This is a genomic window from Mesorhizobium silamurunense (assembly GCF_014843825.1).
GTDB lineage: Bacteria > Pseudomonadota > Alphaproteobacteria > Rhizobiales > Rhizobiaceae > Mesorhizobium > Mesorhizobium silamurunense.
Window position 1 is genome coordinate 1 of the sequence record NZ_JHQR01000232.1, and the last position, 52,892, is coordinate 52,892.

The 52,892-nt window shown below is 63.6% G+C and carries 65 protein-coding genes, 1 pseudogene and 1 riboswitch; of the genes and pseudogenes, 40 read left to right on the forward strand and 26 right to left on the reverse strand.

Annotated elements, in window-relative coordinates; all coding sequences use genetic code 11:
• Positions 1–181: 181 nt before the first annotated feature.
• Positions 182–1,360 carry an amidohydrolase gene (locus DH10_RS25075; RefSeq protein WP_192256428.1) on the reverse strand — a complete coding sequence of 393 codons (1,179 nt, stop codon included), beginning with the start codon at positions 1,358–1,360 and terminating at the stop codon, positions 182–184.
• Positions 1,361–1,535: 175 nt separating this feature from the next.
• On the opposite strand from DH10_RS25075, the pseudogene DH10_RS38305 reads away from it, so the two are divergent.
• Positions 1,536–1,841: pseudogene (locus DH10_RS38305) on the forward strand (AraC family ligand binding domain-containing protein); the annotation flags it as partial.
• 274 nt (positions 1,842–2,115) lie between these two features.
• Entirely contained in the window at positions 2,116–2,295 is a 180-nt protein-coding gene (locus tag DH10_RS25085; RefSeq protein WP_192385480.1) for a helix-turn-helix transcriptional regulator, read from the forward strand.
• A 29-nt stretch (positions 2,296–2,324) separates the two neighbouring features.
• On the opposite strand, the gene DH10_RS25090 is transcribed toward DH10_RS25085, so the two are convergent.
• Both DH10_RS25090 and DH10_RS25095 read right to left on the reverse strand, forming a co-directional pair.
• Entirely contained in the window at positions 2,325–2,750 is a 426-nt protein-coding gene (locus DH10_RS25090; RefSeq protein WP_210325334.1) for a DUF995 domain-containing protein, read from the reverse strand.
• A 210-nt stretch (positions 2,751–2,960) separates the two neighbouring features.
• Positions 2,961–3,878 (reverse strand): glycoside hydrolase family 26 protein, encoded by a 918-nt coding sequence (locus DH10_RS25095; RefSeq protein WP_192256422.1) that lies wholly within the window; start codon positions 3,876–3,878, stop codon positions 2,961–2,963.
• Between the two features lie 563 nt (positions 3,879–4,441).
• On the opposite strand from DH10_RS25095, the gene DH10_RS25100 reads away from it, so the two are divergent.
• Positions 4,442–6,322 carry a glycosyltransferase family 2 protein gene (locus tag DH10_RS25100; protein WP_192385481.1) on the forward strand — a complete coding sequence of 627 codons (1,881 nt, stop codon included), beginning with the start codon at positions 4,442–4,444 and terminating at the stop codon, positions 6,320–6,322.
• Positions 6,323–6,686: 364 nt separating this feature from the next.
• Positions 6,687–7,097 (forward strand): hypothetical protein, encoded by a 411-nt coding sequence (locus DH10_RS25105; RefSeq protein ID WP_192256418.1) that lies wholly within the window; start codon positions 6,687–6,689, stop codon positions 7,095–7,097.
• Positions 7,098–7,274: 177 nt separating this feature from the next.
• Here the strand turns inward: DH10_RS25105 and DH10_RS25110 are convergent, their stop codons facing one another.
• The 3 genes from DH10_RS25110 to DH10_RS25120 all read right to left on the reverse strand — a co-directional run bounded on the left by DH10_RS25110 (position 7,275) and on the right by DH10_RS25120 (position 10,934).
• Positions 7,275–8,351, reverse strand: a complete 1,077-nt coding sequence (locus DH10_RS25110) for a glycosyltransferase family 2 protein (RefSeq protein WP_192256416.1) — start codon at positions 8,349–8,351, stop codon at positions 7,275–7,277.
• 5 nt (positions 8,352–8,356) lie between these two features.
• Positions 8,357–9,274, reverse strand: a complete 918-nt coding sequence (locus DH10_RS25115) for a lysylphosphatidylglycerol synthase domain-containing protein (protein ID WP_192256414.1) — start codon at positions 9,272–9,274, stop codon at positions 8,357–8,359.
• A 106-nt stretch (positions 9,275–9,380) separates the two neighbouring features.
• Entirely contained in the window at positions 9,381–10,934 is a 1,554-nt protein-coding gene (locus DH10_RS25120) for an ArnT family glycosyltransferase (RefSeq protein ID WP_246506574.1), read from the reverse strand.
• 455 nt (positions 10,935–11,389) lie between these two features.
• Here DH10_RS25120 and DH10_RS25125 point away from each other — a divergent pair, with 455 nt between their 5' ends.
• Complete coding sequence (locus tag DH10_RS25125; protein ID WP_246506572.1) at positions 11,390–11,881, forward strand: DUF995 domain-containing protein; 492 nt, start codon at positions 11,390–11,392, stop codon at positions 11,879–11,881.
• Positions 11,882–11,972: 91 nt separating this feature from the next.
• Here the strand turns inward: DH10_RS25125 and galE are convergent, their stop codons facing one another.
• The 3 genes from galE to DH10_RS25140 all read right to left on the reverse strand — a co-directional run bounded on the left by galE (position 11,973) and on the right by DH10_RS25140 (position 15,814).
• Entirely contained in the window at positions 11,973–13,109 is a 1,137-nt protein-coding gene (gene galE, locus DH10_RS25130) for a UDP-glucose 4-epimerase GalE (protein WP_192256402.1), read from the reverse strand.
• The gene (locus DH10_RS25135; protein WP_192385482.1) at positions 13,106–14,170 is read right to left on the reverse strand and encodes a UDP-glucuronic acid decarboxylase family protein; all 1,065 of its coding nucleotides are present in this window, start codon (positions 14,168–14,170) and stop codon (positions 13,106–13,108) included. The genes galE and DH10_RS25135 overlap by 4 nt, the downstream gene beginning before the upstream one ends.
• 1,176 nt (positions 14,171–15,346) lie before the next feature.
• On the reverse strand, positions 15,347–15,814 hold the full coding sequence (locus tag DH10_RS25140) for a carboxymuconolactone decarboxylase family protein (protein WP_192256396.1): 468 nt from the start codon (positions 15,812–15,814) through the stop codon (positions 15,347–15,349).
• Positions 15,815–15,950: 136 nt separating this feature from the next.
• Here DH10_RS25140 and DH10_RS25145 point away from each other — a divergent pair, with 136 nt between their 5' ends.
• From DH10_RS25145 to DH10_RS25160, 4 genes are all read left to right on the forward strand, one after another.
• Positions 15,951–16,598, forward strand: a complete 648-nt coding sequence (locus tag DH10_RS25145; RefSeq protein ID WP_246506568.1) for a TetR/AcrR family transcriptional regulator — start codon at positions 15,951–15,953, stop codon at positions 16,596–16,598.
• A 12-nt stretch (positions 16,599–16,610) separates the two neighbouring features.
• Positions 16,611–17,237: a hypothetical protein gene (locus DH10_RS25150; RefSeq protein WP_192256392.1), complete on the forward strand. Its 627-nt coding sequence runs from the start codon at positions 16,611–16,613 to the stop codon at positions 17,235–17,237.
• A gap of 7 nt (positions 17,238–17,244) precedes the next feature.
• Entirely contained in the window at positions 17,245–18,093 is an 849-nt protein-coding gene (locus DH10_RS25155; RefSeq protein ID WP_192256390.1) for a 23S rRNA (adenine(2030)-N(6))-methyltransferase RlmJ, read from the forward strand.
• 92 nt (positions 18,094–18,185) lie between these two features.
• Entirely contained in the window at positions 18,186–18,608 is a 423-nt protein-coding gene (locus DH10_RS25160; RefSeq protein WP_192256388.1) for a hypothetical protein, read from the forward strand.
• Between the two features lie 118 nt (positions 18,609–18,726).
• Here DH10_RS25160 and DH10_RS38310 read toward each other — a convergent pair whose 3' ends face one another.
• Together DH10_RS38310 and DH10_RS25170 are read right to left on the reverse strand one after the other, a co-directional pair.
• Positions 18,727–18,939: a P63C domain-containing protein gene (locus DH10_RS38310; protein ID WP_376774924.1), complete on the reverse strand. Its 213-nt coding sequence runs from the start codon at positions 18,937–18,939 to the stop codon at positions 18,727–18,729.
• On the reverse strand, positions 18,887–19,696 hold the full coding sequence (locus DH10_RS25170; protein ID WP_192256386.1) for a helix-turn-helix domain-containing protein: 810 nt from the start codon (positions 19,694–19,696) through the stop codon (positions 18,887–18,889). The genes DH10_RS38310 and DH10_RS25170 overlap by 53 nt, the downstream gene beginning before the upstream one ends.
• A gap of 185 nt (positions 19,697–19,881) precedes the next feature.
• On the opposite strand from DH10_RS25170, the gene DH10_RS25175 reads away from it, so the two are divergent.
• From DH10_RS25175 to DH10_RS25190, 4 genes are all read left to right on the forward strand, one after another.
• A complete protein-coding gene (locus DH10_RS25175) occupies positions 19,882–20,304 on the forward strand; it encodes a VOC family protein (RefSeq protein WP_192256384.1) in 423 nt (140 codons plus the stop codon).
• A 20-nt stretch (positions 20,305–20,324) separates the two neighbouring features.
• Positions 20,325–20,687: a DoxX family protein gene (locus DH10_RS25180; protein WP_192256382.1), complete on the forward strand. Its 363-nt coding sequence runs from the start codon at positions 20,325–20,327 to the stop codon at positions 20,685–20,687.
• Positions 20,688–20,797: 110 nt separating this feature from the next.
• Positions 20,798–21,250 (forward strand): hypothetical protein, encoded by a 453-nt coding sequence (locus DH10_RS25185; protein WP_192256380.1) that lies wholly within the window; start codon positions 20,798–20,800, stop codon positions 21,248–21,250.
• A gap of 283 nt (positions 21,251–21,533) precedes the next feature.
• Positions 21,534–23,078: an FAD-dependent monooxygenase gene (locus DH10_RS25190; protein ID WP_192256378.1), complete on the forward strand. Its 1,545-nt coding sequence runs from the start codon at positions 21,534–21,536 to the stop codon at positions 23,076–23,078.
• An 8-nt stretch (positions 23,079–23,086) separates the two neighbouring features.
• On the opposite strand, the gene DH10_RS25195 is transcribed toward DH10_RS25190, so the two are convergent.
• Positions 23,087–23,680: a TetR/AcrR family transcriptional regulator gene (locus tag DH10_RS25195; protein WP_192256536.1), complete on the reverse strand. Its 594-nt coding sequence runs from the start codon at positions 23,678–23,680 to the stop codon at positions 23,087–23,089.
• Between the two features lie 628 nt (positions 23,681–24,308).
• Here DH10_RS25195 and DH10_RS25200 point away from each other — a divergent pair.
• The 4 genes from DH10_RS25200 (at position 24,309) to DH10_RS25215 (ending at position 26,519) form a co-directional block, all read left to right on the forward strand.
• Complete coding sequence (locus DH10_RS25200; protein ID WP_192256376.1) at positions 24,309–24,674, forward strand: hypothetical protein; 366 nt, start codon at positions 24,309–24,311, stop codon at positions 24,672–24,674.
• Between the two features lie 270 nt (positions 24,675–24,944).
• Entirely contained in the window at positions 24,945–25,538 is a 594-nt protein-coding gene (locus tag DH10_RS25205; RefSeq protein WP_192256374.1) for a glutathione S-transferase, read from the forward strand.
• 117 nt (positions 25,539–25,655) lie between these two features.
• Positions 25,656–26,027 (forward strand): TfoX/Sxy family protein, encoded by a 372-nt coding sequence (locus DH10_RS25210; RefSeq protein WP_192256372.1) that lies wholly within the window; start codon positions 25,656–25,658, stop codon positions 26,025–26,027.
• 69 nt (positions 26,028–26,096) lie between these two features.
• The gene (locus DH10_RS25215) at positions 26,097–26,519 is read left to right on the forward strand and encodes a GFA family protein (protein WP_192256370.1); all 423 of its coding nucleotides are present in this window, start codon (positions 26,097–26,099) and stop codon (positions 26,517–26,519) included.
• 93 nt (positions 26,520–26,612) lie between these two features.
• On the opposite strand, the gene DH10_RS25220 is transcribed toward DH10_RS25215, so the two are convergent.
• On the reverse strand, positions 26,613–27,269 hold the full coding sequence (locus tag DH10_RS25220) for an outer membrane protein (RefSeq protein WP_192385483.1): 657 nt from the start codon (positions 27,267–27,269) through the stop codon (positions 26,613–26,615).
• Between the two features lie 414 nt (positions 27,270–27,683).
• Between DH10_RS25220 and DH10_RS25225 the strand changes: the two genes are divergently transcribed.
• From DH10_RS25225 to DH10_RS25275, 11 genes are all read left to right on the forward strand, one after another.
• Complete coding sequence (locus DH10_RS25225; RefSeq protein WP_192256365.1) at positions 27,684–28,448, forward strand: SDR family oxidoreductase; 765 nt, start codon at positions 27,684–27,686, stop codon at positions 28,446–28,448.
• Positions 28,445–30,541, forward strand: a complete 2,097-nt coding sequence (uvrC, locus tag DH10_RS25230) for an excinuclease ABC subunit UvrC (RefSeq protein ID WP_192385484.1) — start codon at positions 28,445–28,447, stop codon at positions 30,539–30,541. The genes DH10_RS25225 and uvrC overlap by 4 nt, the downstream gene beginning before the upstream one ends.
• Before the next feature lie 102 nt (positions 30,542–30,643).
• A complete protein-coding gene (gene pgsA, locus DH10_RS25235) occupies positions 30,644–31,240 on the forward strand; it encodes a CDP-diacylglycerol--glycerol-3-phosphate 3-phosphatidyltransferase (RefSeq protein WP_126095484.1) in 597 nt (198 codons plus the stop codon).
• A 1-nt stretch (position 31,241) separates the two neighbouring features.
• The gene (gene moaD, locus DH10_RS25240; protein WP_192256361.1) at positions 31,242–31,499 is read left to right on the forward strand and encodes a molybdopterin converting factor subunit 1; all 258 of its coding nucleotides are present in this window, start codon (positions 31,242–31,244) and stop codon (positions 31,497–31,499) included.
• 2 nt (positions 31,500–31,501) lie between these two features.
• Positions 31,502–31,981 (forward strand): molybdenum cofactor biosynthesis protein MoaE, encoded by a 480-nt coding sequence (locus DH10_RS25245; protein ID WP_192385485.1) that lies wholly within the window; start codon positions 31,502–31,504, stop codon positions 31,979–31,981.
• 78 nt (positions 31,982–32,059) lie between these two features.
• Positions 32,060–32,827, forward strand: a complete 768-nt coding sequence (locus DH10_RS25250; RefSeq protein ID WP_192256357.1) for a YbaY family lipoprotein — start codon at positions 32,060–32,062, stop codon at positions 32,825–32,827.
• Between the two features lie 200 nt (positions 32,828–33,027).
• The gene (locus DH10_RS25255) at positions 33,028–33,297 is read left to right on the forward strand and encodes a hypothetical protein (protein ID WP_192256355.1); all 270 of its coding nucleotides are present in this window, start codon (positions 33,028–33,030) and stop codon (positions 33,295–33,297) included.
• A 202-nt stretch (positions 33,298–33,499) separates the two neighbouring features.
• A complete protein-coding gene (locus tag DH10_RS25260) occupies positions 33,500–33,997 on the forward strand; it encodes a cupredoxin domain-containing protein (protein WP_246506565.1) in 498 nt (165 codons plus the stop codon).
• Positions 33,998–34,069: 72 nt separating this feature from the next.
• Positions 34,070–34,144: riboswitch (Fluoride riboswitch) on the forward strand.
• A gap of 99 nt (positions 34,145–34,243) precedes the next feature.
• Entirely contained in the window at positions 34,244–34,636 is a 393-nt protein-coding gene (crcB, locus tag DH10_RS25265; protein ID WP_192256353.1) for a fluoride efflux transporter CrcB, read from the forward strand.
• Positions 34,637–34,642: 6 nt separating this feature from the next.
• Entirely contained in the window at positions 34,643–35,071 is a 429-nt protein-coding gene (gene crcB, locus DH10_RS25270; protein ID WP_192256351.1) for a fluoride efflux transporter CrcB, read from the forward strand.
• A gap of 14 nt (positions 35,072–35,085) precedes the next feature.
• Entirely contained in the window at positions 35,086–35,424 is a 339-nt protein-coding gene (locus tag DH10_RS25275; protein ID WP_192256349.1) for a DUF190 domain-containing protein, read from the forward strand.
• Positions 35,425–35,442: 18 nt separating this feature from the next.
• Here the strand turns inward: DH10_RS25275 and DH10_RS25280 are convergent, their stop codons facing one another.
• On the reverse strand, positions 35,443–35,649 hold the full coding sequence (locus DH10_RS25280) for a hypothetical protein (protein WP_192256347.1): 207 nt from the start codon (positions 35,647–35,649) through the stop codon (positions 35,443–35,445).
• A 155-nt stretch (positions 35,650–35,804) separates the two neighbouring features.
• Complete coding sequence (ndk, locus tag DH10_RS25285) at positions 35,805–36,227, reverse strand: nucleoside-diphosphate kinase (RefSeq protein ID WP_192256346.1); 423 nt, start codon at positions 36,225–36,227, stop codon at positions 35,805–35,807.
• Between the two features lie 117 nt (positions 36,228–36,344).
• Between ndk and DH10_RS25290 the strand changes: the two genes are divergently transcribed.
• Positions 36,345–36,626 (forward strand): hypothetical protein, encoded by a 282-nt coding sequence (locus DH10_RS25290; protein WP_192256344.1) that lies wholly within the window; start codon positions 36,345–36,347, stop codon positions 36,624–36,626.
• On the opposite strand, the gene DH10_RS25295 is transcribed toward DH10_RS25290, so the two are convergent.
• The gene (locus tag DH10_RS25295; RefSeq protein ID WP_192256342.1) at positions 36,623–36,919 is read right to left on the reverse strand and encodes a DUF1905 domain-containing protein; all 297 of its coding nucleotides are present in this window, start codon (positions 36,917–36,919) and stop codon (positions 36,623–36,625) included. The two genes, DH10_RS25290 and DH10_RS25295, sit on opposite strands and share 4 nt — an antisense overlap.
• Before the next feature lie 30 nt (positions 36,920–36,949).
• Complete coding sequence (locus tag DH10_RS25300) at positions 36,950–37,642, reverse strand: glutathione S-transferase family protein (RefSeq protein ID WP_192256340.1); 693 nt, start codon at positions 37,640–37,642, stop codon at positions 36,950–36,952.
• Positions 37,643–37,696: 54 nt separating this feature from the next.
• Between DH10_RS25300 and DH10_RS25305 the strand changes: the two genes are divergently transcribed.
• On the forward strand, positions 37,697–38,206 hold the full coding sequence (locus DH10_RS25305; RefSeq protein ID WP_192256339.1) for a DinB family protein: 510 nt from the start codon (positions 37,697–37,699) through the stop codon (positions 38,204–38,206).
• A 189-nt stretch (positions 38,207–38,395) separates the two neighbouring features.
• Positions 38,396–39,181 (forward strand): GGDEF domain-containing protein, encoded by a 786-nt coding sequence (locus DH10_RS25310; protein WP_192256337.1) that lies wholly within the window; start codon positions 38,396–38,398, stop codon positions 39,179–39,181.
• 31 nt (positions 39,182–39,212) lie between these two features.
• Here the strand turns inward: DH10_RS25310 and DH10_RS25315 are convergent, their stop codons facing one another.
• Positions 39,213–39,632, reverse strand: a complete 420-nt coding sequence (locus DH10_RS25315; RefSeq protein ID WP_192256335.1) for a hypothetical protein — start codon at positions 39,630–39,632, stop codon at positions 39,213–39,215.
• Between the two features lie 262 nt (positions 39,633–39,894).
• Complete coding sequence (locus DH10_RS25320) at positions 39,895–40,197, reverse strand: DUF982 domain-containing protein (protein WP_192256333.1); 303 nt, start codon at positions 40,195–40,197, stop codon at positions 39,895–39,897.
• 291 nt (positions 40,198–40,488) lie between these two features.
• On the opposite strand from DH10_RS25320, the gene DH10_RS25325 reads away from it, so the two are divergent.
• Both DH10_RS25325 and DH10_RS25330 read left to right on the forward strand, forming a co-directional pair.
• The gene (locus tag DH10_RS25325; RefSeq protein WP_192385486.1) at positions 40,489–40,704 is read left to right on the forward strand and encodes a hypothetical protein; all 216 of its coding nucleotides are present in this window, start codon (positions 40,489–40,491) and stop codon (positions 40,702–40,704) included.
• Between the two features lie 46 nt (positions 40,705–40,750).
• On the forward strand, positions 40,751–40,930 hold the full coding sequence (locus DH10_RS25330) for a hypothetical protein (protein WP_192256544.1): 180 nt from the start codon (positions 40,751–40,753) through the stop codon (positions 40,928–40,930).
• A gap of 116 nt (positions 40,931–41,046) precedes the next feature.
• On the opposite strand, the gene DH10_RS25335 is transcribed toward DH10_RS25330, so the two are convergent.
• The 4 genes from DH10_RS25335 to DH10_RS25350 form a co-directional block, all read right to left on the reverse strand.
• A complete protein-coding gene (locus DH10_RS25335) occupies positions 41,047–41,232 on the reverse strand; it encodes a hypothetical protein (RefSeq protein ID WP_192256329.1) in 186 nt (61 codons plus the stop codon).
• Between the two features lie 60 nt (positions 41,233–41,292).
• Positions 41,293–41,604 carry a hypothetical protein gene (locus DH10_RS25340; protein WP_192256327.1) on the reverse strand — a complete coding sequence of 104 codons (312 nt, stop codon included), beginning with the start codon at positions 41,602–41,604 and terminating at the stop codon, positions 41,293–41,295.
• A 217-nt stretch (positions 41,605–41,821) separates the two neighbouring features.
• Positions 41,822–43,903, reverse strand: a complete 2,082-nt coding sequence (locus tag DH10_RS25345; protein WP_192256325.1) for an ATP-dependent helicase — start codon at positions 43,901–43,903, stop codon at positions 41,822–41,824.
• 218 nt (positions 43,904–44,121) lie between these two features.
• The gene (locus DH10_RS25350; RefSeq protein WP_192256322.1) at positions 44,122–44,289 is read right to left on the reverse strand and encodes a hypothetical protein; all 168 of its coding nucleotides are present in this window, start codon (positions 44,287–44,289) and stop codon (positions 44,122–44,124) included.
• Positions 44,290–44,414: 125 nt separating this feature from the next.
• On the opposite strand from DH10_RS25350, the gene DH10_RS25355 reads away from it, so the two are divergent.
• Positions 44,415–44,591, forward strand: a complete 177-nt coding sequence (locus DH10_RS25355; RefSeq protein WP_192256320.1) for a hypothetical protein — start codon at positions 44,415–44,417, stop codon at positions 44,589–44,591.
• A gap of 297 nt (positions 44,592–44,888) precedes the next feature.
• On the opposite strand, the gene DH10_RS25360 is transcribed toward DH10_RS25355, so the two are convergent.
• Entirely contained in the window at positions 44,889–45,857 is a 969-nt protein-coding gene (locus DH10_RS25360; RefSeq protein ID WP_192256318.1) for a LysR substrate-binding domain-containing protein, read from the reverse strand.
• A gap of 111 nt (positions 45,858–45,968) precedes the next feature.
• Here DH10_RS25360 and DH10_RS25365 point away from each other — a divergent pair, with 111 nt between their 5' ends.
• From DH10_RS25365 to DH10_RS25385, 5 genes are all read left to right on the forward strand, one after another.
• The gene (locus DH10_RS25365) at positions 45,969–46,802 is read left to right on the forward strand and encodes a hypothetical protein (RefSeq protein ID WP_192385487.1); all 834 of its coding nucleotides are present in this window, start codon (positions 45,969–45,971) and stop codon (positions 46,800–46,802) included.
• Positions 46,803–46,843: 41 nt separating this feature from the next.
• A complete protein-coding gene (locus DH10_RS25370) occupies positions 46,844–47,872 on the forward strand; it encodes a DMT family transporter (RefSeq protein ID WP_192256532.1) in 1,029 nt (342 codons plus the stop codon).
• A gap of 3 nt (positions 47,873–47,875) precedes the next feature.
• Positions 47,876–48,085, forward strand: a complete 210-nt coding sequence (locus DH10_RS25375) for a hypothetical protein (RefSeq protein ID WP_192256313.1) — start codon at positions 47,876–47,878, stop codon at positions 48,083–48,085.
• Positions 48,086–48,445: 360 nt separating this feature from the next.
• Complete coding sequence (locus tag DH10_RS25380) at positions 48,446–48,886, forward strand: Ros/MucR family transcriptional regulator (RefSeq protein WP_192256311.1); 441 nt, start codon at positions 48,446–48,448, stop codon at positions 48,884–48,886.
• 11 nt (positions 48,887–48,897) lie between these two features.
• Entirely contained in the window at positions 48,898–49,284 is a 387-nt protein-coding gene (locus DH10_RS25385; protein ID WP_192256309.1) for a hypothetical protein, read from the forward strand.
• 410 nt (positions 49,285–49,694) lie between these two features.
• Here DH10_RS25385 and DH10_RS25390 read toward each other — a convergent pair whose 3' ends face one another.
• Together DH10_RS25390 and DH10_RS25395 are read right to left on the reverse strand one after the other, a co-directional pair.
• Positions 49,695–50,384, reverse strand: coding sequence for a lysozyme inhibitor LprI family protein (locus DH10_RS25390; RefSeq protein WP_192256307.1), 690 nt, complete (start codon positions 50,382–50,384; stop codon positions 49,695–49,697).
• 225 nt (positions 50,385–50,609) lie between these two features.
• The gene (locus DH10_RS25395; RefSeq protein ID WP_192256305.1) at positions 50,610–50,867 is read right to left on the reverse strand and encodes a hypothetical protein; all 258 of its coding nucleotides are present in this window, start codon (positions 50,865–50,867) and stop codon (positions 50,610–50,612) included.
• A 137-nt stretch (positions 50,868–51,004) separates the two neighbouring features.
• Between DH10_RS25395 and DH10_RS25400 the strand changes: the two genes are divergently transcribed.
• Positions 51,005–52,882 (forward strand): ABC-F family ATP-binding cassette domain-containing protein, encoded by a 1,878-nt coding sequence (locus DH10_RS25400; RefSeq protein WP_192256303.1) that lies wholly within the window; start codon positions 51,005–51,007, stop codon positions 52,880–52,882.
• The last annotated feature ends 10 nt before the right edge of the window (positions 52,883–52,892 follow it).

A 52,892-nucleotide genomic window follows, 5' to 3' on the forward strand; every position in this document is an offset into this window, starting at 1 on the left:
CGCCGGCGTGTCGGCCAGGATCACCCGGCGGCCAGCGCCGTCGAGCAGGCGCGCCAGATGCAACGCCACCGGCGCCCGCGCTCCGGTGATCAGCACGGTCTTGTCAGCCCCCGGCATCAGGTCTCGCGATCGTTTCCGTCGCGAAGACCGTTGCGCGAAATCGGCGGACTTGGCAATTGCGCTACCTCCCGCCAACCGGCAGCGCGCGCTGGACGACATTGAGGAAGAAGCGGATGCCGATTGGGACGATGGCGTCGTTGAAGACGAAGCGGTCGCCATGCAGTCCCGCGCCCGGGCCGACATCGCCGGCGCCGATCCATACATAGGCGCCGTCGCCGACGCCTTGCAGCAGGAAGGCGAAATCCTCGCAGCCCATGCTGGGCTGGAACTCCGTCGCGACGCGTTTCGCACCGACCGTGTCCGCGCCCGCCAAGGCCGCGAGCGCCGCGCCGTTTGGCGGGTTCACCACCGGTGGATAGCCGAGCTTGTAGGTGAGTTCGGCGCTGGCGCCGTGCATCGCGGCGGTGGCTTGCGCTACGCGCTCGATTTCGTCCGCGCAGTGGTCGGAAAGCGCGCGGTCGTAGAAGCGGCAGGTGCCTTCGACCTTGACCTCGCCCGGCACGAAATTGTTGAAGCGGCCGCCATGGATCTGCGTCACCGACAACACCGCCGGCGACAGCGGATCGATGCTGCGGGAGACCAGCCGCTGGATCGCGGTGACGAAGCTTGCCGCCGCAAGCAGCGGATCGTCGCCCAGATGCGGCATCGCCGCGTGGCAGCCGCTGCCGCGAAAGACGATCTCGAAATCGTCGACGGCCGCCATCTGCGGCCCGGTGCGCACGCCGATATGGCCTTCCGGAAAACCTGGCCAGTTATGGACGGCGAAGACCTGCTCGACCGGGAAGCGCTTCAGCAGCCCGTCCTCGATCATCTTCTTGCCGCCGCCAAGCACCTCCTCGGCCGGCTGGAAGACGAACACCACCGTGCCGTCGAAGCTCTCGCTTTCGGCCAGCAGCTTAGCCGCCCCGAGCAGCATCGCGGTGTGGCCGTCGTGGCCGCAGGCATGCATGACACCGTCCTTGCGTGAGGCATAGGCCAGGCCCGTTGCTTCCTTGATCGGCAGCGCGTCCAGTTCGGCACGCAGCGCGATCGCCTTGCCGCCCGCGCCTCTGGTCAGCGTCGCGACAAGCGCGGTGGCACTGACATCGGTGTGGACGGTCAGGCCGAATTCTTTGAGCTTCGCCGCGACGAACGCTGCTGTCTCATGCTCTGCGAAGCCGAGTTCCGGATTGGCGTGGATCGCTTGCCGCCAGCCGATCACCTCGGGCACGATGGCCGCTATCCTGTCGTTCTTCCGCATTGTCCGTCTCCGTGTTCGAATGTGCCGATCTAGCCTGCGTCGTCGGCTGGCGTCTTGAACGGGATTGACGGGCAGGGCGGTTTCGCGAAAGGCTGCCTTCATGAGCGACGCCAGCGAGCAAACGGAACGCGAAGCGGCAAGGCTGACGCAGCATGAAGGCCTGGGCGGTCTCGAAATGCTCGCCGCCCGCTATCGCGACCATGCCTATGCGCTGCACACCCATCCAACCTGGGTGTTCGGCGTCGTGGTGGCCGGCGTCGAGAAGCTGCGCATCGGCCGCCGCCAGCATCTGGCGCCGGCGGGCTCGATCATCATCGTCAATCCGGAAGAGCCGCATGACGGTGAGAAAGGCGTTGCCGCCGGCTGGGCCTACCGCACCTGCTATCCCGATGCCGTGCTGATGGCCGAGATCGCCGAGGATCTGGAACTGCCGGGATTGCCGATGTTCGGCGAAGGCATTGTGCTCGCGGCCGATCTGGCGCGGGCCTTCGTGCGGGCGCATCGCCTGGCAGGACAGGCGCTGGAACAGGAAGCGGCGATGCTGGCGGTGCTGCGCGAACTGGTGAGCCGCTTCGGCGACGGCAAGCGCCGCGACCGCGCGTCGGGCGGCGGGAAAACGGCGCGGCGCTTCCGCCTCTATGGCGAACTGATCGCCGAGGACCTTGCGGCCTGCTTCGACCTCGCTCGATTGGCTGCTGCGGCGGGGGGCACCCCCCTCCCCGCAGGTCATCCGCGACTTCCACCGCGCCGCCGGCATGACGCCCGGACAATATCTGCGCGACCGCCGCATCCGCGCCGCCTCGACGCTGATCAAGACCGACATGCCGCTGGCCGAGATCGCCGCCGCGACCGGCTTCGCCGACCAGAGCCATCTCACCAGGGTGTTCAAGACGATCAAGGGCTTGTCGCCGGGCGCATGGCGCGCCGCGACGTAAGCCCAGCGTTTCGGTGTTGCTGCGGTGGACTACAGCTTCGCCTTGATGCGTTTCATCTTGCCGCTTGCATAATCGCCGTAGCGCAGCTTCGACTTGCCGTGCCGATCCTTGAATGTATACCACTCGCCGTCAGGCAACTTGCGTTGATAAACGACCTTGCCCGCCTGGCGGTGCTCGAAGCAGGCCATGGACTTCTTCGATCCCCATGTGCCGTACCACGTCGCGCGATAGCAGAGCTTGCCGCCGCCCGGAATGAACCATATGCCGTCGCCATAGCCCGGCTTGCCCTTGTCGGAGGTCCAGGCGTCGAGCTGCCGCTGCTTCACCGCAAAAAAGGCGGCGCCGTTCTTGCCCCATAGCCACGAGTGGTTTTGATATAGCTGGTAGACGCCCCCGTCGGAGACGACGGCGGCCTTTGACGCCTGGGCGTCGACCTTGTCCGCGGCCTTGGCCATCGCAGGGGCCTGCGAGCCGACAGCAAAAACGGAGCAGGCAAGCACCGCTCCGACAAATTTATACAACACCCGTTTCACGCCTTTACTCCGCCAACTGATTTACGCCACGCCTAGACCCGCCTCCAAAGCCGGGCTTTGGAGTTTGTCACTCTTGAACTTGAAGCTGGAGCCCGTCCCGGAGGTGCCGGAACGGGCACGGTCTCTGCGGCCTTACGGCAGGACGTGCTGGGTCACCCGCCAGTCGGGCAGCCCATAGCCGTTCAGCCACGGCCACGTCTCCTTCTGGTTGAAGTAGACCACCGAGGTCAGGGCCGGGAACTCCGCATAGGACTTGCGGGTTTCTTCCGCCCACTTCGTCACATAGTCCTGCTTTCCGACATAGCCGAGCTCGGCCACGATCACCGGCTTGTTGAATTTCGCGACACGGTCGTAGCCGGGCTTCAGGGCCTCGGCAAAGGTCCGGTCGCGACCGGCTTCATCGTTGTCCTTCTTCTGCAGGCCGAACACCGACAGGCCGATGACGTCCACATAGTCATCGCCGGGATAGTATTTCTCCAGGCCTTCCATCCCCTTGGGCGACCACATGTATTTGGCCGCGGGCGCGGCCTTGCGGCAGACATCGACCTCGCGCTTGTAGGCGGCGATCCAGTCCTTCGGCGCCCAGTTGGCCCAGGTGAAGCGGCCGTTGGTGTCTTCCATTTCCTGCGCCCAGCGGATCGTCACCGGGCTCTTCATCTGTCCGACCAGGTTGCAGATGGCCTGCATGTTGGCGTCATATTTGCCGCCCAGGATGCCGTTGCGCAGTTCCGGCGGCGTGATGCGCCAGTCCTTCGACCAGGTCCATGGTTCGATGGTGATCAGCAGCGAGCGCCCGCGCTGCAGAGCATAGGCGTCGGCCAGCGGCAGCGTCGAGAGATCGACGTCTTCCCAAGGCAGGAAGAGCTCTTCGATGGTGGCCGATTTGTCGTTGCTGAAGTCGCCATAGGGATCATAGGAGCCGAATGCCGACGCGGCCGAACTCGTCTGCACCGGGTCCGTTCCCACGGGCGATCCTGCCGAAGCCGGCAAGGCCAGGCTGCCGCCGACGATGAGCACTGAAAAAAGTGCGGTTGCTGCGGAGTATTTCATACCCGACCTCCCATAGCTTCAACATAGGACGTTGAAGCTCGCCACAGTGTGCCGACAGGAATCGGCACGCTAAACCCAGACAATCGGTCAGCCGACGTGATCTGCGGTTTTTCTGAGCGACTGGGACCGGCACACTTTTGGCGTGAGGCTGCCCATCAGATCATCCCTCGGGGCGCCTATACCTTGGAGCCCGGGAGACTGTCGCCGCGATACTCACAAATTCGCGTCAACATTACGATATTAACCCTTCCTGATATAAGAGCCTATGCTGGGCCAGAGTCAAGTGCAATTAACCGTTACTTAACCATATCGGCACGACATGGTTAACGCCATGGTTGTGATAGAGCCGTCGTTGGTCAGACACCGCGCTCGTCGGAGACCTTGGACCGGCGCACCAAGCCCGCAAGGGGCCGCCGGGGGTGAGACTGAGGTTAACCAGTTCTCAAGAAGCTTGGTTAACGCAAGCTTAATTCTGTTGACTCTCCATTAGGAGATGCTGATTCTGCCGTGGGATCTGAACGCTTTCGGCCGCAAGGGCGGGAGCGGAAGCGGCGGCGGGTAGTATGAGCGTTTCGGTGGGTGCCGGCATTGTCGGCGGCAGCAAGGGGCGTGCGGGTCAGTCGGGCGGGGCCAACGCCGGCTTTGGCCGGAAAGGCGCTTATCTGCTGCCTGTTCTATCGTCCAGGCAGCAATCGATCCTTCGGCTCGGCCTCGCATTCTGGATTGTCACGCTTTTCTTCTTCTGGTCCTGGTGGCTGCGGCCGCAACACATCGAGCACATCGGACCCTATGCCTTTGCCACCCTCGTGCTAGCCTGGCTGACGCTGATGCCGATGTATTTCCTGCTCAACGTTCATGCCTCGCGGAAATCCTCGAAGCTGCACACCATCCCCAAGCGCTCGCGCGTCGCCATGGTGGTCACCAAGGCGCCGTCCGAGCCGTTCGCCGTCGTTCAGCGCACGCTGGAGGCGATGCTGGCGCAGGATTATCCGCACGACACCTGGCTGGCCGACGAGGATCCGGCCGAGGAGACAATTCGCTGGTGCGATGCGCATGGCGTGCTGGTTTCGACGCGGCGCGGTCGCGAGGACTACCATCGCAAGACCTGGCCGCGCAGGACCCGCTGCAAGGAAGGCAATCTCGCTTTCTTCTACGATCACTACGGTTACGAACGCTACGATTTCGTCGCGCAAATGGATGCCGATCACGTGCCGTCGCCGAGCTATCTGCGGGAAATCCTCTATCCTTTCGCCGATCCTTCCGTCGGCTATGTTTCAGCACCCAGCATCTGCGACAACAACGCCGACGAAAGCTGGGCGGCGCGCGGCCGCCTGTTCCCGGAAGGCATGTTCCACGGCCCCCTGCAATCCGGCCATACCGGACGCGGCGCGCCGCTCTGCATCGGTTCGCACTACGCCGTCAGGACGAAAGCGCTGCGCGAGTCCGGCGGACTTGGCCCGGAACTCGCCGAGGATCATTCCACATCCATGCTGATCAATGCCGCGGGCTGGCGCGGCGTGCACGCCATCGACGCCATAGCCCATGGTGACGGCCCTCAGACTTTCGCGGATCTCGTCACGCAGGAATTCCAGTGGTCGCGAAGCCTGGTGACGATCCTGCTCGAATACACGCCGCAATACTTTCACAAGCTGCCGCCGCGGCTGAAGTTCCAGTTTCTGTTTTGCCAGCTCTGGTACCCGCTATTCGCGCTGTTTGCGCTGATGATGTACGTCATGCCGATCTATGCGCTGTCCACGGGACGCAACTTCGCCAACGTCATGTACGCCGACTTCATCTTCTATTACCTGCCCAATTCGGTGGCACTGGTCGGGCTGGTGATGATGCTCAAGGCTTTCGGCCTGTCTCGGCCCCTGACCGCCAAGACGCTGAGCTGGGAGGGTACGCTGTTCCTCTTTTTCGCCCGTTGGCCTTGGGTGTTGTGGGGGACGCTGTCGGCGATCCGCGACTATGTGACGAAATCCTTTGTCGATTTCCGCGTCACCCCTAAAGGCAGCGGTCCGAAGCACCTTTTGCCCGCGCGGGTATTTGTGCCCTACGTCGTCCTGGCGATCGGGGCGGCCCTGCCGGTGCTGCTCGTCAAGCACCCCTTCGACGCCACCGGTTTCTATTGGTTCGCCGCCTTCAATGCCTTCCTCTACGGCCTGCTCGTCGTGGTCATCATCGCCAAGCACATTTCGGAGAACAGGATATCGCTGCGCACCAATGCCACGAAATTCGCATTGCACGCTTCGCTCGCGCTGCTCGCGCTCGGTGTGCCGGTCGCGGGCTTCTACGATCGCGGACTGGAGGGCATCTATGGGCTGCAGCAGGGTGCCGGCGGCTTCCGCATCGTCAGGATCGCCTATGTGATTTCAGGCGCCGGCATGGGCGACATCGGTTCGCGCAAATTCTACTTCGACCCGGGCTGGGAAACCCCGCGCTAGAGCAATTCCAGGAAAAGTGTGTAACGGTTTTCCGTCCGGAATTGCGCAAAAAACAAAAAGATAGAGCGGTTCGCCGTTTCCGTGAAACAGTGAACCGCTCTAGGCCTTCCACGTGCACGCCTGAACTGAAGTCCTGGCCAGCGACCGGCTGCCGGCGGTCGCCAGAAAGATTCAAATTTTAATAATAATCGATCGAGCGCGGAAAGACGGCGCTCATCGTGTCGTTTGCATGAATTTTAATAAGTCTCCTCTAATATTGCTCGCATGAAGTAAGTGGCGATAGGCCGCTTGCAGGGCGCGGAAAGAAGCAGAGAAAAAGTATATTCCAGCGCTCCAGAGAATTATTTCACGGCAGGGGACGACAATGAAGAAATTCATGGATGGCGCAGCGGTGCTCGCCAAGAAACATGCCCGCGTCTTTGTCGCTATTGCGCTGGTCTCGATGGTGTCCGGTTGCCAGAGCATGGATGCGGGCAAGACCGGCTCGATCGCCGGCAACAAGCCAATGGCGAACGCGCTCGGCAAGAAGGTCCATTACGTCAAGACGAAGCGGCTCTACCGGGCCCATCATCGCAAGCCGTTGACGCAGACGACCAGCGTGACGCGCGTCAGGGAAGAGGCCTATGCAGCCTTCGTGCGGCCGCAGCGCATCCGCACGCCGGCGTCGGTCAAGGTGTCCTACAGCCTTGGCAGCGTTGGGCCGCTGCTCGGCCACTCGCCCTGGATTTGCGGGCCGAGCGGCTTTGGCCAGCGCTCTGCCTGCCGCGCGCGCTGAACCGACACAGGCGTTCCCTTTAGCTTGGCCGCCAGCGCCCGGCTCGCCTATGTCGAACTGATGGAACGAAAATCCGTTCGGCCGGCGAGCCGGCCGCCTTCATGGCTGCCAATGAAGCCGGCGGCTCCGGTCACGAGGGTGGTCATGCGCGGGCCTCGAATGAGGACAGCGGCGGGATCATTTCCGTCGCGGGGCTTTCTTGGCTTCCGCCGGCGGGCTCGGCCAGCGCCAGCCATCGCCTTCGCCATGCGCGGGCTGCGGGCGCGCCACATAGGCGAGTGAGACATTCGCCTCGAGATAGACGCGCGACAGCATCTCGGCGAGCACGCCCGACGTCACCATCTGCAGGCCGGCGATGACCAGGAAGAAGCCGGTGAACAGCATCGGGCGCGTTCCGATGTCCTGTCCGAAGAACACCTTCAGGCCGAACAGATAGGCCAGCACCAGCGAGCCCAGCACGCCGAGCACGATGCCGATGCCGCCGAAGAAATGGCCGGGCCTGGTGCGGTAGCGCATGAAGAAGAACATGAAGACGAGGTCGAGCACCACGCGGAAGGTGCGCGAGATGCCGTATTTCGACTGGCCGTGGATGCGGGCGTGATGCGTCACCACCTCCTGGGCGATGCGGCGCGGCGTCGTCACCGTCGCCAGCCAGGCAGGGATGAAGCGGTGCATTTCGCCATAGAGGCGCACGCTGCGGATGACGCTGCCGCGGAAGACCTTCAGGCTGCAGCCATAGTCCTTCAGCCGCACGCCGGTGACGCGCGCGATCAGCGAGTTGGCGATGCGGGACGGCAGCCGGCGCATCCAGAAACCTTCCTGGCGGTTCTTGCGCCAGCCGGCGACGAGGTCGAGGTCCTCGGTCAGCAGGCGATAGACCATGCGCGGAATGTCGAACGGATCGTTCTGCAGGTCGCCGTCGAGCGTCGCGATGACGTCGCCGCGGGCGGCGTCGAGGCCTGCCTGCATGGCCGCGGTCTGCTTGAAGTTGCGCACCAGCTCCACGCCATGCACATGCGGTCCGTACTCAGCCGCGAGCCTGCGGATTTCGTTCGGCGTGGCGTCGGTGCTGCCGTCGTCCACCAGCACGACTTCCCAGGGCTGGCTGTAATTCTCCATCGCCTGGTGGATGCGCACGATCAGCGGCTCGACATTGTCGGCTTCGTTGTACATCGGAATGACGATGGAAAGCTTGTGCTCGGGCATGACGGCGCCCTCGGGCAGTCCCGAGACAGGAATGGGAAGCACGTTCATGGCGGTCATTTCCTTGCGGGCCCCGTGGCCGGCCTGTCCGGCAGCGTCGATTTCGAGGGAAACAGCCAGGCGATCGCACCGGTGGCGACGGCCGAGCAGAGGATGAAGAGGTGCAGCGCAAGCGCTGCCTGCAAGCCGTCCTTCATGGCGATGCCGGAATAGAGCAGTGCCGCCGCGGCGCCCGCCTCGTAGGTGCCGAAACCGGCGACGCCCTGCACCGGAAGGATGGCGGCGGCCTCGGCTCCGACGGCGCCGGGAAAGGCGGTCTGGAAGGAGGTGCCGAGCAGCATGGCGAGCAGCCACCCCTGCACGGCAAGCTTGAGCGTCCAGTTGGCCACCGTCCACCACCAGCCGTAACGGGAACGCCCCGTGGCTTCGGTGAAGATGTCGCGCAGCTTGCCGAGCTTCGACACGATCCTGCCGCGCCCGGACCAGTCATGCGGCGCGCGCGCCCAGCGCGGCAGGTACCAGGCGGCGGCAATCAGCGCCGCGATGCCCGCTGCCCTGAGCGCCGGATGCAGGCCTGGCCAGACCAGGCAGGCAAGCACGCCGACCACGAAGGCATCCTGCAGCCTGAACCACAAAAGCGAAGCGCTGGCGCGCACGATGGAAATGCCGAACACCTGGCGCAACAGGATCGGGAAGGCGGTTTCGCCGCCGCGGAACGGCACCACGTTGATCATGGCGTTGTGGACCAGGATGACGCGCAGGCAGGCGCCGAAGCGGCCGTTCACCTCGTCGCGGAATTCGTCGCAGACGCGCAGCGCGCGCAGCACATACGTGACGAACAGCGCCAGCGTCACCGCGGCAAAGGCGCCGGGCGTGATGCTGGCGAAGGCGTCGCCCACCATCTTCCAGCGCGAGTCACCAGCAAGCCATGCCAGCAGCGCTAGGGTGACGATTATCGAGAATGCTCGCTTCAACCAAGTCTCCGATGGCGTCGCCCGCTACGTTCCGGCGGCCCGCCGGCCGCCGGCAAAAGGCCGCGCCGCGCCCGCCCGTGGCGTGCGGTCTCAAACCGCGGCTCCATCACGGGCGGGTGATCCTATAGACCAGCAGCTTGTCCGAATCCACAAGCTTGGTTCCGGTCCTGTCGAGGTAGTCGATCACCCCGTCATGGTGCTCGATGAATAGCCGGTCCTCCTTGTCGGCCGCTTCCTTGGCGGTGCCGAAATAATCCGCGCCCTGGGCGCGCAACTCTTCGAGCTGGGCGATCGCGACAGCGTCGTTCTCGACGAATTTCGACCATTCGACATCGCCGCCGCCGGGCGGGAACACCCAGCCGCGCGCGCGGCTGTAATAGACCGCCACGGGATCCCCGACCTCCGGCGCGATGGCGACGACAAGTTCGCCCGGCCGGACCAGGCGCGCCAGCTCCTCGCCAAGCAGCTTGCCGTTCATGGCGACCGGCGCCTTCATCGTCTTGAGCAGCGGGAAGGTTGAAAGCACGAGCGCCAGCGCCGCGATGCAGATCGAGCGCAGCACGACCGCCGGGGTGAGCGCGGCGCCGGTGCCGAGCGTGGCCAGCACCAGCGCGCCGCGGCCGCAGAACATCGCGAACGGCACATGGAAGATGTGATAGTTCCATGGATTGCTGGTGATCTCGCGCGCCGCCGCGAGGTAGACGATTGTCGCCGCGGCAAGCCAGACATAGGGCACGCCCGCAAGCACGCGCTCGCCAGATTGAGCAGGCCTCGGCGGCATCCAGAAACCGATGGCGATCAGCGCCATGAACGGATAGCCGTAGAACCACCAGACGGACGTGTTCCACACCGACTTGAAGTAGAAGTTGTTCCTGAAGAACGTCCAGAAGCCGGAATCCCAGATATAGCCGCTGCCGGCCACATGGTATGGCGGGTAGGAGCGCCCGAGATAGATCGCCCAGCTGAAATAGGCGGCGATGACGGCGAGGCTGATCAGTCCGCTGACAAGCACCCGGGCCGCCCGCTTGTATCGCCGTTCGAGGATCCAGCACACCATCAGGTAGAAGATGACGGCGCCGGCGGCCAGCCCGGGCGGCTTTGCGAGCGCCCCCAGCGTGAAGCTCGCCGTAGCCAGCGGCAGCAGCCATGCCTTGCCTCCGGCCCAATATCTGGCAAACAGCCACACGCCGAACGTGACCAGCGCCAGCATCGAGGGGTCGGGCAGGAACGAGCTGTCGATCATCGCCGGGCCGGGCATCAGCGCATAGGCAAGGGCGGCCGCGTGCGCGTGTGCCTCGTCCCAGCAGAGCGCGGTCAGCCTGTGCAACGAGAACACCGTCACCATGCCGAACGTCGCCGCGACCATCCGGCCGAACCAGTCGTGCCAGCCGAAGAGCTGGTAGAGCAGGGCGGTGAGATAGCTGACGATCTGGAATTCCCGCCCCTGGTAGCTCGGCCCGGGGCCGGTCCAGCTCACCTCGGGAAAGAAGATGTTCCAGCTGTTCCGCTGGAAGTTGTCGGCCATCATCGCGGTGCTCGTCTCGCGCCAGCTGAAAGCGTCGACGAGCGGCTGGGTGATGTTGTGGAAACGGGCGATTGCGGCCACCAGCAGGATGGCCAGCAAAATCAGCGTATGGACCTCGATACGCACGCCGGGCATGCCTCGCCGGCGAGGCAGCGCCACGCCTGCGACATCAGCCGTTTCCGTGTTGCCGGTCATCTTGAGCCGCTCCCTCCCGCCGCAGCTATTGTGGCACGTGATCGCCAGTAACTGTAAAAATATCACAAGATTGTAATACCCATGGTTAAATAACGGCTTGTCACGATCACTTGGGTCTGGACTCTGTTGACATAGCGCCTTGCTGGGCTGTTAATGGCTTCAAGGGCGCTCACCGTGCCGCCATCGGGCAGACGGCGCCCGGGCATCGTGACGGACCGCGGAAAGCCCGAAGAAACATCTTCCACATCATGGTTACTCGACCCGGTTGGCTTGGGGTTCGAGAGGGGGCTATTGACATGCGATCGCGCATCGGAACGACAGTGAAAACCATATCCCGATCGGAGCCGGGCAGGGGACAGCGCCGGTTCGCCAGCCGCGGCTGGCTCGTGTCCCTCATGGTAGTTTGCGGTCAGCTTGCTTTTTCCGGCACCGCCGGCGCGGCGAACAACGCGCCCACCGTCGAAGCCGCCGCCAAGCCCGAAATCGCGCCGACGGCCTTCGAATTGCAGCTTCTTTACGCCGACCGCACCTGGAACTGGAAGAACGGTGCGGCCTATTTCGGTCTCGACCGGCGGCTGCAGGCTTGGACGGCCGGTCAGGACAAGCCCGCCGTCGCCGAAGGCCGCTGGCTGTTGACCGACACCGGCAAGATGTGCATGGAGCTTGCCTGGAGATCCAAGACCTACACCACCAAGCCGCAGCGCACCTGCTACAGCCACCGTATAGAGAGCGGCAACATCGAGCAGCGCAAGGATCCGGACGGCGAGTGGTACGATTTCAAGCACGCCAAGGACGATCCCGCCGACGAGCATAAAAAATTCCAGGCCGGCAACACCAAGGGCGCGCAGTTCGACGAAACCCGCAAGCTGGTCGACAGCAAGGGGTAGGAGCCGACACCTGGAGCGGGTCGGCAATCCGATAGAAAGCCTAACCGCTTCGGCTTGCGCCCGAATAGAAGAGGCTCGCTGAGACAAGCCCTCAACCCAGCTCAGCGAGCCCACGCCCCGACACAGTACTTACGGGGACGACAGCCAGCCTTGCGGGCTGGCGTTTTTCAGCGGCGTTCGTGCCGCGCGGCGCGCGCTTTGCGCGCGAGACGGTGGCGGACGCGTTGAAAGCCTTCGGCTTCAGGGCCGGCTGCAGCCCGAAGAAGGGCGCGGCTGTCCTGACGATGGTGTCGATATCGGAAAGTTCCGCCACGAAGCCCAACTGCTCGCGTGCGAGGCTGGGATCGGCGAACAGTCCGGCCGGATCGCCCGGCCGGCGCGGTTTGTAGGCGACCGGGACCGGCCGGGCCGTGATGCGGCCGACGGCCTCGAGGATCTCCTTGATCGAGATGCCCCGGCCGGTGCCGAGATTGACCGACAGGCTGGCGCGGCCCGCCTCGAGATGCATCAATGCCATGAGATGCGCGCGGGCGAGGTCGCTGACATGGATGTAGTCGCGCACGCAGGTGCCGTCTGCCGTCGCGTAGTCGGTCCCGAACACCTCGATCGCCTCGATCAGGCCGGACGCCGCCATCAGCACCCTCGGAATGAGGTGGGTTTCGGGCGTATGCCATTCGCCAAGCTCGCCTTCGGGATCGGCGCCGCAGGCGTTGAAGTAGCGAAGGATCGCATATTTCATGCCATAGGCCGCGGCGCAGTCCTTGATGATCTCTTCGCCCATCAGCTTGCTGCGGCCATAGGGGCTGATCGGTTTCTGCGAGGAGGCTTCACTGACCGGCAGCGCCTCGGGCACCCCGTAGGTCGCGCAGCTCGAGGAAAAGATCACCTTGTCGATGCCGTTTGCCCGCGCGGCGTCCAGCACCGCGATGGTGCCGCCGACATTGGTCGAGTAATAGTCCGCCGGTTCGCTGACCGACTCGCCGACATAGGCGAGGGCGGCGAAGTGGACGATCGCCCGCGGCTGGTGGCCGTCGATCGCCCGCTGCAGCGCCTCGCGGTCGCGGATGTCGCCGACGACCAGCGGACCCCAGGCGACGGCGTTCTCGTTGCCGCGGCTCAAATTGTCGTAGACCACCGGCAGGTAGCCCGCCGCCGAGAGCAGCTTGCAGGTGTGGCTGCCGATGAAGCCGGCACCACCCGTCACCAGAACGGGGCGGCGGGTCGTCATGCCGTTGCCTCCCTGGCGGAAGATGCCTGGACGGCGCGCGGGGCGACAAACCGGCGGCCGCCCAGAAGGGCGTCGAAATAAGACGTGGGGTGGGCGAGCCCCTCGCTCAGCGCAACCTTCGGCTCCCAGCCGAGATGCTGCCTGGCAAAGGAGATATCGGGCTTACGCTGCCGGGGGTCGTCCACCGGCAGCGGCCGGTGCACGATACGCGAGCGTGAATTCGTATAGTCGATGACCGACTCGGCCAATTCCATGATGGTGAACTCGACGGGGTTGCCGAGATTGACCGGGTGCTGGGGGGGCACTGCGGCGTTCATCAGGCGCACGAAGCCTTCGATCAGGTCGTCGACGAAGCAGAAGGAGCGCGTCTGCGAGCCGCTGCCATAGACGGTGATGTCGTCGCCGCGCAGCGCCTGGACGATGAAGTTCGACACCACGCGGCCGTCGTCGGGCTGCATGCGCGGGCCATAGGTGTTGAAGATGCGCGCGACGCGAACATCGATGCCGTATGTGCGCGAGTAATCGAAGAACAGCGTCTCGGCCGACCGCTTGCCCTCATCGTAGCAGGAGCGCGGGCCGTGCGTGTTGACGTTGCCGAAGTAACCTTCCGGCTGCGGATGCACCAGCGGGTCGCCATAGACTTCCGAAGTCGAGGCCTGGAAGATCTTGGCGTTGTGGCGTCTGGCGAGCTCCAGAAGGTTGATCGAGCCGAGCACGCTGGTCTTGAACGTGTGGATCGGATCAGCCTGATAATGCGGCGGAGAAGCAGGGCAGGCGAGATTGTAGATCTCGTCGACGGCAAGATCCGTGGGCAGCGCATCGATGATGTCGTGCCTGATGCAGGTGAAGGACCCGTCTCGCGCAATTCCGGCTAGGTTGTACCCCTTGCCGGTGTGGAAATTGTCGAGCGCGATGACCTCATGTCCGTCGGAGAGAAGCCTTTCGCAAAGATGCGACCCTAGAAATCCGGCTCCTCCGGCAACCAGGGCGCGGCCTCGATCATAATTGCCCCCCCTGCGACGTCCCCCCGTGTCGAGCTTCAGAACCTTGACCCTACTCATGGCTTCCTCATACGCGCCGCGAACACCATCCCATCGCGGCAAGGCAAATCGCCTCACCACGTCAGGAAAACACGACGACGATTTCCGCTCGCACGGAATCGCCACCACCGATGTGTTTTTTTCTGAGTTCGCGGAGCTCTTGCTATACGGCTTGTTTTCGCCGCTCAGCGTCCCTTCGCCCCTAAGTCGCGATCCACGAATATGGCTGCCACCACCGCGGACTGCTCGCCCAAATTGCACACCCAACGCATATAAAAATATACCTGTGGGCAGCGTAGTCAACTAAATTAGCGTTTTGTTAACCCCACTTGTTTGTGAGTGGTTAACCAGGAACGCGGCGAATGCGGGGTTTCGACGGTCCAAAGTAACGCTGCGGTGTCGGCCGCGCGTACGCTATGGGTAGGCACTCATCAGGGGAGGGCAGCCAGCGCTGGAAGATGAAAAGCGCGGCCGATCTCATGTTATAAAAGAGAAACGCGCTAACAAGAGATCTCGCCGGGGGCGCCAAGCTTCGCCGTTTTGTTTCGATGGGCAGCCGAACACTAGATGTTCTGGAATGAAAGCGGTCCGGAGCCTCTCAGGAAGCAATGCGATTGCTGTCCGAAGCCGCTCGGGCTGCAGATATGCGCGGCGTTTCCAAAATAGGGGTTGGCACTCACGCTGGTGACCGCGACGGGCGAGGTTCTTGTCTGGACAACCCGATTTGGCTTCAAGTTGATCAAGGCAGCGCTGCCGCTCTGAGAGGCGCTGAATGCCGAAGGTTGTCCAAAGTTGAAGTATTGACAACCGGAAATTGCTAGAGCCGTGCCAAGGACAAAAAATGTATAGAGAAATTTTCCGGATCTGAGAAATTTGTTGTTGGAGGAAGGCCTGGTTTGCTTTTCGTGAGCCATGAGCATCAGAAATCCTCTTGGGCGTGTGAGACGCCCTATTTCGAATCACTAGCCGGAATCCCGCTCCGCAAACACTATGGCAAACTTGGTTAATTTTAGCGATAGCTGATCGATCGGTTGGAAATTTTGCTGCCTGGCAAGGCGCGCCGGAGGGGGCAGGGGACCGTTACACTCGTTGGTTGCCGGTCGGGGGCGCGGGCGCTCGCAGTGCCCACGAGACGCTCATGGCCCGCAAAACCCGCGGGCCATGCCGTTGGTTTCGGCGCTTTTTTCCGCCTCGATCCTATTCTCCGCCCATCTCTTTCTTGAACTGGGCGAAGTCGACCTGCATGCCGTTGAAGATGGTGCTCCAGTGGCGGGTCAAGGCGGCCAGGGCGACAGCCTCCTGGATCTCTTCGTCGGTAGCGCCGGCGCGCTTGGCGTTCTCGGTATCCGACCAGATGCAGTAATTGCAGGGGATCTGCGCCGCGACCGCCAGCGAGATCAGCGACTTCACCTTCGGCGGCAGCGCCGTCTTGTCGCTGAGCTCGATGGCCTTGACCTCGGCCCACGCGCCGGGCAGACCGGCTTTCGGGAACTGTTTGATGAAGCCAGGCACGCCGCCCATGGTCGACTGGATGTCCTTGATGGCGGCGTCATAGTCGTCGGCGCTGGCCGGCGTGGTCAAGGTCGCGGTGAGCGCGATGACGGCGAGCAGCGAGGCGAAACGAAGGCACGAATGGGCGGTTGAGACGATGCGAATGACTGACACGGTGCTCTCCTCTGGTTTTTGTCAGCCTTACGATGTAAGGTAATGCGAAAGATGAGCCTTACAGTGTAAGTTGTCAAGCGACGCCATGGACTCACCGAGCAAAAAAAACCGAGCCCGCGGAAAACTGTCCCGCGAGATGATCGAGGATGCCGCCTTCGAGGTAATCGAACGGGAAGGGCTCTCCGGCTTTTCGATGCGCAAGCTCGCCGCCAGGCTCGGCTGCGAGGCGATGAGCATCTACCATCACTTTCCCTCGCAGGCGCATCTTTACGAGGCGTTGGTCGACCGCCAGATGAGCGGGCTTGTGGTTCCCGATGACAGCCTGCCCTGGCGTGAGCGGGCCCGCATCGGCATGCAGGAATTCCGCCGTGTCGCGACCGAGCATCCGGCCTTTGCGCCGTTCATCGTCGTCTACCGCATGAACTCGCCGCCCTGCCTCGCCAAGCTGAACGCCATCATCGGCCTGTTCGAGGACGGCGGCTTCGGGCCTGAGCTCAGCGCCCGTCTGTTCCGCGCCGCCGGCTACTATCTGATGGGCGCGATCCTCGATGAGACCGCTGGCTACGCCAAGGGGCCCTCGGCGGTCACCACGGTCAGCCACGAGGATCTGGCACGCGATTATCCCAGCGTCGTGGCCGCCGGCGCCTATTTTGGCGCCGCCGGCTTCGACAAGACATTCGAGCTTGGCCTGGAGATGTTTCTGGACGAGATGGAGCGGGTCCGCGAAGCTGCCCGAAGCGAAACCGCGCAAGGTGGCGGCGACCGTGCTCGGACGAAGAAATAACCAGGACTTTCGATGCGCTTCCTCTCGGTTCTTATTCTCATCGCCGGCGCCGCCGTAGGCGTCTTTTACCCCTGGGCGATGAGCAATTTCTCCGGCCACGCGATCGGCACATACCGCGTCTACGAGGGCGGCCGCTTCCGGCCGGCCACGGTTCAGCTCGCGGCAAGCGATGCGCCTGTCCGCGTGCTGGTCGACCTCACCGCGCGAGCCGAAGGCGTCGCTTCGCAGGCGCAGCGCACGGTGCTGACGCTGACCGCTGCGAGCGGCGGCCGCACGGCGCTCGCCTCGACGCTCTCCTTCAACCACACCGACAATCCACGTCAGGTGAGCCCGCAACTGCCCGACAAGATCTTTCGCGACGAGGCCGGCGTGATCGAGGAGGTCATGCCCGGTCCTTACGTCTTCACCGTCGGCCCGGGCGATGCCGACGGCATCGACATGCGCGCCGTCGATCTGGTGTTGCGCGCCGGCACCGGTTCGATCGACGAGAGAGCGCGGCCGGCCGGTTACGCGCTGATGGGCGTCGGGTTGGTCGGATTGATGCTTTCGCTGGTCTTCGGTCGCGGCGGAAGCCGTCCGCAGAACCCGAACTCGCAGCCGCCACCGCCGCGCTGGGGTCGCGGCGGTTCGCCAAAATGAGGCCGGCATGAATTATCGCCACGCCTATCACGCCGGCAATTTCGCCGATGTCGTCAAGCACGCCGTGCTCGGCCGGCTGGTCGAGTATCTCAAGCAGAAGGACAAAGCCTTTCGGGTCATCGACACCCATGCCGGCATCGGCCGCTACGATCTCGCCTCGGTCGAGGCCGGCAAGACGGGTGAATGGCAGGGCGGCATCGGCCGGCTGCTCGGGGCCACGCTGGAGCCTCAGGCGGCAGCGCTCCTTCGGCCTTATCTGGAAGCGGTGCGCGCGGAAAATCCCGATGGCGGCATCCGCCGCTATCCCGGCTCGCCGCTGATCGTGCGCCACCTCTTGCGTAAGCAGGACCGGCTGACGGCGATCGAATTGCATTCCGAGGACGCGGCGCGGCTCAAAGCCGTTTTTGCCGGCGACTTCCAGACGAGGGTGATCGAGCTCGATGGCTGGCTGGCGCTCGGCGCGCATCTGCCGCCGAAGGAGAAGCGCGGTCTGGTCCTCGTCGATCCGCCCTTCGAGGAGGGGGGTGAGTTCCCGCGCCTGGTCGAGAACCTGCGCCGCGCGCACCGGCGCTGGCCGGGCGGCATCTACGCGCTCTGGTACCCGATCAAGGACCGCAAGGCGGTCGCCGCTTTCCGCGCGGCGCTGAAAGCGACGGGCATCCCGAAACTGCTCGACATCGGCTTCGACATCCGGCCGGCCTCGAGCGAGCCCAGTCTCGACGGCAGCGGCCTTGTGGTGGTCAACCCGCCCTTCACGCTCGAGAGCGAATTGCGGGCGATGCTGCCGGCTCTGCACAGGGTGCTCGTTGTGGAGCAGCCGTCGCGTTGGACGCTTGATTGGCTGGCCAGCGAGTAGCGCTTAGCCCTCGTGGTGAAAATCAGACACGTGAGTCCAGCCGAGGTGTAAGATGGCCGTCGCGTGGCTCTGGGTGAGTTGAGGAGGCAACCATGCTACCTCGGACGATTTTTCTCGGCAGACTAATTGGCCTGTTCTTTATTCTCAGCGCGCTGTTCATGCTCATGCACAAGCAGTCGTTTGTCGCGACCGTGCCCAGGCTCATTCAGGACCCACCGCTGGTCCTGTTTATCGGCATGATTGCCACGGTTGCGGGTCTCGGCATGGTGCTCGGGCACAACGTCTGGGCGGGCGGAATCCTGCCTGTCGTCGTCACCCTCATCGGATGGACAATCCTGATCCGGGGCTTGCTCCTGCTCTTCCTTTCACCGGAAGCGCTGGCGACGTATTTCGAGATGTTTCGTTTCGAAAGACTTTTCTATGTCTATGCCGCGATTACGTTGGTCCTTGGACTGTACCTGACCTATGCCTCGTTCAAAGCCTTACCGCCGCCAAACGCGAGAACCAAGGGTTAGACTCGATCCGCTAGTGTCCATCATAGACATTAAAAATCATTGCTTGTTTCCCGTAGTGATGAACGACTTTCTTACGAAACTCTCCCATAGTTCTGCATGATCTTGAGAGCCAAACTATCTAATAGCATCTTGAGGCTAGCTGTCTCACGTCGAGATTTTCCGTTAGATGCCACCTAACATTTGCTGGAGGACGGTTCTCCCGAAGATATCTCGCAACATCAGGGGCTAGCGTATCGTAAATTAATTCAATAACCAGTTTGCCCCAATACTGTGGACGGCTATTCAAAGCGCCCTGCCAGTTCGTAAGCGCGAAGCGACGTCGGCGCGGCACTGCCCGCCAACGCCGAGGGCGTCATGCCGGTCAGCCGCCGGCTCTCGCGGATCAGATGTGCCTGGTCGGCATAGCCGGCTTCGATCGCAAGCACGGCGGTCGAGGTATCTCCGGCTTTCTCGCACAGGCGCCGGAAGCGATGGAAGCGCAGGATGCGGTCGAGCGTTTTCGGGCCGTAGCCGAAGGCGTCTTCGAAGCGGCGCCTCAGCGTCCGCTCGCTCATACGCAAGTGGCGCTGCAGGAAAGGAACCAAGGGCGTTTCCGGCGGCAAACCCTGGTCGATGACTACGAAGGCTCTGCCCATCAGCGGGTCGAGCGCATCGCGCCCTTCCGTGTGCATGCCGACCGTCTCTTCCAATTGCCGCACCATGGCGGTGAGGTCCGGCGCGGACTTGATACGATCCGACAGCTCCCGGGAGCGCGTACCCCAGATATCGCCGAGATCGAGCCGCCCGCCGACGATCTCGCAGGCCGGCACGTCGAGCCAGCCGGCGGCAGCCCCCGGCCGGAATCGGAAGCCGACGATCACCGCCCCGGCCGGCGGTCGCTCGATCTGCGGCTCCTTGTCCGGCCCGGCGATGCGGAACCGGCCGTCGATCCATTGCAGGTCGATGGTCGCGTCCGGCGTGATGACGATCGGCGGGACGTCCTCATCCTGCATGCGGTGGACCCAGACCGCAGAGAAGGCTCTCGAAAGGCCACCAGGTGCGGGCCGTTCCTGAAAGAAGCCAGTGGTCTGGGCCAGGACCGCTTCCATCTTATCTCCGATCTGCTCCGGCATTCCCCGGTGGATCGACGCGTCGGCCATTTTGGCCGAAATCTTCAATGCCGGCCGCTTCATCCGTGGCAAAACCGAATGCAGCTTTATGGCGCTTCAGGCGCTTCCATCAGACCGCATTCGTACCCCGGATGTGGTCACGAATATAGAAAGGAGTGAGAGAAATGAAAGCTCGCATCACCGTCTGCACCCTTGGCGTCGACGATCTCGAAGCGTCGCTCAAATTTTACCGCGACGGCCTGGGCCTACCGACCGAAGGCATCATCGGTCGCGAGTTCGAGCATGGCGCCGTCGCCTTCTTCGAGCTCGCCGGCGGCCTGAAATTCGCGATCTTCGAGCGCTCGAGCATCGCCCACGACGCCACGGTACCGCAGAGCGGCCGCAGCCCGACCGAGTTCACCATCGGCCACAATGTGGCGAGCGAGGCCGAGGTCGACGCGGTGATGGCCGAGGCCGTCAAGGCCGGCGCGCACGTGGCCAAGCCGGCGCAAAAAACCTTCTGGGGCGGCTATGCCGGCTACTTCCAGGATCCCGACGATCATCTTTGGGAGGTCGTCTATAACCCCGCATTCATTCCCAAAGACTGAGCTGCCTGCGGGAGGCCGACATGCCCATTGATACCGTTCAGGCGATAGGCGCGTTTCTCATCGGTGGGGTGTTCGTTTTCGCCGGCATCGAGCACTTCCTGAAATTCAAGGCGATGCGCGACTATCTGGCGAGCCGGGAATTCCCGGCTCCCGCTCTCATGCTGGCCGCCGGCTCGGCGCTCGAGATCGTCGCCGGCCTGATGCTGGCGCTCGGCTTTGCCGTGCCTTTCGCCGCCGGCGCGCTGGTTCTGTTCACGCTGGCGACGAACATCATGCTGCTGCGCTTCTGGGCCTGCGAGGAGCCGGAGCGGCAGGTGCTGCGCAATGCCTTCCTGATCAATGTCGCAGTCGTCGGCGGTCTGCTGGTGGCGGGAACGGTCTGACAACCGGGCGGCATGCGGAACGATCATTTGGGAAACCATTGTCTTCACAACCGCTTGACCGCCGTCAAGCGAATCCGCACAGTGCGCGCAACCGACCTTGAGAGGCTGCCATGACTCGCTTCGCCCACTCCGCCCTTGCCGCACTGGTTTCGCTTCTGACGCCCGTTGGCACTTCGCTTGGCTTCACCCAGGCTGCGCACGCCGCCGATTTGGCCGTCTACACCGAGGATGATGGCAGCGTCTGCGGCGAAAGCTGGGTGCTGAGCAAGATCACCGACCGCTTCAATTATCAGGTTCATAACGTGCCGCACCTGCCGGATGTGGCGATCACCGATTTCCATAACATCCGCCAGCACCGCTACCAGCCGTCGAGCGACGAATGGCCGATCGGCCGCCACTATTGCCGCGCCACCGTCAGCCTGTCGGACGGCCGCGACCGCTCGATCTTCTACCTGATCGAGGAGGGCCAGGGCTTTGCCTCGATCGGCGACAATGTCGAGTTCTGCGTCTCGGGCTTCGACCGCTGGATGGTCTATAACGGCCGCTGCCGCGTGCTTCGGTAAAAGCCGGCCCCGCTTTCCCGACTGAGATAAACGGCCTTTGGCTGCCGTCGCAGCCCTGTGCGTTGCAAATCAACAGCCGCAACGCTATGTAGCCTCGTGTCGGAAAAGGCAGACTTGGTTTGGTAAGCCCAAGTCCTTTCGGTAAGGAAAGCTCTGGTCTCTGGCCTCGTGCATGAGATCCCTACGACGAACATCGGACGCCACTCCGGCGTCCAATTGTTCGTCCGTGTGGTTCTCAAACGTGAGGAACGCTCCGGTCGAACATCGACAAAGGGAGCAGTTCATGCACAACCCCTCTCTCTACGATGTCGTGATTGCCGGCGCCGGCCCCGTCGGCCTGTTTCTCGCCTGTGAGCTGCGCCTCGCCAATCTCTCGGTTTTGGTGCTGGAACAGGCGGAGGACCCGCGCTCGCCCCTCAAGCGGCTTCCGTTCGGGATGCGCGGCCTCTCGGCGCCCACCATCGAAGCCTTCTACCGTCGAGGATTGCTGAACGATGTCGCGGCGCCGCAGCTTGTGAAAGATGGGCCGGGTGGCAGCCACGCTTCTGCCGCGCACTGGATGCAACTGTCGCGCCGGCCGGCCGGCCATTTCGCCGGCATCCAGTTCTACCACGACAACATCGACACCTCGAAGTGGCGGTATCGCCTGCCAAGTCCGGCCGCCACCAGCATCGCGGTCGAGATGGAGTCTCTCGAAGCCGTCTTGGCCGCTCGCGCAAATGCCATGGGGGTCGAGATCAGGCGCGGCCTCGGTGTCGAGGCGTTCGATCAGTCCGATAACGATGTGGCCATTCGCGCCGGCGGCGAAACGTTCCGCGGACGCTGGCTCGTCGGTTGCGATGGCGGCCGCAGCACGGTGCGCAAGGCTGGCGGGTTCGACTTCGTCGGCACCGAGCCGGAGTTCACCGGCTATTCCGTCGAAGTCGAGATGGCTGATCCGGATAAGCTCCTCCTTGGCCGCCACTACACCCAGACAGGCATGTATACCTTTGCGCGGCCAGGGACGATTGCGATGGTCGAGTTCGATGGCGGCGCTTTCCACCGAAGCTTGCCGCTCACGCTGGAGCACGTGCAGGCGGTGCTGCGCCGCGTTTCCGGCACAGACGTCACCATGACCGATCTTAGGCTCGGCACCACCTGGACGGATCGTGCTTACCGGGCGACGACATATCGCAACGGGCGGGTGTTGCTTGCGGGCGATGCGGCGCACATCCATTCGCCTTTGGGCGGTCAGGGCCTCAACCTCGGACTGGGCGACGCGATGAACCTTGGATGGAAGCTCGCCGCCGCCGTCCATGGCGATGCACCGACCGATCTGCTCGACACCTATTCGAGGGAACGGCATTCGGTGGGTGCGCAGGTCCTTGACTGGTCGCGCGCCCAGGTCGCGCTCATGCGGCCGACCCAAAGCACGCGCGCTCTCGAAGCCATCATCCGTGATCTCATCGACACTCGCGATGGCGCAACCTACTTCGCCGAGCGCGTGTGGGGCGTCTCTCTGCGCTATGATCTCGGCGGCAACCACCCAATCGTGGGCCGCAGCGTTCCCGATTTCGAGCTGGCCGACGGAACGAAGATTGGCGACCTGCTTAGGACCGGAAAAGGTCTGTTCCTGGACTTTGACCCCCGCGCGCCGCTTCGCGCGCTTGCAAGCCGTTGGCGCAGGCGGATCGCTTATGTCGCGAGCGGGGCCAAGGATCGGCTGGGCTTGAGCGCCGTACTGGTGCGCCCCGACGGTTTCGTTGCCTGGGCCAGCGAGGGCGCCGCTGACGGGGAGGGAGCCTTGAGGGCCGCGTCACGTTGGTTCGGCGAACCTGACGTGACTTGAGTCCGCCGTCATGCCCGCGCGCCCTGGCCGGACAGGTACGCGCAGATCAGCTCGCCGAGCTGCTTCTGCAGCTCCGGCGCATCGAGCATGTTGCGGCGCGCCGCATTGTGGATCACCCCCTCGACGGCTGAGGAGAGCACGCGCGCCACGGTCTCGGTATCCTTCAGGCGCCGGCGATATTGCGCGACGGCCGCTCTATAATGCTCGAGGTAGCGGGCTTGGAACGAGGCATGCGCGGCGCGCGAGCCGCGGTCGCCCGGCGCCTCGTCGAGCAGCACCTGATGCAGCGTCGGGTGGATGCTGTGCGCGGCGATCATGCCGCGCACCAGCTCGCGCGCGAATTGCCTGAGCGGCTTCTCCTCGGCCGCCGCTTCGCGGATGGCCGACAGCACATGGTCGAAGTGGCGGCGGCGGATTGCGTCGACCAAAGCGAGCTTGTCGGGAAAATATTGATAGAGCGAGCCGATGCTCACGCCCGCGGCCTCCGCCACCTTGTTGGTGCTGAAGCCCGCCCAGCCGATCTCGCTCAGAACGCGAGCACCTGCTTCAATTATCGCCTCGACGGTGGCGACCGAGCGCGCCTGGCGCGGCTCCTTGCGCATGCGCGGGGCTGGCTTGGCAATGCGAGTAGACATCCTGGCCGGGTCTCCCGAGAATATAAACAAGATACTCACATTTCGTGCGAGAGCAATTCCAGGAAAAGTGCGCAGCGGTTTTCCGTCGAGAATTGCGACGAGCAAAGAAAGCGCGCCGGGCGGAGCCTTCGCGCCGCCTGCAGCGGGAGCCCGAGCTGCTCGGCGCTTCGAGCGCCAGCTCTTGAATACGAGCGATAAGCTCGCTTTTTAGCGCGCAAGGTTTGCCGTCGTGCTGGCTCGGCTTTGCTTCGCCTTGACCTGTAGATATTTCCTCTGGGCAAGATGTAACGCGCGGTTTGGTATGTGTTGTCTATTATGAGCAATCCGCTCACATTCTACGCTCTACGCGGCGCCAAGATGTCCGGATGATCTGGCGATAGAGAGCATCGGGAATTCTCGGCGACGCAATTTCACTTCGAAAGGCAAAGATTCTCTGTCGATTTTTGCGTCGATACCCTTGTCAGCGGGTCTTGTGTAACCAAAATTCAATAACTGAAAATCATTGTGTTGCTTCGCTGGCTAGATAGCCGCGAGTCAGATATGCATGAGCACGCCGGGTCACTCACGACCTTAGGCAAAACGCAAGGGGCATCGCATGGCAAAGACGACAACCAAGGCGCCGGCGGCGAAAGCGCCGGCAAAGAAAGCGGCACCGAAGGCTGCCGCGAAACCTGCAGCAGTGAAGAAGGCAGCACCGAAGGCAGCAGCCAAGCCCGCCGCCAAGGCAGCGGCGAAGCCCGCCGCCAAGAAGCCGGCAGCGAAGGCGGCAGCCAAGCCCGCCGCCAAGGCAGCGCCGAAACCCGCCGCCAAGGCAGCAGCGAAACCGGCCGCCGCCAAGAAGCCGGCAGCGAAGGCAGCGGCCAAGCCCGCCGCCAAGGCGCCGATGAAAGCAGCAGCCGCCAAGTCGACGGCAGCGGTGAAGAAGGCAGCGCCTGCAAAGAAGGCGCCGGCCAAGAAGTAATCGCGTCGCTTTGCTGGCGACACGGAAAGGGTGAGGGCGGGCGCCGTCGGCGCCCCTCTCGCCAGTCGGCGTCGCAGCGGGCGGAGTGGATCGGCAAACGCCTTTCCTGAAAGCTCCTGGAAATTTGCCGCCCGGCAAACTTCCGGGAGCTTTTTTATTGTGCGGGCCTGTGACGGCAACTTGTATTGGCTATCTGGATTGGCGGTGCTGGCCGTTGCTCTGGCAAGAGCATTCGGTCAACAGTGCGCGCAAACAACTGGGAAACCGATCATGCCGAAGCTGCTCTACGCCTCCACCTCTCCCTACAGTTCGAAGGTTCGCATGGCCGCCGCCTATGCCGGCATCGCCATCGACCTCGTGCCGGTCAAGACGGAGGACAAGCCGGCGGAGCTGATATCGGCCAATCCGCTCGGCAAGATCCCGGTGCTGGTGCTGGAGGACGGCCGCACGGTCCACGACAGCCGGGCGATCACCCAGCATCTCAACCGGCTGTCGAAGAACGCGCTGTTCCCGCGTAATCCCGACAAGCGGCTCGAGGCCGAGGTGCTGGAGGCGCTGGCCGACGGCATCTGCGACTGCGCGTTGTCGATGGTCTATGAGCGGCGCATGCGCCCGGACACCATGGTCTATCAGCCCTGGCTCGACCGGCAGTGGGCGAAGATCACCGCCACGCTCGATCTCCTCAACGCCAACCCGCCGAAGCTGCCCAAGAAGATCACCGCCGGCCAGATGGCGCTGCGCGCCTGCCTCGGCTACCTGGCGCTGCGCTTCGGCGGCCAGTGGGAGAAGGGCCGCGGCCGGCTGGTCCGCTGGGCCGCGCGCTTCGACGAGAAGTTCCCCGAGCTGAAATGTGTGCCGGGATGAGGTCTTGCTGATCTCCCCCACAAGGGAGATCAGCAGCCTCTGCTCCACTCCCACCTTGAATCTCCTCCCGCTTCCGTGCTTGCCTGACGCCACGCAAATCGCACACGGGCGGTGAGCATGCCGAAATCAGCCAGTACAACAGACCCCATGGTCGAGCGCCTGCGTGCCGCTCTTGGCAAGCGCGCCTTCACCGAGCAGAAGATGTTCGGCGGCACCTGCTTCATGCTCAACGGCAACATGCTGATCGGCACTTCGAAGCGCGGGCTGCTGGTCCGCGTCGGCAAGGCAGCGCATACGGAAGCTGCAGCTCGCCCTCATGCGCGACCGATGGAAATGGGTGGTCGTTCGATGGAAGGATACGTCCATGTCGCGCCGGAAGGTACGGTGACGGAGGCCGATCTCGTCGGCTGGCTCGATCTCGCGCGAGCTTTCGTCGAGACGCTGCCGCCGAGATCGAAGCCGGCCAAGGTCGCAAAGAAGCGCGCGTGAGGAGATCGCGCGGCCTATCCTGTGCCGCATCGGCCGATGTCGGACCGGTTCGGCAAATGGGAGGGAGCCATGGCATTTCTGGCAGGGCATTGCATGTGCGGGGTGGTCACCTGGACATATTCCGGGGAAGTCACGCGCAATCTGGTCTGCAACTGCGCCGACTGCCAGCGCGCCACGTCCGCTCCGTTGACGGCCTTCCTGGGCATGAGGCCGGAGCAACTGAGCTGGACCGGCGACATCACACACTATGAGAGCAGTCCCAACACCTTTCGCGGGTTCTGCCCGTCCTGCGGCACGAGGCTCTATTTCCGTTCCGATAAATGGCCCCACGAGATCCACGTTCACGCCGCCACCATGACCAACCCTGATGACTACCAGCCCGATGCGCAGGTCCTCATGCACTCACGCGTCAAATGGCTGGACCGGCTGCCGTCGATTCCTGCCCATGAGGGCTTCCAGCAACAGCCGACGGTTGATCCACACAGCGGGTGACCGGACGAGTTGGTGACAGCTTCCGTCCCGGAAAGCAGCCACAAAAAAAGCCGGGCGCGAGGCCCGGCTTTTCCGTGTCGTGGCTTGGACGACTTAGAACTTCATACCGACGCCGAAGGTGACGCGGTTGTCCTTGGACTTGACGTTGCCAAGAGCGCCAAAATCGTTGTCGCCGTAGTCGGTGTAGCGGTACTCGACGCGGCCGAACACGTTGTCCGTGATCTTGATGTCGGTGCCGACACCGGCCGTCCAGCCCAACATCGCCTTGCTTTCGTCGGTGGCGGTAACGCTATCCGTGATCTTCTGGTTCTTGGCGGCGAGACCGCCGGTGCCATAGAGCAGGATTTCCGGGGTCACGGCATAGCCGAGACGAGCGCGCAGCGAGCCTTCGAGGCCGCCCTTGGCGTTGATGCCTGCGCTGTCGCCCTTGACGCCGTTATAGCCGAGATCGGCTTCAGCGCCGTAGACGAAGTTCTCCTGCTGCCACTGATAGCCGCCGAAGACGCCGCCGATGAAGCCCTTGGTCTTCACGTTGACGCCGGCGTCGCGGGCATCGGCATGGCCGCTGAAGCCGTAGCCGAGGCTGATACCGGCATAGGGGCCGGCCCAGGAAGCGACGGGGAGTTCGGCAACCGGGGCGGGAGCCGGGGGCTCTTCCGAAACGACGTCTGCGGCATAGGCGGTACCGCCGAGGGCGAAGAGCCCGAGCGCAACCGCCAGCGGCCGCGCAAACTTGAGATTGGCTTGCATTGTTGTTTACTCCTTAAGCCACAAGACACTAGGCTTTTTATGTTCATGAATGCCCCGGCCCGTCCGGGGGGATAAACGGGCTTGGCGCTCAACGGTTCCAAATGTCGTGGTGAAATACGGCTGAAGCGAACCTGAACTTGGGTCATTCCCTGGCGCGAATGAGGCCGAAAAGTGACGTTGCATCTTCGCAACAGCGAAATGTCAGAAGGCTAATCATGTTGCGCTGCACATCGCTTGGTTCAAGGGGGCCGGCGGCCTATATTGCGCTATGAGAACGTCCCGAATCCGGGCCGGCAAGCGTGCGTACGGGCCGCTTCGCCACATTCCTGCCCCAGGTGGAAATGGCATTTAACGCTTGGCCCGTCATATTGTGCCGGCTTCCCGGAATCGTGAAGCCGATTGAGGATTGACAACATGAGACAGGCCGCTGGCGTGGCGCTGGTGACGGGGGGTGCCAGAAGGATCGGCAAGGCGATCGTCGAGGACCTGGCCGCACATGGTTTTGCCGTCGCCATCCATGCCAACCGCTCAGGAGCCGAGGCCGAAGCCCTGGCCAGCCGCATCAGGGACCAGGGCGGCCGTGCCGCCGTGTTTGTCGCCGACCTCACCGATATGGACGCCGTCGGCGATCTCGTCGGTCGCTCCGAGGCGGCCCTTGGCCCGGTCACGCTGCTCGTCAACAACGCCTCTTTGTTCGTCGACGACCGTATCGAGGATTTCGACTGGCAGGCGTGGGATCGCCACTTCGCCATCCATGTAAAGACACCGGCGCTGCTGGCACAGAACTTCGCCCGCGCCTTGCCGGAAGGCGAGGACGGGCTGATCGTCAACATCATCGACCAGCGCGTCTGGCGGCCGACGCCGCGCTATTTCTCCTATGCGCTGTCGAAATCGGCCCTGTGGACGCAGACGCAAATGCTGGCGCAAGCGCTGGGGCCGCGCATTCGCGTCAACGCCATCGGCCCCGGCCCGACGCTGAAGAACAAGCGCCAGGACGACGATGATTTCGGCAAGCAGGTCGAGGGCCTGATCCTGAAGCGCGGCGCGCAATTGCCGGAATTCGGCGCCACCATCCGCTACCTGTGGGAGGCGCGCTCCGTCACTGGCCAGATGATCGCGCTCGATGGCGGCCAGCATCTTGCGTGGCAGACGCCCGATGTGACAGGCATGGTGGAATGAGTCCCGCCCAAAAACACAGCCGAAACGGCGCCGCCGACGATTTGCCGCCCGATGTCGACCCCGATATCGACGTTGAGGACGAGGCGGCGGAGGAGATCGTCGAGCCGGAAGCCGCTCCCACCGGTCCCGATGTCGCCTTCACGGCGATAGACTGGACGCCGCATGCCGGCGATGCCGACGGCATGGTCGGCGCCGAGGTGATACAGACGCTGGTCAAGCGGCTGCCCAATCAGCCCGGCGTCTACCGCATGATGAATGCCGTCGGCGACGTGCTCTATGTCGGCAAGGCGCGCAGCCTGAAGAAGCGCGTCACCAACTACGCGCAAGGGCGCTTCCACACCGCCCGCATCGGCCGCATGGTGCGCGAGACGGCGACGATGGAGTTCGTCGTCACCCGCACCGAGATCGAGGCGCTGCTGCTCGAGGCGAACCTCATCAAGCGGCTGAGGCCCCGATTCAACGTCTTGATGCGGGACGACAAGTCGTTCCCCTACATCCTGCTCACCGGCGACCATGTCTCGCCCGGCATCTACAAGCATCGCGGTGCGCGCTCGCGCAAGGGCGACTATTTCGGCCCATTTGCGTCGGCCGGCGCGGTCGGGCGCACCATCAATTCGCTGCAGCGCGCCTTCCTGCTTCGAAGCTGCACGGATTCCTTCTACGAGAACCGCACGCGGCCCTGCCTGCTGTACCAGATCAAGCGTTGCGCCGGGCCTTGCACCGGCGAGATCTCGCATCAGGGCTATGCCGAGCTGGTCGCCGAGGCGAAGGACTTTCTCTCCGGCCGCAGCCAGAAGGTGAAGACCGAGATTTCGGCTGCCATGCAGCAGGCCTCCGAAGAGCTCGATTTCGAGCGGGCCGCGATCTATCGCGACCGCCTTGCGGCGCTGTCGCATGTGCAGGCGCATCAGGGCATCAACCCGCAAACCGTTGAGGAGGCGGACGTCTTCGCCATCCACCAGGAAGGTGGCCAGACCTGCATCCAGGTGTTCTTCTTCCGCACCGGCCAGAACTGGGGCAACCGCGCTTATTTCCCAAAGGCCGATCCGGCGCTGGAACCGGCTGAGGTGCTGGGCTCGTTCCTGGCGCAGTTCTATGACGACAAGCTGCCGGCGCGCACGCTGCTTCTCTCCCAGACCGTGCAAGAGCAGGAACTGCTCGCCGAGGCGTTCTCCACCCGCGCCGGGCGCAGGATAGCGATCTCGGTGCCGCAGCGCGGCGAGAAGAAGGATCTGACCGACCACGCGCTGCAGAACGCGCGTGAGGCGCTCGGCCGCAGGCTGGCGGAAACCTCCACGCAGGCGCGGCTGCTGCAAGGTTTTGCCGAGACCTTCGGCCTGGCAAAGCCGCCGGTGCGCATCGAGGTCTACGACAACTCGCACATCATGGGCACAAATGCGGTCGGCGCGATGGTCGTCGCGGGGCCGGAAGGTTTTGTGAAGAACCAGTACCGGAAATTCAACATCCGCTCGACCGAGATCACGCCGGGTGACGATTTCGGCATGATGCGCGAGGTGATGGAGCGGCGCTTCTCGCGGCTGCTCAGGGAGCACGGCGATGCCAAATCTTCAGGCGGGGCGGGCTCGGAAGTCGAGGACGACGCGGCCGAGAATCTCGTCGAGGGAGACGGCAGCTTCCCGGCCTGGCCCGACGTCATTCTGATCGACGGCGGCCAGGGCCAGATGACGGCAGTGCGCAAGATCCTGTCCGATCTCGGCATCGAGGACCGCATCGTCGCCATCGGTATCGCCAAGGGGCCGGACCGCGACGCCGGGCGCGAGCGCTTCTTCGTCAAGGGCAGGGACTCTTTCATGCTGCCGGTGCGCGATCCGGTGCTCTATTTCGTCCAGCGCCTGCGCGACGAGGTGCACCGCTTCGCCATCGGCTCGCATCGCGCCCGCCGCAAGAAGGAGATGGTGAAAAGCCCGCTCGACGAGATTGCCGGCATCGGCCCCGGCCGCAAGCGCGCGCTGCTCCACCATTTCGGCACCGCCAAGGCGGTCAGCCGCGCCGCAGTCGAGGACCTTGTCAAGGTCGACGGCATTTCCGAGCATGTGGCGAAGCTGGTCTACAACCATTTTCATGACAGTTGACCATTCTTGCGCCTATTTTGGGCCGACCAATCGAATCTCGCCTGTTGACCCCCCACATTGGCTTCTGATTTGAGTAGGTGAGGCGAGAGTTCCCGATCAGAAATGGCCCAGCGCGCTTTCAACCTGCCGAATATCCTCACCTACGCCCGCATCGTCGCGGTGCCGCTGGTGGTCCTGTGCTTTTTTCTCGAAGGCCATCTGAAGTCCTCCGACTTCGCCCGCTGGTCGGCGCTGGTCATCTTCCTGCTCGCCTCCATCACCGACTATTTCGACGGTTATTTCGCGCGCGCCTGGCAGCAGACCTCCAACATCGGCAAGATGCTGGACCCGATCGCCGACAAGCTTCTGGTCGCCACCTGTCTGCTCCTGCTCGCCGCCGACACCGACCGCCATGCAGGCATCGCCGGCTGGTCGCTCTGGGCGGCGATCATCATCCTGTGCCGTGAGATCCTGGTTTCGGGCCTGCGCGAATATCTGGCGGCGCTGAAAGTGTCGGTGCCGGTGACGCAACTCGCCAAATGGAAGACGACCATCCAGATGGTCGCCATCGCCTTCCTGCTCGTCGGCCCGGCCGGCGACAAGATCTTCCCGCTGACCACCCAGATCGGCCTGGTGCTGCTGTGGATCGCGGCGCTCGTCACCCTCTACACCGGCTACGACTATTTCCGCGCCGGCCTTAAGCACATCATGGACGAGTGAGATGTCGACGAAACTTATCTATTTCGCCTGGGTGCGCGAGCGGATCGGCAAGCCGGAAGAGCAAGTCGACCTGCCGGCCGGCATCGAGACCGTTGCCGATCTGTTGCGCTGGCTGAAGTCGCGCGGCGAGGAATACGAAAACGCGCTGCAATATCCGGACGTCATCCGTGTCGCCATCAACCAGGAACATGTCGGCCACCGCGAGAAAATCGCGGGCGCGCGCGAGATCGCGCTGTTTCCGCCGATGACCGGGGGCTGAGAATGGCAAGCGCCGTCGTGCCGGCCATCCGCGTCCAGCGCGAGGATTTCGACATTGCCGCCGAGATCGCCGTCCTGACGAAGGGCCGCGCCGACATCGGCGCCGTGGTTACCTTTTCCGGCCTCTGCCGCGACGAAGAGGGCGCGCTCGCGGCGCTCGAGCTCGAGCATTATCCCGGCATGGCCGAGGCCGAGATCGGCCGCATCGCCGCCGAGGCCGTTGAGCGCTGGCCGCTGCAGGGGATCAGCGTCATCCACCGCCACGGGAAAATCGCGCCGGGCGACAACATCGTGCTGGTGGTTGCGGCCTCCGCGCACCGCCAGGCGGCCTTCGAGGCGGCGAATTTCCTGATGGATTACCTGAAGTCGCGCGCGCCGTTCTGGAAGAAGGAGCACCGCGCCGACGGCTCCGAAGGCGGCTGGGTCGGAGCCAAGGACGCCGACGACGAGGCCGCTGACCGCTGGAAGAAATCTGGCGAATAAGTCCGGCCTCGGCCATTGAACAACCGCAATCCTTCCCGACCTTGCAAATCGGTTTGATTTGCTTGGCGGAGCAGGGTCATGCTGGACAGGATCGCGGAATTCTTCATCTTCGGGCTGGTACCTCTGGTGGTCGGCGTGCTTGCCGTGCCGGAGCTCACCAGGGCCGCCGAAAAGACGCTTGCGGGCGAAGCGACCTATCGCGAGCGCATCGCGCTGCCGCCCAATGCCGTGCTTTCGGTCGAGCTCGCCGACGTCTCGCTGGCCGACGCGCCGGCGACGATTATCGGTCAGCGCAAGATCGTGCCGGCCGGCCAGGTGCCGATCAAGTTCGAGATCGCCTTCGATCCCAAGGCGATCAAACCGGGCAGGACCTATGCGCTGCAGGCCCGTATCACCGTCGACGACCGGCTGCTGTTCATCACCGACACCCGCCACCAGGTCGATCCGCTGGACGGCAAGCCTCAGACCGTCGTGCTGAAGATGGTCGCGCCCGCCACCGAGCAGGACGCCGGGGCCTTGTACGGCCAGAGCTGGCTCGTCGAATATATCGACGGGATCGGCGCGATCGCCGAGCCGCAAGCGACGTTCCGCATCAGCGAAGCCGGCAAGGCGGGCGGCAAAGGCCCGTGCAACACCTACTTCGCCACCGCCACGGTGGAAGGGCACAGGATTGCCATCGGCGACATCGGCTCGACTCGCATGGCTTGCGCACAGGGTGCGATGGCTGAAGAGAAGGCGCTGTTCGACGCGCTGACCAAGGCTGCGTCCTACCGGATCGATGCCGGCAAGCTCACCATCGCCGACAAGGACGGCCGCGACATCCTGCGCTTCAGCGCCGCGAGCTGAGGTTTCGACGATCCCTTGAGACGTCTACGCGAAGGGTCGCGACGCGGCGTTGGCCAATATCTCACGACCTCCCGGAATAATTCACGTCGCGGAGGCGTTAACTTCCTCATATGGCGGGCAGGCGAAAGGGACATATGTCCCTTCACCGAAGTCGCCGGACCGAATGCGCGGATCGATCTGGCCCTCAAAGGAGACCAGAAATGAAAAAGCACGCGCTCATTCTCGCTGCCGCAGGCGTATCGCTGATTGCCTTCGCCGGTTTCGCCAGGGCGGACGACCACCTATTCAATGCCACCCAGCATGGCCTCAGCCCAGACAGTCAGCCCTTCCAGACCAACAAGGCCGGCCACAGCGGCGACCTCGCACCCGGACAGGGCAGTCCGTTCACCGGCGAGGAGACCAAGACGCCGGCCACTGACACCGACGCGGCGAACAATCATGCAAATGTGAAAGAGCGCCAGCCGAAGTGATATCAGCCCGCCGCGGGGGGCTAAGCGGTGCAGAACCTCGATGCCGGCCGGACAGCCTGTCCTGCCGGCCATCTCCCCGGTGTAGCTTTAGTGCCCGCCCGCTCGAGATCGGCGAAAGCCGGATGACGGCCAATCTCCCCCAAATGGGAGAATGGTAAGCGGAAACATGCCGTGTCCGCTGCCGTTTTGGATGGAGGTCACCATGAAATGCACATCAATACGAGCAGGAATCGGCCTGACTGCTGCAATGCTGATTGCCGGAGGCGCAAGCGCCACGCAGGCTGCATCGCTTGTCGATATCTCGCTATGGGACAAAGGAGCGCGGACGCCGATGGCGATGGGGCTCGCTTATGCGACGCCAAGCCACGATACCGCTAAGGCGACCATGGGCATCAAGGTTTCGCCCGCAGCAGTGAGGGCCGGAAAGGTCACATTCAATGTGAAGAATGACTCCAAGGACAGGGTTCACGAAATGATCGTTATATACCTTGTCAACCCCGGTCAGCAGCTTCCGTACATTAGCGCCGAGAACCGGGTTGACGAAGACAAGGCCGGTGACAAGGGCGAGGTTTCGGAACTCCATCCTGGCGCATCGGGCACATTGAGTGTCAATCTCAAGGCTGGAAAGTACCTGCTGATCTGCAACATGCCAGGTCACTATCGAGCCGGCATGTGGGCCGAATTCACAGTTGATCCGTAGGCCCGGTTCTGATTGAGGGGCGAGGCGTCGAACCGGCCCGGATTGACCGCATCGCCGGAAATACCTAGTTTCCCAAAAAAAGGGGATGGGGTTCCCCCGAAACCGCCCGTGCTTTTTCGTATCTGGGCTGATGACTCCTGCCAGGCGTGCTTTGCGCGGCAGGATTTGTTTTTCCCGCTCGCATCGTGCCTGCTTTGTTGAAGCGATTCCCTAAGTGGGATCGCCTTGTGGAAAGGCAATGAAGCGATGACCCTTGCGGCCTGCGCCCTGGTCCTGATCGGCGGCTTCCTCGGCGGTGTTTCCCGCTTCTTCCTCTCGGGCGTTGTCGGCCGCAGCGTTGGCGAGACCTTTCCCTGGGGCACGCTGGTGGTCAACGTCTCCGGCGCGCTGGCCATCGGCGCCTTCGCCGGTGCCGCGCGGTCGGTCGGTGGAATCTTTTCCGCCGAGCTGGTGCGCGACCTGATCGTGGTCGGCCTGTTCGGCGGCTACACCACGGTTTCGTCCTTCTGCCTGCAGACGTTGAACCTCGCGCTCGACGGCGAGCGGCGGCTCGCTGCCTTCAACGCCGTCGCCTCGGCGGCACTCTGCATGCTCGCCGTTGCGCTCGGCTTTTGGGCTGTCGTGCGGGTGGCAGGGTAGGGCGCCATGTCCGGAAACGACAGACAGACGGCCTTGCGGCTTTATCTGGCGGTCGGCTGCGGCGCGGCCGTCGGTTCGCTGGCACGCTTCCTGTGCGGCTATGTCATCGTCTCGCTGCTGGGCTGGAGCGCGCTTCTTGCAACGGCTTTCGTCAACGTCGTCGGCTCCTGGGTCATCATGTTCTTCGCCACGCTGACCCGGCCGGACGGGCGCCTCATGGTCGGCCCCGCCGGCCGCCAGTTCGTGACCGGCGGCTTCTGCGGCGGCCTCACCACCTTCTCGGCCATGAGCCTCGACACCTTCATCCTGCTTTTCGAGGGCGACCTCGGCCTCGCCACGACCTATCTTGTCAGTGTGGTGGTCCTGTCGCTTGCTTCGGCCTGGCTCGGCTATCTCATGGCGGCCAGGTTCAACCGCTTGCCGATCACCAGGTGATCAGGGAGGAGAACATGGAACTTCCCAGCCAATGCGTGCTGCTCAGGATCTTCTTCGGCGAGGACGACAGGGCGGCCGACGGCAAGCCGCTGCATGAGGCGATCGTCATCAAGGCACGCGAGACCGGCATGGCGGGCGCGACCGTGCTCCGAGGGCCGCTCGGCTTCGGCCGCTCGAGCGTGCTCCACACCGCCAAGATCCTGCGGCTGTCGCAGGACCTGCCAATCGTCGTCGAGATCGTCGACGCGCCGGAAAAGATCGATGCGCTGATCCCTCAGATCAAGGCGCTGACCAACAGTTGCCTGATCACCAGGGAGAAGGTCGAGGTGATCCGCTACGGCGACGGGGATTGAACCCGACCGACCGTTCGATCAGCGGTGGCGAAGGCGACGGCCGATCGTGCCTTCGTCGAAAATGCCGGCGGAAAACAGCTTCATGGCTTCGATCGCCAGCTCGGAGGCCTTGGGGCTGCCGCGGGTAATGCCCCGCTCCTCGCAGACCTGGTCGTAAATGCGCTTCAACAGGACGAGATCGTCCGGATATGCAACGCTGCTCTTGGAAATATGAGGGTCGATCATGCTTCCCTTCCTATCTTCGCTCACAGCCGGCAACGCCCCTTGTCACTTGTCGCCGAAGGCGTCGATCTAGGGCACCTGGCCTGCCTGCCCACCCAGTGCGACAAAAAAGGCGGCCCGAGGGCCGCCCTTTGTTACAAAAAACCGAAGCTTCCAGCTCAGCCGACGATCTCGGTGTCGGAGAACCAGTAGCGGATCTCCTGCGCGGCGGTTTCCGGCGCGTCGGAACCGTGCACCGAATTCTCGCCGATCGACAGCGCATGCACCTTGCGGATGGTGCCCTCGGCGGCGTTGGCCGGGTTGGTGGCGCCCATCACTTCTCGGTTCTTGGCAATGGCGTTCTCGCCCTCCAGCACCTGCACGACGGTCGGGCCCGACGACATGAACTCGACCAGCTCGCCGAAGAACGGACGTTCCTTGTGGACGGCATAGAAGCCTTCGGCCTCGCGGCGGCTCATCCACACGCGGCGCGACGCGATGACGCGCAGGCCCGCATCCTCCAGCATCTTGATGATGGCGCCGGTCAGATTGCGCTTGGTCGCATCCGGCTTGATCATGGAGAAGGTGCGTTCGATCGCCATTGGCTCGTCCTTGTTCTGGAAATGGAAATTGGAGTGGCGGGCTCTATACAAGCCGCTTGGCGGCTTGCCAAGGGGAGGCGGCTTCTGGTCAAGGCCGGCTCTTTGCGGGATAATTGGATGGCTGCGAGCGCGTTTCGCATCTGTGCCGGAAGCGTCGCGGCGGAACCGGAAGCGATGAACTGGCCTTACCTCAGACGCGGCGATGTCGCCGGCATTCTCCTCATGGCCGTTGTTCTCGCCGTGCTCGCCTTCGTCCTGCTCTTCTTCCCACAGCGCGGACAAGAGAATTTCGGCTTCGGCCCGGAGTGGCAATGCGCGCGCATGGAGCAGGGCGACCCGATCTGCGTCAGGCTGGTCGACAAGGACGCGCCGAACAAAACGCGCCAAAGTAGACGCTAAAGCTCGATCGCTATGGTCAATGCCGGCGCATCGCCGGCCTTCAGCCCTTCGCGCTGCCGCACCGAGGCCTTGATGGGCAGAATCAGGCTTCCGGAGGCTCTGTCGGGGAAGAGCGACGTGCTCCATCTTGTCTTGCCGATGACGGCCGTGACGCCGAGCGAACCCCAGGGCCGCGCCATCCCAGCCATCGCCGCCTTGATCCGCGCCGCGAGCTCGGCCGGCAGCGTCACGAAATGCCAGCCGCCCTTGCCGGGATAGACCCAGATCTCGGCCTGGATCTCATAGCGCAGCATGACGATCCTGCCGCTCGCGGCCCTGTTCCGTCACGCCGCCGCCGCGACCTGCCGGCCGATGCCGCCATGCAGGTCGAGGCAGCGCTCGAACCACTGCGCGACGCTGTCGTCGGCCTCGAGCAGCCGGTAGGGCGAGGCGATGCGCGCCCATTGCAGCGCGCCGAACACGATGTAGTCGGTAAACAGCGGTGCCTCGCCACCGATGAAGGGCTGGTAGCTAAGCATCGAGCGCAGCGGCTCCAGCGAGGCGCGGAACACGCCGAGCCCCGCGTCGCGTCCGGCAACCACATCTTCCAGCCGCTTGCCGAGCCGCTGTTCGCGGCTCTGACGGAAATAGGCGCGGTTCGCCTCGTCCTGCATGCCGTGCAGGTCGGCGAGCAGCACCGTCGTGAGGTAGGGATGGATGGTGAGCTGCGACCAGCGCTCGATGAAGCGCGCCATCGCCTTGCCGCCTTCGCCGCCGAATAACGTCGGCCGCTCCGGATAGGCCTCGTCGAGATAGAGCGCGATGGCGAAGGAATCGGCCACCACGCGGTCGCCGTCGCGGATCACCGGCACCGTCTTCGACACGCCGCCCTCCACCTTGGGCACGTCCAGGAAGCGCGTCGGCACCTTGGTGGCGTCGAGCCCCTTGTGGGCCAGCGCCATCTTCGTCTTCCAGCAATGCGGGCTGAACGGGCGTTGGGTGTCGTGGCCAACGAGGTCATAGAACAGAATGGTCATTACGGGTCCTGCGGGTTACGAAGAGCCGGGATTCGCTCTGAGCGGGATGGAAGAATGAAACAGCATTTCATGATGTTTGCGGCCTACAATCAATGGGCCAACGCGCGCATCTACGATGCCGCTGCCGATCTCCACGAGGAAGAGCTCGGCCGCGACGTCGGTGCTTTCTTCGGCTCGATGCTGGGCACGCTCAATCATCTGCTCGTCACCGACCGCGTCTGGATGAAGCGCTTTACGGGCGAGGGGGACGCGCCGTCAAACCTTGCGACGATCCTCTATCGCGCCTTCCCAGGCTTGCGCTTGGCGCGCGAGGCCGAGGACAGGAGGATCGTCGACTGGGTGAGCGGCATGACCGACAAGGCGTTCACCGGACGTTTTTCCTATATGACGACCGACATGCGCACCGTCTCGCAGCGGCTGGCGCCGGCGCTCAGCCATCTTTTCAACCACCAGACCCACCATCGCGGCCAGGCGCATATGTGCCTCACCGTGCTCGGCAGGCCATCTGTGCCGCTCGACCTGATGCTGTTCCAGCGTTCCGAGGAAGGCCGCGCCTACGCCTGAGAGCAGCCTGCCAAGAGCTCGCATCGATCGCCGCGAAAATGCTGGCGGGCCGCAGTTTTCCATGGCCTGACTCGCCCTGCCATCTCTGGAGCTTGGCTGCCGATTAACCAAACTTGCATTGAAGCTAATGTATTAGGACTTCGTTTGCGCTCGCGCTCCACAATAAGGCAGTTGCAGTGGGAGCAATGCATGCGCATCGATTTGTCCGCCACGAGTTGGGGCAGGGTGGCGCTGGTCACGGTCGCCGGCACGGCATTCTTCATTGCCGCGGCCTTCTTTGTCGATTCCTTCAACTTTCCCTCGCTGTCGCCCGAGGCGCTGCTCTGGGCCAAGCTCACCGACCTGTTCCTGCCGCTTGTCCTTGGCGGTTCCTTCCTGTTCTTCCTGATGTGGAAGATGCGCCAGCTGGCCATCGCCCAGAAGGAGCTCAGCATCGTCGCCGCGACCGACAGCTTGACGGCGGTCTTCAACCGCGGCGCCTTCTCGATGCTGGTCGAGGCCTATCTCGAGCAGGCCCGTGGCCATGCGGTCGCCGATGCCGGTGCGCTGCTGATCGTCGACGCCGATCATTTCAAGTCGATCAACGACCGTCTCGGCCATGATTGCGGCGACCAGGCGCTGAAGCTGATCGCCAGGACGATCCAGGGCCAGCTCCACGGCGCCGACATCGTCGGACGCATCGGCGGCGAGGAATTCGCAGTCTTCCTTCCGGGCGCCGACGCGACGCGTTCCTTCCTGGTCGCGGAATCGATCAGGCGGCGCATCCGCGAGGCCGACTTCGCGCCCGGCGGCCAGCCATGTCCGCTCTCGGTCAGCATCGGCGGCATCGCTTTCAGCGGACCCACCACCTATCACGACATGTTCCAGGTCGCAGACAGACATCTCTACAGGGCGAAGTCGAACGGACGCGACCAGGTGAGCTTCGAAAGCCCGCGCAGCGTGCTGTCCGGCGAGGCCGCCAACACGTTCCACTGAACAGCTCCGCGCGGCAGAGGCAGGAGGGCTCTCACCGGCGGCTGCGGTTGAGCAGCGGCCTGTACTGGCGGATCAGCTGGCGCTCGACGTCGAGATAGGGCCTGATCAGGCCGGCTGCCGTCAATGTCGGCTCGGGCTGATGGATAACCGCCGTCAGCATGCCATGCGCGGTAAGCAGGCCCAGCCACTTCAACGCTTCCCATTTCGGCGTCGCGCCGCTGCGTCCGGCCAGGCTCCGGTTGATGTATCCGGGATAAGACAACAGGCGCTTTCCCGCCGATGAGCCGCAAGTGCCGATCCTGACCGGCCTGCCGTCGGCGGTGATCCAGGCATAGACGGCCTCGCCGAGCTCGCACGCCTTCTGGTCGGTTACCGTGACCCGGATCGAGGACTTGTCTCGGCTGAGCCTCATTTCCGCTGCCGGCTTGAACTGGTCGCGATCAAGAAACATCCGCACCCCTGCTGCATGTCCGCAAACCTGCACGGGGAAGGCGAATGTTCTGTGCGCTGCTTCACGTAACGGGCTGATCTGTGCGCTGTTTCACGCAGCGGGCCGTTCTATGCGATGTTTCATGGAGCGCGGGAAAAGTTTCGCGGGATTCGGCCAGGCAGCGGCATGCGTGCGGGAAGGCCGGATTGAACGAAAAAACCCGCCCGAGAGCTATCTCAGACGGGTTTCGCCAGGCCTTTACCGGCCGTGGGGCCGGCGGATCTCAGGCGGCGAAGCCACTATAGTCGCGCGCGACCGGCTTCACCGAGACGATCGGCTGATCCGACGGCCACAGGATGCCAGCCGTCACCGCGAAGGTGATCAGCGCATCGCGCGCCGATTCGGCGGAGATCTCTCCGGCCCGCGCGGCTTCGCAGGCCTTCGCCGCGGCGCCGTAGCTCAGCCGCCGGCGCGACGGCGGGAACTCGGTCAGGAACTCATGCATGTCGGACAGCGAAGCAATCATGCGCCTGTGACCCGCGCCGACGCTGACCGCGACCGGGGTGAAGAACATCCTCTCGTACATTTAGACCTCGCGAATTGGGGCGGAGGACGGCGGGCTGCCAGCCTCGGTCTTGGGGTAGGACGCCACACAACGTGCCTTTGGCGCGCGAGGTTCCACGTTCCGAGATCTTTTCGTGCCTGCCCCCGCCAGAGGGCGGCAGTGAGTCCAGTCTGAAATTTCCATCTACGACTAGGGAGGATTCGCTAAGCGGTCGCGCCAGGTGTACGATGCCTTGTCGTCCGATCTGAATGGCTACGGACGGTTGGAAGAGTTCATCACGCTTTCGCCCTACTCAAACGAGGAACAGCGGAGATGAGGACTCTCTGGGGCGTCGCCGACCCCGAACAACTGGTCGCACTTGCCAACCTCCTGGAGGATTACGCGAAGGAGATGGGTATCGCTGGCGACGAGGAAGCGCGCCGCGTTTTGGCAGAGCGCATCTTGGCGCTGTTCAACGAGGGCGTGCCGCCGGTGGAGATCAAACGACGCTTGGATTCTGCTCCAGCCTTGCCTTCGCATCCTTGGTAGAGGGAACTGAACCCTCCTCGGGCCGTTGGGCCGCTAGGAGGCTCTTGTGGCCGACATCCCCCGCCAGCCTGAAAGCGCTAAAAATTTCATACTTCGGCGCTTGGTTGAAGAAACAGACATTACCGAAGAACAGGCGCGAGAATTGATCGCTTTGCTAGGCTATGAGTGGCCGTCGCTTTTGCGGGAAGCCCGGCTCTTGGTGAAGAAAAAGCGCTGGATCTATTAGCGCTAGCCGCGTTCCATTCAAATATAATCGCCCATTCGGATCCTCGATCTAGTTTGCCCTTTTGGGGCGCCGCGAACCTTCGACCTCTGGCCCAGAGGGCGGCGCAGGGCAGATCGTCATGGGACGGAGCCGGCCGTGATCGTCACCTCCGCTGGAGGTTGCGGAACGTGATAATACGTCGACAGAACCAGCAGGAGGATTGCGACACCTGCCATCAATCCCGCGATGATGTTGACGAAGAGCTGGCCGGCCCTTTCGGCAAGCCGCTGCCGCCAGCTCATCGCCGATGGGATCAAGCGCATTTTCCACCTGTCCTACAGGCACCGCTTCGGGCCCGCTTCAGCTTCGGTAAGGGACAGCTGCTAATAGCGCCAGCCTCTATGGAGGCCGCAGCTCCAGACTCTCTTCACGACCCAATGATGGTGGTGCCAGCGCTTGTGCACCCTGACCATACAGTCGCGATGGTGGCGATGGCTGCGCCAGTCGCGCATCTCGTATCGCCCGCCATAGCGCCAGCTGTCGTCACGCATATGATGGCGGCGCCAGTAGTAATCGTCATTGTATCGGCCCATCCCGTCATCGGTGGTGATGGTCAGGCTTGTCGCCTGCGTCGGAACCGTTGTCGGCGCCATAGCAGCCACGCCAAGCATCGCGGCTAGAATGAGATTCTTCATTGCTGCCTCCTTGCATTAGATTTTCCTAACGAAAACCTATTGTCGGGTGAAAAGTTCCGCGACAAAGCCACAAGCGGTCGCGCGTTGTCTTGGCGAGCGAATGCATGTCGCCCAAAAGTGCGCAGCGGTTTTGGGAGAACGACATGCATCTAACGAAGACTCAAAGCGCGTCGCCTGATTCTGCTTCGTCGCGACGCGCTTTGGTGCGGGCCGACGCCTATTTCCACATGCCGCGCATGCGCGCGCCGAGATCGACCTTGACGCCCGGCCTTTGGCGCGGGTCGTCCTTGATCGCCGCGCTTGCCCAGGATGACTGTTCGAAGGCCGAAAGCATCGAGGCCGGAATGAAGCGGGTGCGCGAGGCATAGACGTGGCGGTCGCCGCGCGCCGGCTGGTTGTGCGGATAAAAGCGCTGCGGCACCACCAGATGCAGGCCGTCCTTGGCCCGCGTCATCGCCACATAGAGCAGCCGGCGCTCCTCCTCTGTGTCTTCCTTGGTGCCGACGCCGAGATCGGCCGGGATGCAACCGTCGACGGTGTTGAGCACGAAGACGTTCTTCCACTCCTGGCCCTTGGCCGAGTGGATGGTCGACAGGATGAGGTAATCCTCGTCGCGATGCGGCGGGCCGGCCTGGTCGCTGGTGGCGTCGGGCGGATCGAGCGTCAGCTCGGTCAGGAAACGCTCGCGCGAGGGATAGCCTGACGCGATCTGCTCGAGCTGTAGGAGGTCCGCCCGGCGCGTGATCGCGTCTTCATGGATGCGTTCCATATGCGGCTCGTACCAGAGCCTGATCCGCTCGAGGTCGGCCGGCCATTTCGGGCCGGCGCGCAGCCCGCCGTAGATGTCGAGGAAGACCGGCCAATCCTGCGCTGCGCGCTGCGGTGGCCGGAAGCGGGCAAGGCCCAGCGTTTCGTCGAGCGACGTCGCCATCGCCTCGACGATCTGCGAGGCCGCGGAAGGACCGATGCCCGGCATCAATTGCAGCACGCGAAAACCGGCGACGCGGTCGCGCGGGTTCTCGGCGAAGCGCAGCATCGCCAGCATGTCCTTGACATGGGCGGCGTCGAGGAACTTCAGTCCGCCGAACTTCACGAAGGGGATGTTGCGGCGCGTGAGCTCCACCTCCAGCGGCCCGCTGTGATGCGAGGCGCGGAAGAGCACGGCTTGCGCCTTCAGCGCCGTGCCTGCCTCGCGCTCGGCAAGGATCGCCTGGCAGACATAATTGGCCTGCTCGGCCTCGTCGCGCACGCTCACCAGTTGCGGCTTGTAGAAGGATCTGCGCTCGGTCCACAGGTTCTTGGTGAAGCGTTCGGTGGCCTCGCCGATCACCTTGTTGGCGGCGGCCAGGATCGTCTCGGTCGAGCGGTAGTTGCGCTCCAGCATGACGATCTCGGCGCCTTGCGCGAACTGTTTTGGGAAATCGAGGATGTTGCGCACTTCCGCAGCGCGGAAGGAATAGATCGACTGCGCGTCGTCGCCCACCACGGTCAGCCCGGCGCCGTCGGGTTTCAATGCCAGCAGGATCGAGGCCTGCAGGCGGTTGGTGTCCTGGTATTCGTCGACCAGCACATGATCGAAGCGGGAGGAAAGATGCGCGGCGATCTCCGGCTCGGCCGCCATCTGCGCCCAGTAGAGCAGAAGATCGTCGTAATCGAGCACGTTCTGCTCCTGCTTGGCTTCGACATAGGCCGCGAACAGCTCCTTCAGCTGTTCCGCCCATGCCGCGCACCAGGGGAATGCCGCACCAAGCACCTCGCCGAGCGGCGCCTGCGCGTTGACGGCGCGGGAGTAGATCTGCAGGCAGGTGCTTTTTGTTGGAAAGCGGCTTTCGGTCTTGGAAAAACCGAGCTCGTGGCGGGCGAGGTTGATCAGATCGGCGGAATCCTCGCGGTCATGGATGGTGAAGGCAGGATCGAGGCCGATCTGCTCGGCATAGTCGCGCAAGAGCCTTGCGCCGATGCCGTGGAAGGTGCCGGCCCAGGAGAGCGCGTCGGCGATGATCGCGGCGTCGCGGCCCAGCACCTCGCCGGCGATGCGCTCGACACGCTTGGCCATTTCTGACGCCGCGCGGCGCGAAAAGGTCATCAACAAGATGCGGCGCGGATCGGCGCCCTTGACGATGAGGTGCGCCACGCGATGCGCCAGCGTGTTGGTCTTGCCGGAGCCGGCGCCGGCGATCACCAGCAGAGGTGCTGCCACCCTGCCGTCGCCATGCAGCACCGCCAGCCGCTGCTCGTCATTCAGCCGGGCGAGATAGGCGGGAGCTTCAAAGGACGAATCACGGGCGGCGATGTTCATCGCCCATCAAGCATCGTTTCCGCTTTGTTCGCAATAATTTCCTCGCCCCCGCGGGAGCGGGGGAGAGGTCGCCGCGCAGCGGCCGGAGAGGGGGCTGCGCCAGCGTTCAAAATCGAGTTCCACTGAGATGAAGTTTCCGGGCGAAAGGCGCATTCCCGCTCGGTCTCGGGCTGCGCCGAGCCACCTCTGCCCCACTTTTATGGGGCGAGGAAGGGCGTCTACCTTTTCGGCTCCACACCCATCGCCGCGGACTGGCGCCGCAACGCGCGCCGTTCATCGCCGGGCATATCCAAGGGAGCAACGTCCCCGGGCACTTCCTCGATGATCCTCATCGTGACGCGATAGGCCGTGTAGGCGAACAGGCCGACAAGCAGCAGACGGATCATGACCATCTCCTCGCGAGTTACCGAAACTCAACCGGAGACAGGCCGGTTGGTTCCGCCGGCCCACGCAACCAAAACCGTCACCGCCTCGTTTGCCCTGGGATAGGGGCGAACGAGAGGAGGTCGTCATGAAGAAGCTTCCTGTGCTGCTGGCTCTCGCGGCAGGGCTCGCGCTCGCCGCCTGCGACAACAGCGTGCCGCCGACCAAGGCGCCCGCCGTCGACCAGAACCCGCAAATCGACAAGAACCCGGTGCCGAAATCGACCACCGGCGGCGACCAGCCGGCCACGCCGCCGAAGCAGTGATGGCGCTGAAGCGGGCAGGAATACTCGGCCGGAAACAGGCGGGCGATGATTGGGAAATGATGATGCCGCCACGGAAGAAGGCCGGCGCTGCTTGGGAGGAAGCTGGAAAGCGCCGGCCAAGCGGGAAATCAGGCCCGCCGCACGGATGAAGATAGCTGAGTCTCTGCGCCACGTCATGGTGCGATCGCGCTAAGCCGGCTACTGATGGCGGGACAAATCATTGCGCCATCATTCGAGGCGCCATCCTTCAAGGATGGAGAAATCTCTGAGAAGGGTCGCTTGTTCGGGAGGTTTGCCTCACGCCATCGCCGCGCGGGCCAGCGGCATGCCGGCGATCTCCAGATCCAGCTGGCGCTGCGTCAGCGCCGCCTCGGCCATGATCCACTGCTTGAACAGCTCCACCTTGCGGGCGCCGAGCGCCTTGATCGGGCTGACGAAGTACCAACCGGCGGTGTTGGGATGGTGCACCGCGAAGGGCGCCACCAGCCGCTCGGCGCGGATGTCGCTCGCCATATAGGCGCGGTTGGCGACGGCAAAGCCCATGCCGGCATTGGCCGCCTCGTAAGACATCATGCAGGAATCGAAATACATGCTCTTGGTTTCGCCGAGCACGAAGCTCGCGCCGGCAAAGCCCAGCCACGACTGCCAGTTCTGGGTGCAAGTATCGGAGTGGAGCAGGGTGAAATGCCTGAGGTCCTCGGGCGTCACCTTGGACAGCGGCTTGTCGCCCAGCACCTCACGGAACAGCTTGCGGCTGCACACCGGCGTCAGGTCCTCCTTGAACAGCAGCTCGGAATTGAGGCCGGGGAAGTCGCCATCGCCATAGCGGATCTCCAGATCGTATTCGGAGGCCGAGAATTCATGCGTGGCATAGGAAGTCGACACCCGCATCTCGATGTCCGGATACTGCCGCTGGAAAGTGGAGAGGCGCGGAAACAGCCAGCGCGCCGCGAAGGTCGGCAGCACGCAAATCTTCAGCACGTGCAACTGGGACTGGCCGGTGGCTTCCATGCTTGCCGCCACGATCCGCTCCAGCGCCTCGCGCACGCGCGCCACATAGGTCTCGCCTTCCGGCGTCAGCGACACCGCATTGCCGCCGCGCTGGAAGATCTTGAAGCGCAGCTGGTCTTCCAGGCTCTTCACCCGCTGGCTGACGGCGGAGGCGGTGATAAACTGCTCCTCGCCGGCGCGCGTGAAGTTCTTGTGCCTGGCGGCGCTCTCCACGATTTTCAGCGAGTTTAAGTTGACCTGACTGAGCAGACGCACGGGGTTCGACCTTTAGCTGGGCTTAAAGTAGCACCAGCATTCCTAAATTTACAGGGGCAGGCGGCTTAATCGACTGTTTACCAAGTGTTGCCCCAACCTTGGAGAAGTAGAATGAACGCCCATACGATCCCCGAACTGCGCTATGCGATGAGCCGTGAAGCCATCATCGGGCATGATACGGCGTGGAAAGTGTCGAGCTTCGGCGTCGCCCAGTATCTTCACGGCTACGACCCGCAACTGCTTGCCGCGATCGAGGAGGCCGCGCTGAAGCTCAAGGCCAGCCATGCGGTGCACAAGCATCTCGACCTCACCTTCATCACCGGCGCCGACCGCTACATTCCGCAGATCAAGGAGCTGCTCAACGACAAGCTGCGGCTGGAACGGCTGTCCGACATGATGGGCACCAAGCTCGAACCCTATCCGCTGTCGATCGTCGGCTCGACCGTCACCTTCATGAATCCAAAGGACGGCGCCGTCGAATGGCACTGCGATGGCGTTCCGGTGACGGAGCTCATTCCGCTCTCGATCAGCGACCCTCTGATCGGCGGCCATCTTGAAATCTATTGCGACGATTCCGAGACGGGCCGCGCCCTCCTCGAATCCGGCCGCGACCTGCCGCGCAACAAGGTCATGCGCATCGATCACAAGATGAACTACGCCACGCTCGGCCAGTTCCTCGGCGTGCTCCATCGCACCGCGCCCATCCAGCTCGGCTCGCGCGTCACCCTGGTGCTCAACCAGCGCTCGGTGATGAAGCCCTATGTCGACGACAACCGCATGTTCTACCTCGCCGCCGACAACGACCAGGACCGCGCCTGGGTGAACGAGCTGGCCGACGACGTCTGGACGAACCAGCTGCCGGCCTATCGCCGCCATGCCGAAGAACATCCCGTGCCGAATCCGGCTGCCGATCCGGTCTCCGGCGGGGCAAGGGAATCGTGGTAGTGGCCAATGATCCAGCCGAGCGCCGGCCGCTTTCAGCGTCGGTGAGCCTCGGCCCGGTCGTCGCGGAAAGACAGCAACTCCGGTCCAACGCCGCCTCGACGGCGGCGCTGGCCTTCGCCTTCGGCGCCGTGGCGCTCTGGGCCACCAATGCCCTGGTCGGCAAGACGCTGCTTGCCAGTCATCCGGTGTCGCATGTGCAGTTTCTGCAGTTCTGCGGCGCCACGCTGGTCTTTGCGCTGATCAGGCTCTTCCCTTCCTCCCTTGCGGGGGAAAGTGGATCGGCGCGCAGCGCCGAGACGGACGAGAGGTGTTGGACGGAGCGCCGCCGGCGCCAAGCTGGAGAACACCTGATCCGTCGCCTTCGGCGACACCTTCTCCCACAAGGGGAGAAGGAAAGAGGCGTTTTAGCCGCCTACGCCGTCGGCGTCATCGGCCTCGTCGGCACCATGGTGCTGCAATACATCGCCTTCGCCTCGATGCCGGTCATCGAGGCCAATCTCGTCGCCTATGCCTGGCCGCTGATGGTGGCCGCCGCGATCATCGTCATCGGCAACCCGAAGCGCCCGCTGTTGCTTGGGCTCACCGCCGCGCTCGGCTTCGCCGGCGTGGCGCTGGTGATCTCCGGCGGACGCGCGCACGCCTGGTTCGAAGGCAGCCTCGTTGGTTATTGCGCCGCTTTCGGCTCGGCGCTTTGCATGGCTTTCTATTCAATCGCCGTCGGCCGTCTGGCCGTGCCGCCCGACCGCTTGCTTTTGCCCTCCGCGCTGATCGGCGTGGCGCTGACCTTCGTCTGGTGCCTGCACGGCGGCGTCGCCGGCCTGGGCGGCTTGGATTTGCTGCTCGGCCTCTATCTCGGAGCCGGGCCGATGGGGCTCGGCTACTATTTCTGGTCGCGCGCGCTGAAGCTCGACCAGGGCGGCAGGCTTGCGGTCGTCGCATATCTCACGCCGATCGCTTCCACGCTTTTGCTGTCGCTGTCGGGCGAAAGCCTGTCGATGACGGCCATTGCCGGCGCCGTCCTCGTCATCGGCAGCTGCATTGCGGTCGGCATCGAACGTTCGGAGATCTGAACAATGCTTGACGAGAACGAACGCCGCGCCAGACAGGAGGCGCATTGGCTGGTGAAGGAATTCGGTGCCGAGGCACCGCTCTATGCCGCCATGAAGGCCGAGAAGGCCATCGAGCAGAAGGATTTCGGCCGCTGCGCCCGCTGGAAACGCGTGCTTGAGATTCTGGCCGACAGCGGACCGGTGGACTTCCGGCGCGGCGCCGCCGCGAAATAAGCGACTCGCGTCATCGAATCGGGCATGATCAGTCACAATCGGTCATCCGGACGCGATTCTGTTCGCCAGCATCGGTATCCGGTCCTGAATTCGATTTTTGCAGGAATTATTCGCAAAAATCGAAGTGCTGCCGCGTCATTTGCGGTCTTGCGCCGGCTTTCAGCGCATAAAGTGTTTGTTATAGGTATTAGAATTCCTAACTTGCGCCGTCGCGACCCGCAGTGAAGATATACCTCCGGTATTGAGTCTCGTGCGTTTACTGACTCTGGACGGTCCGTTGGGGGACAGGTCCAATATGATACCTGGACCAAAGTCTTAAAAACAGCTGGTCACTTTGAGAACCAGCAAAGGGTGAAAAAATTGTCCAATATCGACGACAAGACTGCAATCGAGCTGACCGCCGACATTGTTTCGGCCTATGTAGGCAACAATCCGCTTCCGGCGTCCGGCCTGCCTGATCTGATCGCCAGCGTCAGCGCATCGGTGCGCAAGCTCGCCGGCGGCGCCGCCGTCAAGGAGAGCGTGCCGCAGACGCCGGCCGTCAATCCGAAGCGTTCGGTCTTTCCCGACCACATCGTCTGCCTCGAGGACGGGAAGAAGTTCAAGTCGCTGAAGCGGCACCTGTCGACCGACCATGGCCTGACGCCGGACGAATACCGCGCCAAATGGGGCCTGCCGGCAGACTATCCGATGGTGGCGCCCAGCTACTCGGCCACCCGCTCGGCGCTCGCCAAGTCTTCCGGCCTGGGCCGCAAGCCGGCCGCGGATTCCGGTAAGGGCAAGCGCAAAGCCAAGGCCTGAGGCCTGAGGCCATGCTACCCGCAACGGACGACGCCAAGCCGTCGGCCGACCGCTTGGCCGCGCTCGACGCATTGCGTCGCAGGGTGGCCATCCAGTCTTCCGCCGACGCCGGCGAAGGGGTCAAGGCGCGGCGCGTCCTGTTCTCATTGGACCTGCCGGCCGTCGATCTGCATGCCGCGCTCAACGCGCTCGACAATTTCGAGCGCGCCATCGTCGAGCATGACGATCGGCTGGTCGTTGAAGCGCGACGGCTGAGATGCCTTGGCGCTGTCGATCGCGTCGTCGCGCGCGTTCAATCGCGGGATTTTGAGGGGCTTGACGCCCCGACAGCCTTGGCTTCGGAATCCTGCGCCGCCGCAAGATTGTCGGCCTCGATCGCGGTCATCTCCAGAAAGTAGACAAGCATTTGGTAGCGCGTGCGCGAAAGCATCTTCGCCAGCTTTCGCGTGATCTCCGCGACATATCTCAGCATGCGCAGATCGTTGGCCGCCTCGCCCATCGTGAGCTCCTCACGCAATCAAGTTATTGTTTTACTGTTGTTTGTTGTTGGCGCCTACGCGCGACTCACGACGCACTAGCAATTTCGCAGGAGCACGGCAAAAACTGAAATCAATTTTCTCAAAGCATCCCAGCTGGATCAAAAGGTTTCGAGGCTTTTTCTGGTGCTATCGCCACCTGACCTGCCAATATTATCAAAAGCGGAACTTGCGGTTGTCTTGCTTCGCTGAGTCGATCTTGCCAAGGAAACGTCATTGCCGGCCGTGGCTGCAAGGCGGGCAAGGCGAACGAACCTGGCCCGCCGTGTCGCTCAGTCCTTGTAAGCGGAACAGAAGGCCGGCGGATTGTCGCTGCCGATCATGGCGCAGCCGCGCTTGATCTCGTCGATCATCATGCTGCACGCGTTCTGGCCGTTGCAGGGCGGATGTGTCGCCGGCGACACCTGAATGCATTGCGAGACATATTGGTCCGATTTCGCCTTGCCAGCGGATTGCACGCACGGCCTGGTGTCGTCCCGGCCTGCCTGGGCAGGTGCCGCCGGCGCGGCGCCAGACGCCACAGGCGCGGCCTTCGCAGGCGCGGCGCCGCCGGCGGTTTGCGGCACGCAGGAGAGGTCGCCTTCCGGGCATTGCAGCTGGTGCTGCAACTGTGTCAGCCGCGCCTTGGTCAATTCCGCCTTGCAGGTTTCGACCAGGCTCGAATAGACCGAGCCGTCGGCATAAGGCTGGGTGCGGAAGGCGCATTCCTTGTCGCGGAACGGAATCCAGGCGCGCTGCGCATCGCGAAGGCGCTGCTGGTCGGCGGGAGCGAGGCGTCCCGCCAACGCCTTGTAGACGGCGTTGAGCGCGGTATCGGCCGAGGCTGCGTTCTTGGCCGTGCAAGTGGCAAGGTCGGCCTGCGTCTTCGCCGCCGCGCAGTCTGCGGCCTGGGCAGGGGCCACCATCATGGCGGCAGCCGCAACTGCCAGCGCGGCCGAAAGAAGGATGGTCTTGCACGTCATCGGATCTGTCCTTTGCGTGGATAGGCCCCAGCCGCTCGCGCCAGCATAGGTTGAGACGATAGCAGCCATCAACGTCAAACCGGTGACGTGGCAACCAAAGTATGAGTGGTGGTGATTGGCGAAAGAGGAGCGCGCAATCTCCCCAAGTGGAGGAGAAGCCTGGTGCACCTCCGCAGCTGCTGGGGAGGACGGGCAGGCAGAGGGGGGACGCTGTCCGCCGGCCTCTCAGTCGTTCACAGGCGAAGCCTGAGACTGTTTTGCGGGATCAATTTGGATCAGCAGGTGCTCCATCTGGCGTCCCTCCGGTCTGCCGGCCGTCTCCCCCGCGAGCGGGGAGATTGGCGGTGCCAGCGCCGAGCTTACTGGTTCAGTCAAGGAGAGCGCTCCAGCGGTGTCGCCCGCGAACAAAACCACCTGCGTCGCCAGCGCGGCTGTTGTAGCGACCTGGAAAAAGATGAAAGCGAGCGCGAGATAGCGGATCACGGGCCTGCAAACGCTTCGGGCCGCAACTGGTTCCAGTCCCGGTGCGCTTTTTGTCGAATAATCCGAAGCCGCACGGCTGCGGATCGTCGGTGCCTGGCTCTTGCGAAGCGCCGACGTCCTGTGCAAAAGCGCGGCCCATGCTTATCATCAACGACCTCTCGCTGCGCATGGCGGGGCGCCTGCTTCTCGACCATGCCTCGCTGACCTTGCCGGCCGGCACCAAGGCCGGTCTCGTCGGCCGCAACGGCACCGGCAAGACGACGCTGTTCAAGGCGATCACCGGCGATTTCCCTTCCGAGACCGGCTCGATCAGCCTGCCGAAAAACACCCGCATCGGCCAGGTGGCGCAGGAAGCGCCCGGCACCGAGGAGCCGCTGATCGAGATCGTGCTGAAAGCCGATGTCGAACGTCAGGCGCTGCTCGAAGAGGAGAAGACTGCGAGCGATCCGCATCGCATCGCCGAGATCCACACGCGGCTCGTCGACATCGACGCGCATTCGGCCGAATCCCGCGCCGCCACTATCCTTGCCGGCCTTGGCTTCGACGACGCCGCGCAGAAGCGGCCCGCCTCGTCCTTTTCCGGCGGCTGGCGCATGCGTGTGGCGCTTGCGGCGGTGCTGTTTTCCGAGCCGGACCTTCTGCTGCTCGACGAGCCGACCAACTATCTCGACCTCGAAGGAACGCTGTGGCTGGAGAACTACGTTTCCAAATATCCGCACACCGTGCTCTTGATCTCGCACGACCGCGACCTGCTCAACCGCGCCGTCAATTCGATCGTCCATCTCGACCAGAAGAAGCTGATCTTCTGGCGCGGCGGCTACGACCAGTTCGAGCGGCAACTGACCGAGCAGCGCGAATTGCAGGAAAAGAGCCGCGCCAAGCAGGAGGCGGCGCGCAAGCATATGGAGTCCTTCGTCGAGCGTTTCCGCGCCAAGGCCTCCAAGGCGAGGCAGGCGCAATCCAGGCTGAAGGCGCTGGAGAAGATGAAGCCGATCGCAGCCATCATGAATGACACGGTGCGGCCGTTCTCCTTCCCCGAGCCGGTCAAGACGGTGGCCTCGCCGATCATTGCGCTCAATAGCGTCAATGTCGGGTACAGCGAGGGCAATCCGGTCCTGAAGAAGATGACGCTGCGCATCGATGCCGACGACCGCATCGCGCTGCTCGGCGCCAACGGCAACGGCAAGTCGACCTTCGCCAAGCTGCTCGCCGGCCGCCTCAAGGCCGAGACCGGCACCATGACCATTGCGCCGGGGCTGAAGGTGGCGATCTTCGCCCAGCACCAGCTCGACGACCTGCGCCACGAGGAAAGCGCCTATGAGCACGTGCGCCGGCTGATGCCGGAGGCGCCCGAAGCCAAGGTGCGCTCCCGCGTCGCCCAGTTCGGGCTCTCGACCGAGAAGATGAACACCGCCGCCAAGGACCTGTCGGGCGGCGAGAAGGCCCGGCTGCTGATGGGGCTCTCGGCCTTTGACGGACCAAACCTCTTCATCCTCGACGAGCCGACCAACCACCTCGACATCGACAGCCGTGAATCGCTGATCCATGCGCTCAACGATTTCCCCGGCGCCGTCATCCTGATCTCGCACGACCGGCATCTGCTCGAAGCGACGGCCGACCGGCTGTGGCTGGTCAAGGACGGCGCGGTCAATCCTTACGACGGCGACCTGGAGGACTATAAAACCCTGGTCACCGGCGTTTCCTCAAACCGCCGCGAGCAGAAGGAAGCGGACAAGGCGTCCAAGGCGGACCGCCGCCGCGAGGCGGCCGCCCGACGCTCAGCACTCGAACCGCTCGCCAAGGAAATCCGCGCCACCGAAGCGCTGATGGACCGTATCCGCAAGCGCATCGACCTGATCGAAGACGAGCTCGCCAACCCGGTCGTCTACGAGAAGGACCCCTCGACCGCGACGCGCTTGGCCAAGGAGCGCTCGCAACTCGCCGCCACACTCGCCACCAACGAGGACAAATGGCTGACGATGTCGACGGAGTATGAGGAAGGCATCGCGGAGTAGGGCGAGAATA

What these genes read in the sequence shown, in the direction of transcription:
- DH10_RS25075 (WP_192256428.1), bottom strand. Translation starts at nt 1,360, where the DNA reads ATGCGGAAGAACGACAGGATAGCGGCCATCGTGCCCGAGGTGATCGGC.
- DH10_RS25085 (WP_192385480.1), top strand. Translation starts at nt 2,116, where the DNA reads ATGACGCCCGGACAATATCTGCGCGACCGCCGCATCCGCGCCGCCTCG.
- DH10_RS25090 (WP_210325334.1), bottom strand. Translation starts at nt 2,750, where the DNA reads ATGGCCAAGGCCGCGGACAAGGTCGACGCCCAGGCGTCAAAGGCCGCC.
- DH10_RS25095 (WP_192256422.1), bottom strand. Translation starts at nt 3,878, where the DNA reads ATGAAATACTCCGCAGCAACCGCACTTTTTTCAGTGCTCATCGTCGGC.
- DH10_RS25100 (WP_192385481.1), top strand. Translation starts at nt 4,442, where the DNA reads ATGAGCGTTTCGGTGGGTGCCGGCATTGTCGGCGGCAGCAAGGGGCGT.
- DH10_RS25105 (WP_192256418.1), top strand. Translation starts at nt 6,687, where the DNA reads ATGAAGAAATTCATGGATGGCGCAGCGGTGCTCGCCAAGAAACATGCC.
- DH10_RS25110 (WP_192256416.1), bottom strand. Translation starts at nt 8,351, where the DNA reads ATGAACGTGCTTCCCATTCCTGTCTCGGGACTGCCCGAGGGCGCCGTC.
- DH10_RS25120 (WP_246506574.1), bottom strand. Translation starts at nt 10,934, where the DNA reads ATGCCCGGCGTGCGTATCGAGGTCCATACGCTGATTTTGCTGGCCATC.
- DH10_RS25125 (WP_246506572.1), top strand. Translation starts at nt 11,390, where the DNA reads ATGGTAGTTTGCGGTCAGCTTGCTTTTTCCGGCACCGCCGGCGCGGCG.
- galE (WP_192256402.1), bottom strand. Translation starts at nt 13,109, where the DNA reads ATGACGACCCGCCGCCCCGTTCTGGTGACGGGTGGTGCCGGCTTCATC.
- DH10_RS25135 (WP_192385482.1), bottom strand. Translation starts at nt 14,170, where the DNA reads ATGAGTAGGGTCAAGGTTCTGAAGCTCGACACGGGGGGACGTCGCAGG.
- DH10_RS25145 (WP_246506568.1), top strand. Translation starts at nt 15,951, where the DNA reads ATGATCGAGGATGCCGCCTTCGAGGTAATCGAACGGGAAGGGCTCTCC.
- DH10_RS25150 (WP_192256392.1), top strand. Translation starts at nt 16,611, where the DNA reads ATGCGCTTCCTCTCGGTTCTTATTCTCATCGCCGGCGCCGCCGTAGGC.
- DH10_RS25155 (WP_192256390.1), top strand. Translation starts at nt 17,245, where the DNA reads ATGAATTATCGCCACGCCTATCACGCCGGCAATTTCGCCGATGTCGTC.
- DH10_RS25160 (WP_192256388.1), top strand. Translation starts at nt 18,186, where the DNA reads ATGCTACCTCGGACGATTTTTCTCGGCAGACTAATTGGCCTGTTCTTT.
- DH10_RS25170 (WP_192256386.1), bottom strand. Translation starts at nt 19,696, where the DNA reads ATGGAAGCGGTCCTGGCCCAGACCACTGGCTTCTTTCAGGAACGGCCC.
- DH10_RS25175 (WP_192256384.1), top strand. Translation starts at nt 19,882, where the DNA reads ATGAAAGCTCGCATCACCGTCTGCACCCTTGGCGTCGACGATCTCGAA.
- DH10_RS25180 (WP_192256382.1), top strand. Translation starts at nt 20,325, where the DNA reads ATGCCCATTGATACCGTTCAGGCGATAGGCGCGTTTCTCATCGGTGGG.
- DH10_RS25185 (WP_192256380.1), top strand. Translation starts at nt 20,798, where the DNA reads ATGACTCGCTTCGCCCACTCCGCCCTTGCCGCACTGGTTTCGCTTCTG.
- DH10_RS25190 (WP_192256378.1), top strand. Translation starts at nt 21,534, where the DNA reads ATGCACAACCCCTCTCTCTACGATGTCGTGATTGCCGGCGCCGGCCCC.
- DH10_RS25195 (WP_192256536.1), bottom strand. Translation starts at nt 23,680, where the DNA reads ATGCGCAAGGAGCCGCGCCAGGCGCGCTCGGTCGCCACCGTCGAGGCG.
- DH10_RS25200 (WP_192256376.1), top strand. Translation starts at nt 24,309, where the DNA reads ATGGCAAAGACGACAACCAAGGCGCCGGCGGCGAAAGCGCCGGCAAAG.
- DH10_RS25205 (WP_192256374.1), top strand. Translation starts at nt 24,945, where the DNA reads ATGCCGAAGCTGCTCTACGCCTCCACCTCTCCCTACAGTTCGAAGGTT.
- DH10_RS25210 (WP_192256372.1), top strand. Translation starts at nt 25,656, where the DNA reads ATGCCGAAATCAGCCAGTACAACAGACCCCATGGTCGAGCGCCTGCGT.
- DH10_RS25215 (WP_192256370.1), top strand. Translation starts at nt 26,097, where the DNA reads ATGGCATTTCTGGCAGGGCATTGCATGTGCGGGGTGGTCACCTGGACA.
- DH10_RS25220 (WP_192385483.1), bottom strand. Translation starts at nt 27,269, where the DNA reads ATGCAAGCCAATCTCAAGTTTGCGCGGCCGCTGGCGGTTGCGCTCGGG.
- DH10_RS25225 (WP_192256365.1), top strand. Translation starts at nt 27,684, where the DNA reads ATGAGACAGGCCGCTGGCGTGGCGCTGGTGACGGGGGGTGCCAGAAGG.
- uvrC (WP_192385484.1), top strand. Translation starts at nt 28,445, where the DNA reads ATGAGTCCCGCCCAAAAACACAGCCGAAACGGCGCCGCCGACGATTTG.
- pgsA (WP_126095484.1), top strand. Translation starts at nt 30,644, where the DNA reads ATGGCCCAGCGCGCTTTCAACCTGCCGAATATCCTCACCTACGCCCGC.
- moaD (WP_192256361.1), top strand. Translation starts at nt 31,242, where the DNA reads ATGTCGACGAAACTTATCTATTTCGCCTGGGTGCGCGAGCGGATCGGC.
- DH10_RS25245 (WP_192385485.1), top strand. Translation starts at nt 31,502, where the DNA reads ATGGCAAGCGCCGTCGTGCCGGCCATCCGCGTCCAGCGCGAGGATTTC.
- DH10_RS25250 (WP_192256357.1), top strand. Translation starts at nt 32,060, where the DNA reads ATGCTGGACAGGATCGCGGAATTCTTCATCTTCGGGCTGGTACCTCTG.
- DH10_RS25255 (WP_192256355.1), top strand. Translation starts at nt 33,028, where the DNA reads ATGAAAAAGCACGCGCTCATTCTCGCTGCCGCAGGCGTATCGCTGATT.
- DH10_RS25260 (WP_246506565.1), top strand. Translation starts at nt 33,500, where the DNA reads ATGAAATGCACATCAATACGAGCAGGAATCGGCCTGACTGCTGCAATG.
- crcB (WP_192256353.1), top strand. Translation starts at nt 34,244, where the DNA reads ATGACCCTTGCGGCCTGCGCCCTGGTCCTGATCGGCGGCTTCCTCGGC.
- crcB (WP_192256351.1), top strand. Translation starts at nt 34,643, where the DNA reads ATGTCCGGAAACGACAGACAGACGGCCTTGCGGCTTTATCTGGCGGTC.
- DH10_RS25275 (WP_192256349.1), top strand. Translation starts at nt 35,086, where the DNA reads ATGGAACTTCCCAGCCAATGCGTGCTGCTCAGGATCTTCTTCGGCGAG.
- DH10_RS25280 (WP_192256347.1), bottom strand. Translation starts at nt 35,649, where the DNA reads ATGATCGACCCTCATATTTCCAAGAGCAGCGTTGCATATCCGGACGAT.
- ndk (WP_192256346.1), bottom strand. Translation starts at nt 36,227, where the DNA reads ATGGCGATCGAACGCACCTTCTCCATGATCAAGCCGGATGCGACCAAG.
- DH10_RS25290 (WP_192256344.1), top strand. Translation starts at nt 36,345, where the DNA reads ATGGCTGCGAGCGCGTTTCGCATCTGTGCCGGAAGCGTCGCGGCGGAA.
- DH10_RS25295 (WP_192256342.1), bottom strand. Translation starts at nt 36,919, where the DNA reads ATGCTGCGCTATGAGATCCAGGCCGAGATCTGGGTCTATCCCGGCAAG.
- DH10_RS25300 (WP_192256340.1), bottom strand. Translation starts at nt 37,642, where the DNA reads ATGACCATTCTGTTCTATGACCTCGTTGGCCACGACACCCAACGCCCG.
- DH10_RS25305 (WP_192256339.1), top strand. Translation starts at nt 37,697, where the DNA reads ATGAAACAGCATTTCATGATGTTTGCGGCCTACAATCAATGGGCCAAC.
- DH10_RS25310 (WP_192256337.1), top strand. Translation starts at nt 38,396, where the DNA reads ATGCGCATCGATTTGTCCGCCACGAGTTGGGGCAGGGTGGCGCTGGTC.
- DH10_RS25315 (WP_192256335.1), bottom strand. Translation starts at nt 39,632, where the DNA reads ATGTTTCTTGATCGCGACCAGTTCAAGCCGGCAGCGGAAATGAGGCTC.
- DH10_RS25320 (WP_192256333.1), bottom strand. Translation starts at nt 40,197, where the DNA reads ATGTACGAGAGGATGTTCTTCACCCCGGTCGCGGTCAGCGTCGGCGCG.
- DH10_RS25325 (WP_192385486.1), top strand. Translation starts at nt 40,489, where the DNA reads ATGAGGACTCTCTGGGGCGTCGCCGACCCCGAACAACTGGTCGCACTT.
- DH10_RS25335 (WP_192256329.1), bottom strand. Translation starts at nt 41,232, where the DNA reads ATGCGCTTGATCCCATCGGCGATGAGCTGGCGGCAGCGGCTTGCCGAA.
- DH10_RS25340 (WP_192256327.1), bottom strand. Translation starts at nt 41,604, where the DNA reads ATGAAGAATCTCATTCTAGCCGCGATGCTTGGCGTGGCTGCTATGGCG.
- DH10_RS25345 (WP_192256325.1), bottom strand. Translation starts at nt 43,903, where the DNA reads ATGAACATCGCCGCCCGTGATTCGTCCTTTGAAGCTCCCGCCTATCTC.
- DH10_RS25350 (WP_192256322.1), bottom strand. Translation starts at nt 44,289, where the DNA reads ATGATCCGTCTGCTGCTTGTCGGCCTGTTCGCCTACACGGCCTATCGC.
- DH10_RS25355 (WP_192256320.1), top strand. Translation starts at nt 44,415, where the DNA reads ATGAAGAAGCTTCCTGTGCTGCTGGCTCTCGCGGCAGGGCTCGCGCTC.
- DH10_RS25365 (WP_192385487.1), top strand. Translation starts at nt 45,969, where the DNA reads ATGAACGCCCATACGATCCCCGAACTGCGCTATGCGATGAGCCGTGAA.
- DH10_RS25375 (WP_192256313.1), top strand. Translation starts at nt 47,876, where the DNA reads ATGCTTGACGAGAACGAACGCCGCGCCAGACAGGAGGCGCATTGGCTG.
- DH10_RS25385 (WP_192256309.1), top strand. Translation starts at nt 48,898, where the DNA reads ATGCTACCCGCAACGGACGACGCCAAGCCGTCGGCCGACCGCTTGGCC.
- DH10_RS25390 (WP_192256307.1), bottom strand. Translation starts at nt 50,384, where the DNA reads ATGACGTGCAAGACCATCCTTCTTTCGGCCGCGCTGGCAGTTGCGGCT.
- DH10_RS25400 (WP_192256303.1), top strand. Translation starts at nt 51,005, where the DNA reads ATGCTTATCATCAACGACCTCTCGCTGCGCATGGCGGGGCGCCTGCTT.